General features: G+C 40.1%; 40 protein-coding genes and 2 tRNA genes (2 of these 42 cut by a window edge). 16 read left to right on the top strand and 26 right to left on the bottom strand.

The features are described from left to right. From QUD05_RS10645 to QUD05_RS10635, 3 genes are all read right to left on the bottom strand, one after another. Positions 1–586, bottom strand: the 5' portion of a protein-coding gene (locus tag QUD05_RS10645) for an acyl transferase (protein ID WP_289796007.1). It extends 23 nt beyond the left edge of the window; 586 of the gene's 609 nt are visible here — the first part of the coding sequence; its start codon is at positions 584–586; the stop codon falls past the left edge of the window. Beyond that, positions 583–1,335 (bottom strand): sterol desaturase family protein, encoded by a 753-nt coding sequence (locus QUD05_RS10640; protein WP_289796006.1) that lies wholly within the window; start codon positions 1,333–1,335, stop codon positions 583–585. The genes QUD05_RS10645 and QUD05_RS10640 overlap by 4 nt, the downstream gene beginning before the upstream one ends. Positions 1,336–1,674: 339 nt before the next feature. Beyond that, positions 1,675–2,697: an aromatic ring-hydroxylating dioxygenase subunit alpha gene (locus QUD05_RS10635; RefSeq protein WP_289796005.1), complete on the bottom strand. Its 1,023-nt coding sequence runs from the start codon at positions 2,695–2,697 to the stop codon at positions 1,675–1,677. 537 nt (positions 2,698–3,234) lie between these two features. Here QUD05_RS10635 and QUD05_RS34370 point away from each other — a divergent pair. Further along, the gene (locus QUD05_RS34370) at positions 3,235–5,208 is read left to right on the top strand and encodes a PAS domain-containing sensor histidine kinase (protein ID WP_289796004.1); all 1,974 of its coding nucleotides are present in this window, start codon (positions 3,235–3,237) and stop codon (positions 5,206–5,208) included. Between the two features lie 18 nt (positions 5,209–5,226). Beyond that, positions 5,227–6,741 (top strand): hybrid sensor histidine kinase/response regulator, encoded by a 1,515-nt coding sequence (locus QUD05_RS10625; protein ID WP_289796003.1) that lies wholly within the window; start codon positions 5,227–5,229, stop codon positions 6,739–6,741. Positions 6,742–7,591: 850 nt separating this feature from the next. On the opposite strand, the gene QUD05_RS10620 is transcribed toward QUD05_RS10625, so the two are convergent. The 5 genes from QUD05_RS10620 to QUD05_RS10600 form a co-directional block, all read right to left on the bottom strand. Next, positions 7,592–7,978, bottom strand: a complete 387-nt coding sequence (locus tag QUD05_RS10620; RefSeq protein WP_289796002.1) for a hypothetical protein — start codon at positions 7,976–7,978, stop codon at positions 7,592–7,594. A gap of 400 nt (positions 7,979–8,378) precedes the next feature. Beyond that, positions 8,379–9,605, bottom strand: coding sequence for a xanthine dehydrogenase family protein molybdopterin-binding subunit (locus tag QUD05_RS10615; protein WP_289796001.1), 1,227 nt, complete (start codon positions 9,603–9,605; stop codon positions 8,379–8,381). After that, positions 9,490–10,569, bottom strand: a complete 1,080-nt coding sequence (locus QUD05_RS10610) for a xanthine dehydrogenase family protein molybdopterin-binding subunit (protein WP_289796000.1) — start codon at positions 10,567–10,569, stop codon at positions 9,490–9,492. The genes QUD05_RS10615 and QUD05_RS10610 overlap by 116 nt, the downstream gene beginning before the upstream one ends. Further along, a complete protein-coding gene (locus tag QUD05_RS10605) occupies positions 10,566–11,543 on the bottom strand; it encodes an FAD binding domain-containing protein (RefSeq protein ID WP_289795999.1) in 978 nt (325 codons plus the stop codon). Before QUD05_RS10605 ends, QUD05_RS10610 begins: the two co-directional genes overlap by 4 nt. Further along, complete coding sequence (locus tag QUD05_RS10600) at positions 11,530–12,078, bottom strand: (2Fe-2S)-binding protein (RefSeq protein ID WP_289795998.1); 549 nt, start codon at positions 12,076–12,078, stop codon at positions 11,530–11,532. Before QUD05_RS10600 ends, QUD05_RS10605 begins: the two co-directional genes overlap by 14 nt. 470 nt (positions 12,079–12,548) lie before the next feature. Here QUD05_RS10600 and QUD05_RS10595 point away from each other — a divergent pair, with 470 nt between their 5' ends. From QUD05_RS10595 to QUD05_RS10560, 8 genes are all read left to right on the top strand, one after another. Beyond that, positions 12,549–12,776 (top strand): hypothetical protein, encoded by a 228-nt coding sequence (locus QUD05_RS10595; RefSeq protein WP_289795997.1) that lies wholly within the window; start codon positions 12,549–12,551, stop codon positions 12,774–12,776. 158 nt (positions 12,777–12,934) lie between these two features. After that, positions 12,935–13,813: a bile acid:sodium symporter family protein gene (locus QUD05_RS10590; RefSeq protein WP_289795996.1), complete on the top strand. Its 879-nt coding sequence runs from the start codon at positions 12,935–12,937 to the stop codon at positions 13,811–13,813. A 64-nt stretch (positions 13,814–13,877) separates the two neighbouring features. Continuing rightward, positions 13,878–15,698 (top strand): phospholipase D-like domain-containing protein, encoded by a 1,821-nt coding sequence (locus QUD05_RS10585; protein ID WP_289795995.1) that lies wholly within the window; start codon positions 13,878–13,880, stop codon positions 15,696–15,698. Positions 15,699–15,887: 189 nt separating this feature from the next. Continuing rightward, the gene (gshA, locus tag QUD05_RS10580) at positions 15,888–17,027 is read left to right on the top strand and encodes a glutamate--cysteine ligase (protein WP_289795994.1); all 1,140 of its coding nucleotides are present in this window, start codon (positions 15,888–15,890) and stop codon (positions 17,025–17,027) included. Positions 17,028–17,371: 344 nt separating this feature from the next. Further along, positions 17,372–17,833, top strand: a complete 462-nt coding sequence (locus QUD05_RS10575; RefSeq protein ID WP_289795993.1) for a tRNA (cytidine(34)-2'-O)-methyltransferase — start codon at positions 17,372–17,374, stop codon at positions 17,831–17,833. Positions 17,834–18,624: 791 nt separating this feature from the next. Then, positions 18,625–20,931, top strand: coding sequence for a peptidoglycan DD-metalloendopeptidase family protein (locus QUD05_RS10570; RefSeq protein ID WP_289795992.1), 2,307 nt, complete (start codon positions 18,625–18,627; stop codon positions 20,929–20,931). A 163-nt stretch (positions 20,932–21,094) separates the two neighbouring features. After that, positions 21,095–21,168 (top strand) — tRNA-Met (locus QUD05_RS10565). Positions 21,169–21,575: 407 nt separating this feature from the next. Beyond that, positions 21,576–21,648 (top strand) — tRNA-Ala (locus QUD05_RS10560). A 191-nt stretch (positions 21,649–21,839) separates the two neighbouring features. Here QUD05_RS10560 and QUD05_RS10555 read toward each other — a convergent pair. From QUD05_RS10555 to QUD05_RS10500, 12 genes are all read right to left on the bottom strand, one after another. Next, entirely contained in the window at positions 21,840–23,201 is a 1,362-nt protein-coding gene (locus QUD05_RS10555; RefSeq protein ID WP_289795991.1) for a TniQ family protein, read from the bottom strand. Between the two features lie 122 nt (positions 23,202–23,323). Beyond that, on the bottom strand, positions 23,324–24,898 hold the full coding sequence (locus tag QUD05_RS10550; protein ID WP_289795990.1) for a TniQ family protein: 1,575 nt from the start codon (positions 24,896–24,898) through the stop codon (positions 23,324–23,326). Next, on the bottom strand, positions 24,888–26,078 hold the full coding sequence (locus tag QUD05_RS10545; RefSeq protein ID WP_289795989.1) for an AAA family ATPase: 1,191 nt from the start codon (positions 26,076–26,078) through the stop codon (positions 24,888–24,890). The genes QUD05_RS10550 and QUD05_RS10545 overlap by 11 nt, the downstream gene beginning before the upstream one ends. 2 nt (positions 26,079–26,080) lie before the next feature. After that, positions 26,081–28,801, bottom strand: a complete 2,721-nt coding sequence (locus QUD05_RS10540; protein ID WP_289795988.1) for a TnsB C-terminal domain-containing protein — start codon at positions 28,799–28,801, stop codon at positions 26,081–26,083. Between the two features lie 684 nt (positions 28,802–29,485). Continuing rightward, positions 29,486–31,339 (bottom strand): GmrSD restriction endonuclease domain-containing protein, encoded by a 1,854-nt coding sequence (locus QUD05_RS10535; protein WP_289795987.1) that lies wholly within the window; start codon positions 31,337–31,339, stop codon positions 29,486–29,488. A 205-nt stretch (positions 31,340–31,544) separates the two neighbouring features. After that, positions 31,545–31,859: a hypothetical protein gene (locus tag QUD05_RS10530; RefSeq protein WP_114081968.1), complete on the bottom strand. Its 315-nt coding sequence runs from the start codon at positions 31,857–31,859 to the stop codon at positions 31,545–31,547. A 197-nt stretch (positions 31,860–32,056) separates the two neighbouring features. Then, positions 32,057–32,350, bottom strand: coding sequence for a hypothetical protein (locus QUD05_RS10525; protein ID WP_289795986.1), 294 nt, complete (start codon positions 32,348–32,350; stop codon positions 32,057–32,059). Positions 32,351–32,561: 211 nt separating this feature from the next. Beyond that, complete coding sequence (locus QUD05_RS10520) at positions 32,562–33,683, bottom strand: DNA methyltransferase (protein WP_289795985.1); 1,122 nt, start codon at positions 33,681–33,683, stop codon at positions 32,562–32,564. Next, positions 33,680–35,044, bottom strand: a complete 1,365-nt coding sequence (locus QUD05_RS10515) for a DNA double-strand break repair nuclease NurA (protein ID WP_289795984.1) — start codon at positions 35,042–35,044, stop codon at positions 33,680–33,682. The genes QUD05_RS10520 and QUD05_RS10515 overlap by 4 nt, the downstream gene beginning before the upstream one ends. Positions 35,045–35,047: 3 nt before the next feature. Beyond that, the gene (locus QUD05_RS10510; RefSeq protein WP_289795983.1) at positions 35,048–37,168 is read right to left on the bottom strand and encodes a helicase HerA domain-containing protein; all 2,121 of its coding nucleotides are present in this window, start codon (positions 37,166–37,168) and stop codon (positions 35,048–35,050) included. A 106-nt stretch (positions 37,169–37,274) separates the two neighbouring features. Further along, complete coding sequence (locus QUD05_RS10505; protein WP_289795982.1) at positions 37,275–37,661, bottom strand: type I restriction endonuclease; 387 nt, start codon at positions 37,659–37,661, stop codon at positions 37,275–37,277. A gap of 105 nt (positions 37,662–37,766) precedes the next feature. After that, positions 37,767–38,183, bottom strand: a complete 417-nt coding sequence (locus QUD05_RS10500; protein WP_289795981.1) for a hypothetical protein — start codon at positions 38,181–38,183, stop codon at positions 37,767–37,769. Positions 38,184–38,756: 573 nt separating this feature from the next. Between QUD05_RS10500 and QUD05_RS10495 the strand changes: the two genes are divergently transcribed. Next, positions 38,757–39,137, top strand: coding sequence for a hypothetical protein (locus tag QUD05_RS10495; protein ID WP_289795980.1), 381 nt, complete (start codon positions 38,757–38,759; stop codon positions 39,135–39,137). A gap of 185 nt (positions 39,138–39,322) precedes the next feature. Then, positions 39,323–41,488, top strand: a complete 2,166-nt coding sequence (gene pabB, locus QUD05_RS10490) for an aminodeoxychorismate synthase component I (RefSeq protein WP_289795979.1) — start codon at positions 39,323–39,325, stop codon at positions 41,486–41,488. Positions 41,489–41,861: 373 nt separating this feature from the next. On the opposite strand, the gene QUD05_RS10485 is transcribed toward pabB, so the two are convergent. Beyond that, positions 41,862–42,200 carry a CHAT domain-containing protein gene (locus QUD05_RS10485; protein WP_289795978.1) on the bottom strand — a complete coding sequence of 113 codons (339 nt, stop codon included), beginning with the start codon at positions 42,198–42,200 and terminating at the stop codon, positions 41,862–41,864. Positions 42,201–42,722: 522 nt separating this feature from the next. On the opposite strand from QUD05_RS10485, the gene QUD05_RS10480 reads away from it, so the two are divergent. The 4 genes from QUD05_RS10480 to QUD05_RS10465 are packed head-to-tail and all read left to right on the top strand — an operon-like array spanning position 42,723 to position 50,218. Further along, complete coding sequence (locus tag QUD05_RS10480; protein ID WP_289795977.1) at positions 42,723–44,426, top strand: hypothetical protein; 1,704 nt, start codon at positions 42,723–42,725, stop codon at positions 44,424–44,426. 18 nt (positions 44,427–44,444) lie between these two features. Continuing rightward, on the top strand, positions 44,445–45,776 hold the full coding sequence (locus QUD05_RS10475) for a hypothetical protein (RefSeq protein ID WP_289795976.1): 1,332 nt from the start codon (positions 44,445–44,447) through the stop codon (positions 45,774–45,776). Beyond that, entirely contained in the window at positions 45,769–46,131 is a 363-nt protein-coding gene (locus QUD05_RS10470; protein WP_289795975.1) for a hypothetical protein, read from the top strand. Before QUD05_RS10475 ends, QUD05_RS10470 begins: the two co-directional genes overlap by 8 nt. Positions 46,132–46,138: 7 nt before the next feature. After that, positions 46,139–50,218, top strand: a complete 4,080-nt coding sequence (locus tag QUD05_RS10465) for a DEAD/DEAH box helicase (RefSeq protein ID WP_289795974.1) — start codon at positions 46,139–46,141, stop codon at positions 50,216–50,218. A 7-nt stretch (positions 50,219–50,225) separates the two neighbouring features. Here QUD05_RS10465 and QUD05_RS10460 read toward each other — a convergent pair whose 3' ends face one another. From QUD05_RS10460 to QUD05_RS10440, 5 genes are all read right to left on the bottom strand, one after another. Beyond that, complete coding sequence (locus QUD05_RS10460; RefSeq protein WP_289795973.1) at positions 50,226–51,341, bottom strand: phosphoribosyltransferase-like protein; 1,116 nt, start codon at positions 51,339–51,341, stop codon at positions 50,226–50,228. Between the two features lie 12 nt (positions 51,342–51,353). Continuing rightward, the gene (locus QUD05_RS10455) at positions 51,354–52,622 is read right to left on the bottom strand and encodes an ATP-binding protein (RefSeq protein WP_289795972.1); all 1,269 of its coding nucleotides are present in this window, start codon (positions 52,620–52,622) and stop codon (positions 51,354–51,356) included. A 2-nt stretch (positions 52,623–52,624) separates the two neighbouring features. Continuing rightward, positions 52,625–53,455: a hypothetical protein gene (locus QUD05_RS10450; protein WP_289795971.1), complete on the bottom strand. Its 831-nt coding sequence runs from the start codon at positions 53,453–53,455 to the stop codon at positions 52,625–52,627. 154 nt (positions 53,456–53,609) lie between these two features. Next, on the bottom strand, positions 53,610–57,632 hold the full coding sequence (locus QUD05_RS10445) for a hypothetical protein (RefSeq protein ID WP_289795970.1): 4,023 nt from the start codon (positions 57,630–57,632) through the stop codon (positions 53,610–53,612). 27 nt (positions 57,633–57,659) lie between these two features. Further along, positions 57,660–57,671, bottom strand: the 3' end of a protein-coding gene (locus QUD05_RS10440; RefSeq protein WP_289795969.1) for a hypothetical protein. It continues 822 nt past the right edge of the window; the window shows 12 of its 834 coding nt (coding positions 823–834); its start codon lies beyond the right edge, outside the window; it ends in the stop codon at positions 57,660–57,662.

Genomic DNA, 57,671 nt, shown 5'->3' with positions numbered 1-57,671 from the left:
AAAGCTTGGTAGCTGCTGGTAAATAAGAACCATCAGCAACGACTACACCGGGAGCAAGATTAGATCCAGCACCGACAAAAACATTGCTGCCAATCTTGACTTTTTTGACATACAACATTAAATTTTGCTTGCGGGGTTTAATGATGTGGCAATAGATACCGACACCATGCCCGACAACGACGCGATCGCCAATTTCTAATAAACTGCGATCGGCAATCTCCAATCTTGTTGTCCAGTATACATCTCGCCCCACTTTAGCACCCCACAATCGCAACCAACAGGAAAATACCCCCGGAATCAATCGCAACACTGCTTCCAACACCGGAATTGCAATATAAATTACCTGGATTTGATGAGTACCCCACCAGGGACTATATTCTTCACCTAGTAGATAACTAATCCCCTCGCGCACAGGATAAACCCATTCATGCAAGCGGTAAACTAGCACTGGTAGCCCATAAATAGAAAGGAACACCGCCAAAATGCTGAAGATATTGGGTGAATAGGCAAGGTAAATTATTGCTGCACCAGTTAGCAATAATATAAAGGTGGGGAAAAACGAAAGAATTTTACTTATAACTGTCATGAAAATGGGAAGAAAAGTTTTTGGAACAAGTTTAATGAGATAGGAATTCCAATTATAGATGGCAATTTTTCGCTTTCATAATATGTTCCATGTAACTTATCCCAAATTTTCAGATTAGCCCCATAGTTATAATTGTGGATTTCGCGGCAATGATGCCAAGCATGATCCTGTGGTAAGATTAACCAAGTAGATAAAAGTTGATATAGCCTGGTATTTTCAGGAATGATTAAACGGCTATGTCGCCATAAATCTAAGGCAGAAGTTAGACTGACTCCAAGTAAATAACCTGTGGGATCGGCTAACAGATATACAAATAAAGTGTGTATCCATAAATATATAATTAACAAGCTTGTCCAAAGTGTGTTGCGAGAAGTTCCTAATACATCCATCTGAGTAACAGTATGATGAATTTGATGAACTTTCCACAACAATTTATTATGTAATAAACGATGATTCCAATAATATAAATAATCAACCATGACAAAACTGATAATAAAAGCCGGAACTAATGATACTTCTAAATATCCTTGTTGAGTGGGTAGTAAATATTGATAAAGCCAATAAACTAAGGTAGCTTGTAGTAAGGGAATCAAAATTCCTTGAATCGTTAGTCCTGTAGCATCTAGCAACCAATCTTCACAACTTTTAACTTTAAGTTGAGTTCGTCCAGCCTGATTACTAATAGTCCAACCAACTAATCCGATAAAAGAGCCAAAAATTAGTAGTTGTGAAAAATTTTGTATTTCCACTTATGATTACTCACACTGATATTGATTAATTCCCAATTACATCATGTCTGCTTGATTACTTATTAAACCTGAAGTACCCCACCCCGCTTGCGGGGCTACGGTGTACACACAAGTCTTCAAGAGTTGCCTCATAAGCTTTTGATCCCCCCAACCCCCCTTAAAAAGGGGGGCAAAAACCTCTCAAAGTCCTCCTTTTTAAGGAGGATTTAGGAGGATCTACAACATTTTGGTTTTTTAGAGAGATGTGTGTACACCGTAGGCTTGCGGGGAAGGGATTAAGGGGTGGGGTGTAATGACTGTGGAAATCATGACTAATTTATGCGTAGATGATATTATTTTTCAAACCCAAAATGTAACTTCTACTGATTGATTTGGCAATAAACGCGGATCTTCTCCACGAGATATCGCTGCCATAATTGACTCTACAAATATATGAATTGTGTCCGCAGGTGTATTATAAAATTGTGTCCCGTATTTAGCGATCGCTTCTCCCTGAATACCCAAAATTTCCACGTCTTGGCGGATAATGTGTTGAGCAGTCCACCGCACAAAGGGACGCGCTAATTTATTCCAAATACCATAGTTATAGGTGACATCGGTGTAAACCAGAGTTGAATTATCATTTTCTGGAATAGATTGACTGGTAATGAATAAATGGCGATTATGTGCTATTTTATACTCTACAGAGGTAATATTTGGCATATAAAAGCGATCGCTATGTTTAATCTCTGCACCCTGCAAATTCAAAAAACGGCTGTACCATCCCAAATTACTGTTTTCGTTGCGATACTCCACCAAAACTGAACCATTGCAGCGTTCAACAGTCATCTCTAACTTTTGTTGGCGGGAAGTACGGAAAACACCAGGATGAACAAAAGCCGTATGAGGTATATCAATAAAGTTCTCCGCACAATTAGTCACGTTGTTAGCAAAACGGTTAATTACCCGCACCGTCTCCCATCCGGTTTGTCCGTAGTGAGGCATAGAAAAGGGTTCAAAATCAACCTTTGGAGTATCGGCTAACCGCACATAAACATAGCCATCCTGTTCTTTGGTAGCGTAACACTTGGCTCGACGCTGTGGAGAAGGTTTGAAATCATCTCCTTCGGCTGGAACAGCAATAACGTTTCCAACGCCGTCATATACCCAACCATGATAGGGACATTGTAAAGCACCATTACAGATTTTACCTGTTGATAGACGGCTATTGCGGTGTAAACAGCGATCGCGCAAAGCTACGGGTTGTCCATCTTCACCGCGAAATATCGCGAACCATTCTCCTAAAACGGTGCGTGATAATACTTGGTTAGGTTGTAACTCTTCGCTGAGTGCGACAATGTACCAGAAATCTGCAAATTGCATGGTGGGTGGCAGAAGAGGGATATCTGACTGAAAAATATAAATAATGCGAATCTTAATAGATACAAATGTTGTACTTGATTTTTTACAAGAGTGAGAAACTTTTGTAGAGGATGCGGCAAAACTACCCCGCAAATACACGTATGCAGCTAGATTATAATTAGATTATTATATAACTGAAATATGACTGTGGTTTTTGAAGGTTTTTATATATGTAAATGGTTGATTTCAGAGGATATCCGGTAACAATAACCAAAGCGATCGCGGTACTTTAATTTTAATAAATCTTATATTATTCAGATTAAAAAACTCAGAAAAGATGACGAATACAGAATATAGAAGCTCAAGCTAATAATCGATCTAGTCTAAAATTAGTACAGTAAAACTCTGAGAAATGCCAAACCTAGTTCTCCTTTAAAATATGAGAGCCACTCTCTAGGCGTATACGCATCTATAAGAGGTCTGAGGTTAAAAACTCTTCTTTCGCACTTCAGGCTTTGGTGAAGAATTGTGCAATATGTAGGTTTGTAGGTTTTTATAATGGAATTTTTAAATAATTTTTTCTCTACTAGCCAGTTTATTCCCCACGGACATTGCTACCTCTGGAAACCAGGATTGGTGTGGTTGCATCTGATTTCAGATGTGTTAACTGGACTTGCTTATTATTCAATTCCAGTGATGCTGGTTTATTTTGTTCGTAAACGGCGAGATATGCCTTTCGGCTGGATATTCCTAATGTTTGGTACATTCATAGTTGCTTGTGGCACAACTCATTTAATGGATGTATGGACGCTTTGGTATCCTACCTATTGGCTATCAGGGTTAATCAAAGCTATCACTGCTTTTGTCTCGGTATTAACGGCTATAGAGCTTGTGTCATTAATGCCACAGGTGCTAGCTATACCAAGTCCTGCCCAACTAGAGGCTGCAAACTACCAACTAGCAAAAGAAATTGCTGAACGCATACGGACAGAGGAAGTGTTGAGGGAAAGTGAACAACGCTGGCAATTAGCTTTGCGAGGCAATAATGATGGAATTTGGGACTGGAATGTTAAAACCAATGAAGTTTTCTTCTCGGCTCGCTGGAAAGAAATGCTCGGTTATGAAAACCACGAAATTTCTAACAATTTAGATGAATGCTTGACACGAGTGCATCCGAACGATATTGAGTGGGTGAAACAAGCGGTTCAAGATCACTTTGCTCAGAAAACACCGTTTTACATTACTGAGTATCGAGTTTTATGTAAAGATGGCACCCATAAATGGATTTTAGATCGAGGGCAAGCACTGTGGGATGAAGATGGTAATGTAGTACGAATGGCAGGTTCACATACTGATATTACCGATCGCAAGCAAGCAGAGGAGAGACTAAATAGCCTACTTAACCAATTAGAAAGTATGGTTGAGGAAAGGACAGCAGAGTTAACAAGAATCAACGAATCATTACAGACAGAAATTACTGAACGCCAGCGAATAGAAGAAGCATTGCGAGAGAGCGAACAGCGATTTCGGGCTGCATTCCATCAAGCTGCTGTTGGCATTGCCCATGTCGCAATCGATGGAAGCTGGTTGTTAGTTAATCAGAAGCTTTGCGATATTCTCGGTTACACACTCAAAGAACTACAGTTGTTAACTTTCCAAGATATTACTCACCCGGACGATCTTAATACTAACCTGAAATATGTTGAGCAGATTTTAGCAGATAATATTCAAACTTACTCGATGGAAAAGCGCTATTTTCGCAAAGATAATTCCATAGTTTGGGTTAATCTCACTGTGTCTTTAATGCGTGAATCTAATGGGGAGCCAAAATATTTTATTTCTGTGGTCGAAGACATTAGCGAACGGAAAGCCGCGCAGCGCGAACGCAAGCAGTGGGAGGAGCAAATTAAAGCATCACTATTAGAGAAAGAGGTGTTATTAAAAGAAATTTATCATCGGGTCAAAAATAATTTACAGGTTATTTCCAGTCTGCTAAACTTGCAATCTGCCTATATCAAAGACAAAGACGATTTGGTAATATTTCAACAAAGCCAGCAGCGGATTGCATCAATGGCTCTCGTTCATGAAAAGTTGTATCAATCTCAAGACTTAGCAAGGATTAATTTTGGTGAATACATTCGAGATTTGGTAGCAAGTTTATTTACTGCTTATGAAGTCAATGAAGATGCGATCGCTTTGACAATAAGTACTGAAGATTGTATTTTTTTCGGTTTAGATACAGCAATTCCTTGCAGCTTAATTATCCATGAGCTTGTATCTAATTCTTTAAAATATGCATTTCCCAAAGATAGGAATGGTGCAATTAATATTGAAATAAAGAAAACAATTAATAATAATTTAATTCTGATAGTTAGTGATAACGGGATTGGCTTACCACCAAACTTTGATTTTCAAAAAAATGCATCATTAGGATGGGAGTTAGTAGATGCTTTAACCCATCAGTTAGCAGGAAACATCAATATTACAGGTTCTACTGGAGTAGAGTGTCAGGTGACATTTCCTTTACCATAAATAGACAATCAATAAAAGATGACAAACGCAAAAATTTTAGTTGTGGAAGATGAAGCTATTGTTGCTAAAGACTTACAATATCGGCTGAAGAAATTTGGTTACACAGTGCCTGCTATCGCTTCTTCAGGAGAAGAAGCAATTAATATAGCAATAGAAATATCTCCAGATTTAGTACTGATGGATATCAAGCTTAAAGGCTCAATGGACGGCATAGAAGCTGCTGAAGAAATCTATAAGCGTTTGGATATTCCAGTAATTTATTTGACTGCTTATGCAGATGATAAGACATTAGAACGAGCTAAGATAACTGAGCCATTTGGCTACCTATTAAAACCTTTTAAAGAAAAAGAGTTACAAACAAATATTGAAATAACTTTGATTAAGCATGGTTTTGAAAGGCAATTAAAAGTTAATAAAAAATGGCTGGATGCACTTTTAAAAAGTATCAGCGATGGTGTGATTGCTAGCGATTTACAAGATGTAATCACTTTTATGAATCCAGTTGCGGAAAATCTGACTGGATGGAAACAGGAAGAAGCTTATGGTAGAAATTCATCAGAAGTATTTAATATTGCTAATGGCAAAACTCATAACCCTATTGAAAGTCCGATTATAAAAGTTCTTCAAGATGGTACTATCGTTCATCTCCCCGCAGAAACAATTCTGATTAATAAAGATGGTGCAGAAATACCAATTGATGACAGCGCTGCACCGATTAAAGATGACAAAGATAATATTACAGGGGCTGTGTTAGTGTTTCGAGATATTACTGAGCGCAAAAGAGCGATTGAGGCGCATCAAAAGCAAATTGAGCAAGAACAACTTGTGGAGCAATGGGAAGAGATAAATCAACTCAAAAATGACTTTTTGAATTTAGTTTCTCATGAACTGCGATCGCCTCTGAGTAATATCAAGATGATGATTCAAATGATACAACTATCTAATAATACTGAGGAAGCTAAACGCTGTCTAAAGTTAATGGAAAGCGAGTGCGATCGCGAACTAGAATTAATTAACGATCTACTAGACTTACAACGGCTAGAAAGCTCATCCTATCCAGTTATTACACCTGATGCGTTGCTCTTACAACAGTGGTTACTTTGGGTTATCGAGCCGTTTCAAATTCGTGTTCAACAACATCAGCAAACTCTACAGCCGAATCTCCCTGCAAATCTCCCGCCGCTATTGTCAGATGGCATTAGCTTGGAACGCATTATAGTAGAATTGCTCAATAATGCCTGTAAATACACACCTGCGGGTGGTGAAATTGTCTTAAGTGTAAGTCACAATTCTTCGGAAGCACCTGCAAAAACAATTATTACTGTCAGTAATTCAGTAGAAATTGCGGTGACAGAGTTACCACGGATATTTGATAAATTTTATCGTCTCCCCAATGCAGATATCTGGAATCAAGGTGGTTCGGGTTTAGGTTTATCGATAGTCCAGAAATTAGTCGAACAATTGCAAGGAAACATTAAAGTAGAAAGTGGCAATGGATGGACTACATTCACTCTTACATTAACTGATTTATAGCATTCGATAATCCAGAAATTGCTAGGTGAGGATGGGGAGCAAAAAAATCGTGTTACCAAGTCTTTGGATACTTAGGGACTTCCAAATAAAAAAATACTCAACTATTTATTTCCTCTGGGGCGGGCATCTTGCCCGCCCAGTTAAAGAGGGCGGGCAAGATGCCATTAGTGTCAACTTAAGATTAAAACCCATTTGTCAACGATAGGTTTTGTTAGGAACGAAGTATAAAGGGGAACTTTTTCTGACTTATATACACAAGCTGGGAGTGATGCTAATAAACAAAGCATTAATAGTCCCTGAAAAAGTTCGTTTTTTGTCCCTTGAAAACCGAATTTTTAAGCCTAAATACTTATTGACATAGTAAGTTTGAGCTTAACTTGACACCAATGGCAAGATGCCCACCCCACAAGATTGAATAATTTATTTGTTGGAAGTCCCTTAGCAAATTGTTTTGGGAAACTAATAGTTTTTTAATATTAAAATTTCATAAATTTAATTATTGTTAAAGTTGGGTTTACCTGCTGTCACCTAACCTTAATTAATAGATTTTATGATGAGTAATTAACCGAACTTGATATGAGATAATTAAAGCAAATTATTAAATATCAAAAAATATCATTACCTAATTTTGCAGATTATCCAGCCATCTCCGAGAAATATTTGCGAGGAAAGTATCAAACAAGACTGTGCAGGTAAGTCGAGGGTATTGAGTTCTAGTTTAAAAAAGTAGAAATATGACGAATGGGAAATCTAGCTTATTACAAAAAGGGGAGCCAAGGCTGCCTTTGGCAGTACTGACTCCCCACTCTATAAAATTATTATCATTCTTTTACAATGAGTATTTTATTTATTAGAAAGACACCGGACTAATTTTGGAGGCAAAAATGGCTCCACTACCAATAACTACTGTATCTCCTTCCAGACGAAAACTTACTACGTCTGTTGAAGAGAGTTTACTAGATAATGTTGGTTGAAATTGGCTTCTTGAAGAACTATATAAAATATATTCTCCTTGATAATCACCGCTTTCTTGAGGTTGTAAAACTTGACGTTCCGGCTGTACAAACTGTCCAAAAGTATAAAAACTTTTTGTACTTCCTGAATCATTGTTAACTGTAAAGCCTCCAATAATTTCATAGGCTTCATCTGAGCTTAATTCAGATAAATAATTTTCCTCAAGGTCATTCAACCTAATAGAAAAAGAATTTTTTCTTATTTTAGGATTTGTTTTTAGCATGATGATTTTCCAAAAATAATTCAGCTTAATAGTTAGTGTCTTAAACTATCATCATTTTGTCAAGCATGTTAATGCTATTTAATGACTCTGAAAAGAGAATAATCAAGGCGACTAGAAGTCGCAGCTACACAGTAAAAGCCCGTTTACCCTGACTAATAAATTTTATCTGAAGAGAGTAATAAAATAGGGTCGGTAGAGTGCATGATGTGGCTTTTGAAGTAACAGGCGTGATACTTTTAATGATCTTTCATTCTGGTGAAGCTGTTACCTTGGTTAATATTGGTTAACTCTTCCAAAGTAAAAATCGACCAACTGAAGGTATTATTAATTTGTAGCAATGTGTTCAAATCGCCTCATTAATGCCATTTAGTACTAAAGCCCAAACTCCAAATATATTCACTCACAACAACTTATCTGGTGTAATTGGCAGATCGCGAATCCGCTTACCTGTGGCATGATAAACTGCATTAGATATGGCAGCGGCTACCCCAACAATCGGAAGTTCCCCCAGGCTTTTCGTTCCTAGTGCATTCACATAAGGATCGTGTTCTTCAACAAATTGCACTTCCATATTAGGGATATCTGCATGAACTGGAATCAGGTAATCGGAAAGGTTAGCACCAACTATCCTGCCCTGATTAGCATCCATTACAGTTTTCTCCATCAGCGCCATACCAATTCCCCAGGTAATCCCGCCGATAACTTGACTCCGCGCTGTCTTGAAGTTGAGAATTCGCCCAGCATCATAAACGCCTACGCAACGTCTAACTTTGATTTCTCCTAACAACTCGTCAACTGCAACTTCGATAAATACCGCACCAAATGAGTGTTTGGCATATTGTTTACTCTCCGGGTTGAGTGACGATTCCTCTGTAACTTCTAAACTTTCTAATCCATGACGGCGGAGAATATCGCTGTAGCTGTCTCGCTTTGATGGGTCTTGTTTTAAGAATACTTGCCCTGACTCAACGGCAATATCTTCTGCTTGCGAGCCATAAAGCAGAGAATTTGCATCTCCGATCGCCATTTTAATTATCTTATCCCGTGCAGCGATCGCCACTTGATGCACCGCCGGGGAAACACTCGCAACTGTCATTGAGTTCCCTGTAATGGGGGCTTTAGGAAGATTGCTATCACCTAATTCAAACTGCACTGGTAATCCCAAGACTTCAGCAGCTACCTGCGTCATCACTGTATAAGTACCAGTACCGATGTCTTGAGTACCACTTTGTACTTTTACTTCTCCAGTAGCAAAAATTTCTACCTTGACTGATGCAGTTCTAGCATTGGTGGGAAATGTCGCACTTGCCATTCCCCAACCAATCAGGAAATGACGATCTCGCATGGAACGGGGAACTTGATTGCGTTGTGCCCACCCAAAAATTTCTGCCCCTTTTTGATAACATTCTTTTAGGGATTTACTTGACCAAGGTAATCCTTTGTGCGGATCGATATCTGCATGATTTCTCAGTCTTAGTTCAATTGGATCGATATTTAAGGTGTATGCCAATTCATCCATTGCCGTTTCTAAGGCAAACATTCCCGGCGCTTCTCCTGGGCCACGCATAAAGGTTGGTGTGCCTAGCGTTGATGCGTCCCAAACGGTATTTAATTTCCAAATTGGCACAGGCGTACATCATCGTTGTTGCTGCACCCACAGGTTCGGCAAAGTCATCAAACAGGGAAGTTAAAGATGTCCCAATTTGCTCGATGACAGTTAGTTTGCCTTCCTTGGTTGCACCTAACGTTAGCTGCTGCTGAGTTTCAGAACGGTGGCCGCAAGCTGTGTACATTTGCGATCGCGTTAGCACAACTTTTACAGGGCGTTTTACTTGACGAGCTGCGATCGCTGCTAAAATCGTGTGCGATCGCAGTAGTGCTTTACAACCAAATCCGCCGCCTAAATATTTGGAGATGACGCGGACATTTTCTTCGGGAATATTCAGAATAGATGCGATTCGGTTTTGGGTTGCTGAAACGCCTTGAGTGGTTTCATACAGCGTCAAGTTATCCCCTGACCACATTGCGATCGTTGCAGAAGGCTCTAGGGGATTATGATGTTCTATTGGCGTGGTATAAACTTGCTCTACTAAGACATCTGCCTTTACTTTCCCCGATTCAACATTCCCTCTAGTGATTTTACCTGGCATCATGCCCAAAAATATCGATTCGGGTTCAAATATCTCTGCATGTGCCATTGTGACTGTCGGAATAGCTTCTTCGTAGATAATTTTTATCCTAGAGGCAGCAGTTTCGGCTTGTTCTAAAGTTTGGGCAATTACAACCCCCAGATGTTGACCATCGTAGTAGATATTATGGTCTTTTTCAGTTGACTGAGGTTGTGGAGGACCAAAGAAGGGTATTTTGATCAGAGATGGAGTTTGTTGGTAAGTAATGATATCGATTACACCAGGGGCGACTGCGGCTGCCGTTGTGTCTATTTGGATAATTTTACCGCTGGCGATCGCACTTTGAAAAATCACTCCATAAGTTAAATTCTCGATTGGCACATCGGCTGTGTAAGGCGCTTCTCCCGTTACTTTCAGCCTACCATCAACGCGATCGAGTGGTTTCCCAATAATTTTATTCATAATTTTTCTGCTACAACTGAGAGTGCGCGTACCAAAGCGCGTTTGACTAATTCAATTTTGAATTCATTGTGCGTTTGCGGTTTTGCTTCTTTGACGGCTGCTACTGCGGCGGCTGTAAAGATATCTTCGTTGATTGCTTTCCCTTTGAGAAATTCCTCTGCTTCCCTTGCACGCCAAGGTTTGGGTGCTACTCCCCCAAAAGCGATACGTGCTGATTTTATCGTGTCTTGTTCTATATCTAAAGCAACAGCTACGGAAACGAGAGCAAATTCGTAAGAAGCTCGATCTCTTACTTTTAAATAATGGGATTTATATGCAAAACCTGGAACTTCAATAGCAACAATTAATTCTCCAGGCTGTAATAGAGTTTCTTTTATTGGTGTCTCACCTGGTAAGAGATAAAAATCATGAATTGAAATTCGCTGTGATGTTTCTATTCCTTGGATGCAAATCACTGCATCTAATGCCGTCAAAGCTACAGCTAAATCGGAAGGATGAACGGCAATACAATGTTCGCTTGCTCCGAAAATAGAATGCATTCGATTGTAACCTGTAATTGCCGAACAACCTATACCGGGAGTGCGTTTATTACAAGGAAAAACCGGATCGCGAAAATAACCACAGCGGACTCGTTGCAGTAAATTACCGCCCACTGTTGCCATATTTCGCAGTTGCGGTGAAGCGCTTTGTAATAAAGCTTGGCTAATTACGGGATAACATTCCTGAATTTGGGGATGAACAGCCACATCGCTCATTCGAGAAATAGCACCAATGCGGATTCCATTCGCTTGAGATTCAATATCTGCTAAGGGCAAACTATTAATATCAATTAATATATCCGCTGTTTGGACTCCATCCTTCATTAACCCCAGTAAATCTGTGCCACCAGCAATAAATGCAGCAGTTTTATCTTGCTCAACTGTGGCGATCGCCACTTCTTCTGAGGTGACTTTAGCATAACTAAATGGCTGCATCTTCCTTTTCCTCTAGCACATCTCGAATCGCTGCAATAATATTTGGATATGCTCCACAACGGCAAAGGTTTCCACTCATCTTTTCTCGAATTTCTGCTTCAGATGTTGGCGATTCTTCTAATATCATCCCTACGGCTGAGATAATTTGACCTGATGTACAGTAGCCACATTGAAAAGCATCATGGGTAATAAAGGCTGTTTGCATAGGATGGAGTTTACCATCTTGTGCTAATCCCTCAATTGTGGTAATTTCAGCACCGATGTGCATTACAGCTAGAGTCATACAAGAGTTAATTCGCCGATTATTAACTAATACAGTACATGCACCACATTCACCGCGATCGCAAGCTTTTTTAGTGCCCATCAAACCCAGCTTTTCTCGAAGTGCATCTAGTAATGTAACACGAGGTTCTATCTTCAAGGAGTAAGATGTATTATTAACATTCAGTGATAATTCTACTTCCTCTGAACCGAATATTTTCACTTCCTGAGTAAGTGAGTCTGAAGTTCTTGAAGCTAAGGAATTTTCTTCCATGTCTCATGTAGATAATAATTACATCATTTACTATACTACCGATAAAAAGTCTGCGGTTGTTCTAGCTTGACTACCACACGGTTTTAAAGAATATTCAGTCTGAGACAATCCGAACTAACGCAACTAAATATTTAGAGCAATACGGGCAACCGTTGTTGACTATTTGGTGGTATCGTCTACAGCAAGTCTTAGCATCGAGATTGCCGTCTGACATCTAACGGGCAGACGCAAGAGCGGCAATATGAGAGCATTACTCCGAACAATTTTGAGTTGAGGGAATCGACAAGAAAGCTATCGAACCATTAAGGTGCTGATTAGAAAAAACATTTCCGCAAACCGCCCCCCTGCGTTCGCTCTAGTCTTTAGCCGGACACGATATGAGACACCATGCATTTCTGGAAAAGACATTGTGGCATGTGTAGTAAGAAAGCAAGTATCACTTGATGCTCAATTTAGCTCAAGGGGGTCTAATGATTGATCGCTTTTTGAATCTAATTTTTATCGATTCCTTCGCTGTAGTAATTAACCTGACATTTGGTACATTACTTCGCACTAAAATCTGCAATTATTCATGGGATGGAGTTGTAAATGATGAGCTTTCAACACCAGAAAGTAGCGCTAGTTATTCTAAATCTCCACCATCCTTAGAAGAGGTACAAACCACTCGTCTTCCAGGTAGCGATTCTCATTTGAATTAAATATAAGCTTGCTTAGGGGCGTACATCTGTGCGCTTCTATGAGAATCTATATTTATTTGTAGTTAATTATATTGATTTGTCACAAGCAATAACTAGAATTTTAACGGGAATACGGTAAAATCCAGAGGAACTTTTATTGTTACCAACGCGGGTTAAAGATGGAAGCAAATTTTCTGACGGCTGTTTTTCTGCCCTTGGCTCTATTTATTATCATGTTAGGTATGGGGTTAACCTTGACCCTAGAGGACTTCAAACGAGTTGTAATCTATCCTAAAGCGGTGGTGATTGGCTTGGTGGCGCAGTTGGTCGTGTTGCCGATTGTGGGCTTTGGCATTGCATCAGTGTTTCCCCTTAGCCCACCATTAGCAGTAGGCGTGATGATTTTAGCAGCGTGTCCTGGTGGTCCTACTTCTAATATGATTACGTTTTTGGCTGGGGGTGATGTCGCTCTTTCTGTGACGCTAACAGCTATTAGTAGTTTAATTACGGTTTTTACGATTCCTCTGATCATAAATTTGTCAATGCAGACATTTTTGGGGCAAGGAACAACGCTACAGTTACCTTTCTTAAGTACTGTTTTGCAGATTGCGGTGATTACACTTCTACCTGTAGCAATTGGGATGATAGCCAAGCGATATGCACCCGCACTGGCAGACAAGGCAGATAAACCTGTGAAGTGGCTGTCTTTATTTTTCCTGGCAGTGGTAATTACTGGAGTGCTGCTGCGAGAACGAAATAATTTTATTTCTTATGTAATAGATGTGGGTTGGGCAACTCTGGTTTTGAATGTGGTAACAATGGCTTTAGGTTTTGCGATCGCAACCTTAACCCGCTTAGGAGAAAAAAGCGTTACGGCAATTACCATAGAAGTAGGAATTCAAAATGGAACTCTAGCGATCGCGATCGCTTCTACACCTACGCTGCTAAATAATCCCACAATGGCGATTCCTGGGGCAATTTATAGTCTGCTAATGTTTGTGACTGGTGCTGGATTTGCTTGGTGGGCTAGTCGCAGCCAAGGCTTGTTGAAAGCATAAAGGTAGTTTACCTTATGGGTTACAAGTATTTGTACAAATTAAATTATCCAATCTTATTCTGTTGATGTTTTTCGCCTCTTCTGGTAAACCGATTGACGACAATCTCAAAAATTTTGTAACCGAAATAGAAGCGCAAAGTCCTAGTTTCTCAGTTTTAGCAGCGCGTGAATTCCGTTATAGTTTGCGTCAAACTTCGGTAGAAGTAAATATCAAGGAACCCCGCCAGTTTAATGTACTCGAAGAATTTATCATCCGCGCTGCTATTGAATTTCAACCTCCGCCAACAGAGGATGAATTAGCCTCTGTACTTGGGCTTGATTCTGTATTTATTAAAACTACTACTGCAACTCTTCGTTCATTACAAACTCTATCAGCAACATCGCCACTAACAGTTACTCCTGAAGGACGTTCATTTTATGAAAAAGGATCTGTACCACAGCCACCATATCCTATACAAATTTATGCTATTACAGACCCTTTAAGTGACAAGATAACCTTTCAATCTGAATCCTTAAATGAGACAGTCATAAATTTGCCTGATTTGGCAGACTTTATAACTATTGATAATACAATTGCCGATATTGCTTCCTTACCGCTTGAGGAAATCCAAAAAAGTATTCAAGCTTCAGGTTTAGCACTTCATGTTCCAGAAGAGGGAAAAATTGTCACTTCCTCCAAGGTACTAGCTTCGACTCAAAAAATTTGGAGAAAGATATCGCTTTTCATTATCTTTGATGCCCTTGAAGATAAATTGATTATTCAAATAAGAAATGGAAAACAAATTTTAGAATCAGCATCAAATTGGTTAGAAGTTCTCCACACTGAAGGTAAAATCTCTTTGCAAAAATTATGTAAATTGTCAAACGAAACCCTCAATTGTGAACGTGAAACTATTCTCAAGCAGAAAAATACTGAAATAGAATCTAGACTCGAAAATATTCGTGCAAAGGCGATAAAAACTACTACTAAATCTGATAAAAAATTAGTAGTATGTGAAGCCACTCAGTTACGAAATGGACAAATTAGCCAAGCTTTTTTAGAAGTGTTAAATTCGGCTAAAAGCCAAGTTATGATTTATTCTCCTTGGGTGAATCAAGCAGTTTTTAATGGAAAATTTCTTACTCTATTACAGAAATTAGCTAATCGCGGAGTATGGATTTTAATTGGACATGGAATTGCGCAGCGACAAGAAGATGAAGAGACACCAATTTCACCAGAAGTAGAAAAAAAACTTCGAGCGATAAAAACACATGATGGTTTATCATCTGTACAGGTTTTTTGGTTGGGAGATTCCCATGTCAAAGAAGTAATAGTTGATCGAGAAATCTATCTTTGCGGATCTTATAACTGGCTATCTTATCGCGGCAATTACCTACCACTAGGCGAGTCAGTTTATAAAGTGACAATTCCTCTTCAAGTCCAGGAAACTTATGAATTTATCGCTAATCGCTTCCAAAATCACGCTCAAAAATTATGGCAAAATGCTCTAGAAAACCGCGATTCTAAACTTGCAATAGAGTCTTTATGTCTATGGGGTGCGCTAGGTATGGAAGATATTGCAATCAAAGAGATACAGAAAAATAATTGGTTTGAACTTTTGCCTGTATGGTTGAATGTAGCACTACAGGGATTAAAGTCGAAAAATTTATCAGATGATTCAGCAAGTTTTAAAACTGCACTTTCGTTGCTGAGTCAAGTTTCTATTGAAGAGGCTTTTATTGAGCAATTGCAACAGGGATGGCGGAAAGTTATCGGCGCGATCGCAATTAACAATCCCGAAACTGCTTTAAACTTACTTAGTGATGAAGTATGGGCGGAGTTTATACGTCTCAAGATTGTTCAAGAGAGTGATTCACGCAATGATTTTATTTTGTACCGTACTTAACCCACAGTAGGATATTTTTCATACTCCAATAGTAATAATTTATCAAAGACAGCCCAGAAATATACCGAGCTTGCATTTCGCGGGGATTGTCAATTAAATGATTCTTAACCTTTGATTGACTTAAAGATAGATCCAGAGATTCGTCTTGTTCGATACAATTTATAGGTAGAGAGAGCCGAGGAGAACAAGGTGGTCTTATTAAAAGGCTTTGAGATTGAGATGTACACTGGCACGCCTCAAGGTGAAATCGTCGGTCTCTCCGACAAAATTGTTGCGGCTTTGGATGGATTTATGCGCGAACCAGATAGCCGCAACGTTGAGTACATAACCCAACCATCCCATAATTACGAAAATTTATTGTGTGCTTTGTTGCGTCCCCGGCGGGAGTTGCGAAACTACCTCAATCGTTTGGGCGATTACACCCTAATACCAGGGAGTACTTTATCTTTGGGTGGGGGCGATCGCTTTCTCCGTTCCGATCCAGCAAACCCCTATCATGATTACATTGAGAATACCTACGGCACGAAAGTAGTTACCGCTAGCGTACACATCAATATCGGCATCAGTGACCCAGAAGTATTAATGCGGGCGTGTCGAGTCATCCGGATGGAAGCGCCCCTATTTCTCGCCCTCAGCGCCTCATCTCCCTTCTTGGATGGCAAAGCTACTGGCTATCACTCCACCCGTTGGGGCGTCTTTCCACAAACGCCTAGCCATGTGCCCTTATTTGCCAGCCACGCCGATCATATCCAGTGGGTGGAAGATCAACTCGTTGCCGGAACCATGCAGAATGTGCGGCACTTGTGGGCATCGGTGCGACCAAATGGCGATCGCCGTCCTTATGACTTGAATCGCCTAGAACTGCGAATTTGCGATTTAGTCACAGATCCTATTGCCTTACTAGCCATTACTGCCTTATTAGAAGCGCGTTTATTGCAAATAATCGAAAATCCCAGCATCGATCCGTTAACCCAAAGTACTTTCTCTGCTGAAGAACTTGTTACTCTGACTGCTGAGAACGAAGCTGCTGCTGCTGCTGGTAGTCTTGATGCTCAGTTGAGGCATTGGCAAGATGGCAGAAGCATTGTAGCCAGAGATTGGATTGCTCAAATGTACCAAGATGTTTGGGCGATCGCCAAGCAACAAGGTTTTAGCTGTTTCCTTTCCCCTTTGCACAAAATCCTCCGCGAAGGCAATGAAGCTCAACAGTGGTTGCAATTACACGCGGTCGGTGTTGACACCCAGCGCGTCATCACTCAAGCTATTATCGCCACCCAAGAGCGCGAAATCGAACTCGAAGACAAATTATGTTTGTCTCTGCTGGGTTAACTCAAAAGGCATTGGGGATTGGGCATTGAGAAAACACTTTGTTTATCCCCTTATCCCCTCATTTCCCCACTTTCATCTTCATACAAATAGTAGATTTTATTGCAGGCACTACCAGCCCCAAAAAATACAAGTACTTACTTTCTCTACACAAAACTTAATATTTTCCGATTGTAGCCAAATATCCTCTCAGGCATTGATCTGGGATGGTTTGTATTTCGTTTAAAAAATCTAATAGATAGATGATGCTTGATTATTATTAACAAAACCTATGAATAGCCTCTATCTTTTGGTAGATTTAACATTGACCATTAATTGTTTTATACAATACTTAAATTATACGGATAATGCCTCAGGTAGTTTTAGTTAACCCGCAGATACCTCCTAATACAGGTAATATTGCCCGTACTTGTGCAGCTACGGGTACAGAGTTGCATTTAGTGGGGCCTTTGGGGTTTGAAATTAGCGATCGCTACCTCAAAAGAGCTAGCTTAGATTACTGGCCTTATGTCAAACTACACTATCACGAATCCATCGAAGCCTTTAAAACCGTACATCAGGGGCGTGGCGGCAGGTGGTTGGGTTATACGGTTGGTGGAAAGTGTAATTATGTAAGCTTTCAGTTTCAACCTGATGATTGGCTACTGTTTGGTAGTGAAACCACGGGCTTACCACCTGAAATTCTGTCAGATTGCGATGCTACCCTCTATATTCCCATGAGCCAACCGGGGGTTCGTAGCTTGAATCTGTCAGTAAGTGTGGCCATTGGCTTATTTGAAACCCGTCGTCAGTTAGGCTATTTAGAATAGTTGCTTACATTCATGATTATAAGTGTATTTACTTATAAGCTTTCCAAAAACCTATTAGACGATTTATTTGTGATTGCAAAAATTTTCTTGGTGACAGCAAGAATATGTAAAAGAATATACCGAAAATTGTTTTATTCGCAAAATGTAGTGGAAGATACTTACAAGTATAGTAAGGTTATTATAAGAAATTTGTATATGAAACTTGGGATATTGCCAAATTTGAATGATAGATTTTGATGAATTTAAAACATCCTAAACTAGGAACGAAATTGCTAAAATCCAGTCATGTCTTACATTTGAGCTATTCTGGCTCAATCAAGGACAGAAATCAGCCCAAAAGTAGCCGATAGTTAATACGGTTGTTTTTTAGGGAATAATCAACGTAAAGTCTCGTGTTGAGAAGACTGATGGGGTAGAAATATCTTGAAGATATCTACAGCAGGGGGCATAACTTTTCCAGAAGTCGCCGCAATTTAATTTTCAGCAGCGACTTGAACTTGGCAAACAAGTTTGTCTAGTTCCCGCAATTGACGCAAGACAAGGGCGGATAATGGTAAAGAGTAAAATCGTCCTAAGTGGTGTTAGGAGTGGTTCGGACAAGTAAACACAGCAAAATTTAAGTTTTGCTAACAGATGTGAACTTGTCTAAATCAGAGAAGCAGGTTAATCTTGCGTAAGCATCTCTGGTGAATGTGATCTCAATCTATGGTTTGTTGTGATCTAAATCATTTACTAGTATCCAACAGAAAAATTGAGGTCAGTTAAGCGCTAGTGATCATAGGAGGTCGTCTTTGAAACGAGCATTGAAAAAGAGAGTAAAAGCTGTGTTGAACAATACCCCCAGCAGCGATGATGCCCCGGTAGAACTGCTAAATGTGATGAATCCAAAAGTTAACAGCCGGGTGCGGACAAAAGCGGCAATGATTGGCTTGGCAATCTCTATGGGAGCAACCAGCCTTTTGGTGACTCGACAAAGCGATCAAGCCCAAGCAGCGGTGCCAGTAGGCAGCCAAAAGGCAACCTCAACTATTCCTGCTGTTCCTGACACCGAGGTGAAATTCACCTCCACAAAGCTGGAGTCCCAAGCAGTCTCAGCAGCGAGCGTGCCGGAAAATCCTGTAATCGTGGAACCAACGGCAGTCTCACAAGTACCTGGGCTTGAAGCTAAATGGCAAGTCGCGGCAAGTGGAATATCTTTGCAAGTTCCTGCATCAAACACGTTTTCTCAAACAAACGCAGGTTATAAAAATTCCACCTACCTGAAGCCCCAAGTGGCACAGGGATTGAACAATACCTTAGCCGAAACTAGTTTTCCAACAGTCAATAATCTGTCTGACTATAGTGCTGATAGTGTTGATAATACAAACGCATCACTAACTGCCCAGCCACAAACAGTGGCAACGTCAACCGCAGTCAACAGTGAAATAAATGCACAACTTAAGGCGCAACAAGAGTTCGCACTAAATCGCTTACAAGAAAAATCGAACCGTTTAAGAAAGAGTCTGGCGCAGTTGCAGTCTGGAGAGACCAAAAATTTATCACAAGCTGATATAGCATTGGCACAGCCGACAACTGTGGTTGAGAAGACTGCATTACCAGCCCAGTCAGACACTTCTAGCGATGTAAGCCAAGCGAACCTGATATCGAGGTTAAAACAGAAGGCACAGACAAGTGCATCTGTACCAGCGGCGCCAATAGTGATTGCCTCCTCGGCACATACAGCTTACGAAGTTAAGCCTGGAGATACACTAGCAGCGATCGCCAGCAGATACAACACTTCAGTATCAGAACTAGTTAAAGCAAATAACCTCAATAATCCCAATGAACTGCGAATTAGTCAAAAACTAGTTATTCCTGCTGTTCAAATTCCTGCTGTTCAAGTTGAGGCAACTGTAGCGAGTCAGTCCACTTTTGTAGAGCCTAGCAAAACTCCAAAAGTAGCTACCTCCCCTTTGAATATTGGCAGTGCTAACTCATATCTACCTAGTTCATCATCGCCAACTATTGCCGACAACAATAGCGTTGCCGTCCCTACACCGGTAACTGTACAGATTCAAGCAAATAGTGCGACCGAATTAGAAACTGCCCCCCCTACAGCTAAATCTTATGGCGTCGGTGGTGACATTCCAGTGCCACAAGCTTTTGCCGAAATGCAACAGCCTAAGACACCAGCAAATAGGGTAGCAAGGGTAAACAATAACAATAATGACCGTTTGCGGGGCTTACAAGCGGAAATTCAGAGGTTACAGCAGAAATATCGCGCTCAACAGTCTGGTAATTTAGTTGTGCCAGCAGCAGCGATCGAAGCAAATAATGCTGCTATCCTCACTCCTATTTCTACGCCCAATAATTTCAGTGTACCTAAACCTGCATCTAGACCGAATAGTGTAGCAATACCAATTCCAGTTCCGACACCGATTCGGGCTAACTATAGCGTTCAGCCAATTAAGCCCCAATTCCGTACGACTGTACGCCCTACCGAAGCAGTAAACCCAGAATTCTTGCCTAATCTAGGTTCTGCTAGCCAGTGGACTCCCTCTCGTACTCAATCTGCCACAAGAGTTACCACACCTTCTGTAAGAGTAAATGCCTCTGACTCCTTAGGAAAAATGCGAGGAACCACAGTTTCTCCACAGGTATTACCGCCTTTGGCAGCAGTGGATCAATATCTTCCCAGACCCATTGACGAACTTACACCTCCTCCATCTTCCTCAACCTTAGCTTACACTTGGCCAGCAAAGGGCACTCTTACTTCTGGCTATGGCTGGCGCTGGGGTAGAATGCACAAAGGAATTGACGTTGCTAACTCCACTGGCACGCCAGTTGTCGCTTCAGCTGAGGGGACAATACTAAAAGCTGGCTGGAACAATGGTGGCTACGGCAATCTCGTCGAAATCCGCCATCCTGATGGCAGCACTACTCGCTATGCTCATAACAGCAAAATTCTGGTGCAACCTGGTCAGGAAGTAAATCAGGGAGAAACAATTGCTTTAATGGGTAGCACTGGTCACAGTACTGGGCCACACACCCACTTTGAAATCCATCCATCAGGCAAGGGTGCTGTTAACCCAATAGCTATGTTACCGGAACGCATATAATTGGCTGTCTGTAACTAAATTATTATCTTGGTAGAAGAGGGAGCTTCCCTCCCTCTTCTACTTTCTATTGACTCACTAGGGATGGAACTTATAACAAAATTGCAAAAGGGGCTAGTCTTATGCAGTTTTGTATGCTATCATAGTTTATGATTTGGAAAGACATGGCTCAGTAGCTCAGTTGGTTAGAGCACGGGACTCATAAGCCTGGGGTCGTTGGTTCAACTCCGACCTGAGCCACTTTAAAAGTTAATCTATATAACGGTTTCAGCTTCTAGTCATCTGTAGTACTAAGGAACTGAATTGCTATATAAGGCTCTTTTTGACTATGGAATGACTATGCTTATTCAACAGCGTGATAGTCATGAAAGTTGGAATTGAAGCCTTGGAAGGTCGTTTAAGATTAAGATTTCCTAGACTTTTGTTCAATGGTAATCATAAATACTTATCTTAAAATTTAGCTGACACTGCTGAAAATACGGTGATTGTTGAAATTAAGGCACGTCAAGCTTAATTAGACATACTAGCTGGTATATAACTTAATATAGTTTTCTTGACTTAACTTGCATAAACTTGCATAATAGTTAAACTAATACAGTTGATAAAACTAATTAGTAAGCTTTTAAAGCTTATCTACTAAGGGTTATGGGGTTATAGCGCAGTTGGTAGCGCACCTCAATGGCATTGAGGGGGTCAGCGGTTCGAATCCGCTTAGCTCCATTATTAAAATCTAGCTACTCAAAACTGTTGTTGTGAGTGGAACGATAACTTTGCCGCAATGGCAAGCTTATGCTTCCAATTTAATTCGGCAAAGTTATGCTTCCAATTTTTTCGCTTCCTTTCCGACTCAGTTGAAACGGAGTAAAGGTAGAGAAAGACAATGAATTTTGCTCAAATTCTACCTCTTGATTCTAAAGGCCAAGTTCTTGCTTTATTTGATTTAGAGCAGCACGCACTTTTTTATACCGGAAGAACCCTGGTCTAGACATCAGTGCTGAAACACGAGCCTCAGTCGGATATTCATCCTGATTATGAAGCTTAACCGTAATTTGTCGTATTTCCTTGCAGCATTCCTCTATTGTTTGTAGATAGTCAGTTTTCCTATAATTAAGGTATCTGGTAGAAATAGCAGTACATAGATGTCGAAAGTGCTTGCAAATAGTCCTTCTGTCGTAATTGAGACGCCTAGCCACCTCTTCCATTGATGGTGGTGGAGACTCTTCACTCATTAGTATTTCTTTCAGGTCTTGTTCGACTCGATTAGTATCAAATACCTTACTCGTTGCTCTTGCTTTGGTTGCCACTTGAGATGGTGGTAGTCGCATGGTCTCAAGAGAACTTGCAGACTCTACTCCTTGTGTTAAAAAATCTAATACTGATATTTTCAGGCAGTAGCAAATTTGTAAAAGTGATTTGATTGAAGGTATACTCTCTCCTTTGCACCAAAGCCATAATGTATTTCTAGGAATTTGAAGCTGACGGGCAAACGCGGCTATATTACCTTTAGTGACTTGGTTTGCGTAAGCACATAGAGCTTTAGCAATGCTGTCTTTTGATAAAGGAAAATTTAAAGACGGAGTATGGGCAAGCAACTCTCCAATAGCAAATGCCATCCAAATTTCAAATTCTAGGTTAGCTTCAGATGAAACTTTGCGATCGCAGAGTTCTAGGTCTATTTGCAACCCAAGCCACTCCCCACATTTGGAGCAGTATCCTGGTCGTGACCGCCAAGCCAGGGTGTAATTTGTCTGGCAGCAATGAAAACACTTTTGGCTCAACTTTTGCTTGTGATGTGGACAGACTTTCACTACATCCAGTGACCAAAGTAAAGGTTCGTAAACTACTTGACTAGTTGTGTACCATTCCTCATAACAAGCTGGACACCAAAATCGAATAGAACGGAGTAGATTCCTAGACGTTAGTAGCTCAGACCAAGTTAGCAATGTTAAAAACTGAAGATCATTGCGTAGAGTCAAGGTTTGGATAGTTTTACCTAAGTCAGCAGCCATGACACCTGTGCCATTTAGCGCTCCCGTAAAATTCGAGATTTTATGTAAATTTGTACTTCCATAGGTCTTATTAAGAATTGGCGCGAGTTCTCTTTCCATCAAAACTCCTGGGAATAGGCAGTGAGCCTCAGCTAATCGAGCAAGGTAGCTAGTCAAACTTTCTATTAATAGTGTCCCTATGCCAACAGGTTCTATTTGGTATAGACGACTACGCGGTGGCATTAAAGGTAGCCTCAAGTCCAAAGACTCGTATATAGTTAGCAAATTTGCTCCTAAACTTCTTCATCCTGACTGCATTTAACAATCAGCCATACTGTATCTAAAAAATGTCTGGGTTTTGTAATTTTCCCGGTTTCCTTGCACTTATTGTTTTACAAACAATAACTTCATTCTTTGCAGCCGAGTTCGCGCCGCACTTCGGATACTGCTGCAACGGCCTCTTTTTGTAATATCGAGCCGGGCTTTTTTAGAAGTTCTGAAATCCTGCTAGCAGTGGGGTCTACCCCTTCCAAATGAAGCTGAAGCGCAACCTGCCGAACTTCCTGACTCAATTTTTCTACCCGTTCTGTTCGGCGTTCTTGGATATAACTAGCATATCGTGCTGAAATTGTGCTGCATAGTTCTGGGAAATCATTGGTTAGGCTATGTATAGATTTTTTACCCAAACGCCTGGCAATCTCTTGCATTGATGGTGGTGGGTACTCTTGACTTTTGAGTACTGCTTCCAATTCCCACTGCATCATTTCTAGGCGTTTAGCCATTTGATAATCAGTATGCCGTGCTACTATCTCAGGGCATAAATCTGGAGCATGATAGTACAAAACGGTAGTTCGTTTATAGCCAAGACGTTCAGCGATTTCTGTCAGAGATGGTGGAGGGTTTTCGAGGAGAGCAGCGTTTAACTCAAGCCTTACGTGTCCTGAGTTATGTAGCTGCCCGTACTGATCTCTTGTCTTTTTATTTGCTTGATTTGGATTTCCTATGATTATGCTGCAATTATCTGTATTAATAGCATCTGTAGTGAGAAAATCGAGAATTGATATTCCTAAATGAAAACAAATTTGCAAAAGTGTACCAATTGTGGGTAGGCATTTTCCAATGCACCATCTATGGGTTTGAGTCTTACCCATACCTAAATTTTGAGCAAATACATTTATATTGCCATTTGTAACTACATTGACGTAAGCAGAAAGCATTTTTGCAATTTTTTCTTTGGGCGGTACAGATAAATTTGGTGTAGCAGAAATTAAATTTCCAAGGTTCTCTGTAACCCATATCTGCCACTTCAATTCACTTTCTGTAAGTTTGATACTAGCTGTTGAATTACAATGTGGAGAAATGCCAAGCCACTCTCCACATTTTGAACAGTAACCTGGTTTTGAATGCCAAGCCAATAGTCTATTTTCTTTATGACAGTATGGGCAGTGAGTACAGAGATGCTGATAATGATATGGACACATCGTCACATCATTCAGTGACCAGAGAAGTGGCTCATAAATTATTTGTTCAGTTTCACGCCAATTTTCATAGCAGCTTGGACACCAAGCCTTTACAGAACGTAGTAGATTTTTTAAAGGAATTAGTTCCATCCAGGGGAGCATTGTCAGAAAACGCAGGTCATTATGCAGAGTTAATGATTCAAGCCCTTGAATCGCGCTTACAACCCATTTGCTCATTCCGTTCAGAGCTTTTGTCTTATTATGACCAAAGATTTGATCCAAGCCTTTTTCTTTGTTCTTAAAGATATATCCTTCCTTAAGAAATGGTGCTAGTTCGCTCAAGACTAATATACCTGTAGGGACACAATGCTCTTGGGCTAATCGAGCAATATAGCCTGTTAAGCTTTCCACATAAGGTGTTCCGACTCCAATCGGTTCCAGTGCGTATAAACGGCTGTGAGATGGAATACTTGCTTTTTCTAGATCCCAAGACTTGTAAGTAATAAGTTTGTCAACTAGCATTTGGCTTTACTCCTCCTACTGGATCTCGTTTAGGGTTACGCTTACCTACATTCTTTTTTCGCCCCGGTGATTTTGAAACTTTCTCTTGTAGATTATTTGCGTCATTGGATAAAGAATTGTTCAACTGAATAGGTAATTCTTCACTAAGTCCAAGAGCTTGATAAAGTTGTTTATGCTTTTCTGCACTTTCTGTGAGTTGTTTTTCACCCTCTTGAATTTCTTTTAACATTGTTTGAAGTTGAGCAACTGACCAAGCTCTTTGCTTCAAATGTTTTAGAGTTAATGTCTTGGCTCCCTCATCTAATGAAACTTTAAGGGCACGCGCTAGCCAGTCTTTAAGAATACCTATACAACCAAGGCTACCTGCATAGCAGTATTCCCAATTTGTCAATAAGTCTGGCTCCTCTTCTACTGGTAGATGGCGCTGAAAAGTCAGCAGAACACTCATGAAAACTTCAACATCACCGCTAATTTCAGCTTGATATCGTGGAAAATGAATGTCTACAGTGCGTCTGCTCAACTGAGCACTTAAATTGCGAAATATTAATAGTTCATATGTGCCAAATAGTACATGCTGGACTCCTGTTAAATTTGCAAGAGACTTTAAACAGTCCAGGTTGTCTTGGAGTCGACGACCGCTAGCCATTTTTTGCATATGCTGCGCCTCATCAATTAGAAAAGCTTTTGGGCGACGGTATTTTAAAGCATTCTCTAAAGCTCGGCGTAGTTCTGGTGAAGTAATTCTTGGCTCAATAGTGAGTTCCCCTTGATTATTGCGACGAACGCCCCGTGAGCCATAATGCACTTTGTAATCAATAAGTGGTTCTTCTAGTGAAATCAAAGAACGGGTGAAATAATCTTTCCAATTGAATTGGGCAGATTCTGTGCCAACAGCTTCAACACTAACTACTGGAATGTGACATCGGTCAGTTTCTAGCGTAGGTAATGCTTGCTGGATCAACATTTGCTCAACTCTTAGCCGCATTGTTGTTTTACCAATACGGCTTGGACCGTAAACAAAGATGAAAGACGCTCCCGCAGGCTCTTGTATAGTACGTACAACCATGTCAGTTGCTTCGATAAGGCGTGGGTGCGCCGCTCTGTAAGATAGAAAATACGCCAGCCTATATTCTTGCGTTTTTTCAAGAAGCGATCGCGGAAAGGAAGCTGAAATTGACATAATTAATACTCCGAATAAATTTCAAGCTTGTTCACATTGACGCTTATATTCTCCGGTGACGGAGGCTCCCAGTCTTTTGACTCTTTGGTATGACTACTTTCATTTTCTTTCGATTGAGCAAAAGGAATGTGATTGGGTGAACCACCGTCAATCACGCGAAACACGTTTTTCACTTGGGAATCACGCAAACGCTGTTCTAATAACACCTCCTCAGCTTCAACGGTTGATAAAAAACTTGCTAAGTGTCTGCCTCTTACGTTGAACTGCTTTGCATGGTTCTGATGACGTTTACGTAATTCAGCAGTAGCTATCTCAATCTCTTTTTCTGAGCGCCCCTTGAAGATTGAATATTGTTCACTAATACATTCAACCCATTGGCCCTGAACATAGGCATAAGCAATGCCTACATCAAATGGGTCATATCTGACATTGACGTATGTCTTTTGGATTTCTGGGTCACGAAAGGCGTTAGACCAATAGTGAATGTGGCGGATTTGCAAGCCTTGACTCGGATCTACTTTGGCTTTTCCTTTATCTGTAGTTGGCATTGTTAAAAGTTTAAAGCTTTCTCCATAGGAGATCATGCGATGAGAACGAATCCCGAACTGTGCCATTCCATCTGTATATGCCTCCCGTGGAGTTTGTCCTAGTGCAGGATGTTCTCTGGTGTCATATATTTCATAAGCCCATTCGCATAGATAATGGTAAAAAAGATCAAGTGTCCAAAGCGCGAGGTTTTTTGGATTAACTGATTTAGTCATCAGCCTGACTTTCTTTGTTATCTGTGTATTGCCTGCAAGGTTATAGACTAACTGTGTCATTGCAGTTCCAAACAGACGCTCCCCAACAGCATTAAACCGAGCTTTTGATGGCGAACGATACTTTAAAGTATGGTCACACAGGGCTATTAAAGTCTGATAGTAAGTGCTGTGAAACTCCCGCCCGTTGTCACTCACAATAATCTGTGGCAGGCGACTGTAACGCTGCACGCAAATCCGCAGAACCATCATGCAAGAGCGATAGGAAGGTGGATCAAACGTTATATAAACAGCAAGTATTCTTCTGGTGTATGCATCGACTAGAAAAGTTATCCAAGGTCTACCAAGTACCTTTGCTGTACGTGAACAGCGTAGTTCTATATCTACTAATGTGTGATCAATATGGCCTATCTCAAAAGGTCGATCGCCGTGTCGAGGTGTTGTTAACTCTAACTCCCAATAAAAAGCTTCCTGCGAGTAGGCAGATCGAGAACCAGAGCGCTTCACTGTTTGCTCATAACCCGAACGCTTATTAATTTCTTTGATTAACGTTTTGTAGCTAGGAATTAGATCATCTGTAACACCAGCAGCAGACAAAGCTGTTTTAAAAGCGTCATATACCGCTAACTTGCTCTTTTGTTTATGGTTTTCGTAATTTTCCTTAATAAAGTTTTGCATCTGTTGTATGATATCTTCAGGCAATTTGCGATTCTGGTTACCCTTCAGGTTGTTAAAAGACAAAAGCCCAATGTAACCGTAACCATATTTTTGCTGAGCTTGTAGATATTTAGCTTTCCAATATCGGAAGGTACGCTTAGGTATTTTATTGTCTTCTATTGGTTGTCCTCTTAGCCACGGCTCGATAATGCTGTAGCGGAGATTGGCATCTTTTAAATCCTGCTCACTTGCTTTCAGTAATATCTCCTTGATCTCATTGCTTAAACTGCATTCGACCTTATTCCTAAAATCTGTTATCTTCCCTTCCCGAACCAAATTCTCGAAAGTAGTTAATCCTAATTCAACTGCTTGACTCTCTTTTGTATGCAGTAAAATAGATGTTTCTCCCACCAAAACTATTGTCAAGATATTGCCGTCATAAATTACTGATGAGCCGGGAACAATATTAATGACTGGAGAACTGATGTCGTTGGCGGTTGTCTTAGTAAGGATTATTGACCTGTAAGCAAAAGCTGTCTGTTCATTCCGAAAAACAAAGCAGCGTTCTGGCTCAACTAAGGGAGCAGCAGTTAAATCTACATAAATCTGATTGGTGGCAATTAAAGAGTAGATGTCATCAGAAGTAGTTCCCTCAGCAAGATGAAGCAATGCAGCCAGTGTTATTCCTGGCTGCGCTGATATAACCGATAAGACAGCTAAAATAGCAGACTTTTCTACTAAAGGACACTCAGCATGATAATAGTCTTCTAAAAAGTTCAGATTACGTTGTAAAACCCAATTTATCTCTGCATCTGACCAAACGCGGAAAAAGAATCCGAATTGTCCAGCATAATGTTCTCCTGGCGGAGTGTGCCACTGATTGTCTTCACCCAATGCGTAACGATTGCGGCTTTCTTCAGCAAGTTTTTGCAGTTTATTTTCAGTTTTGCACTCTACCCATCCAACTGAATTATTTTTGAGTACAAAAAAGTCTGGTGTGTAGAAGAAGCTTAAATTTCTCCCATTATTGGCTTGATAACTAATCTTGATAGGAGGTGGTTGGTCATAGTACTCTAAAACCTCATCGTCATACTCCAATTGATAGATATAGGGAAGTTCAACTTTGTGAGACTCAAACTGTATAGTCACTCCCATCTTGTGGCTGGGGTAGCGCCCAGCAACATTCTTTTTACCTCCACCTACCAGGCGCGATGGTTGGGATGAGCGAATTTGTTCTACAACCTTTATGGCCGCCTCAGTAAGATTTTGACGGTGGCGCCAAAGTTCAAACTCTTCTTGGGTGAGCATTGTAAACCTTATTAGTTTATTGTTTGAAAATTGTGCTTTTGTCGATCAGTAAGTTTCTATAAACAAATTTACGAGGTTCTACCGTTAACGTTATGCTAGGGCATTAAAATCAAGCTTTTATAGGGAAAATAAAAGCCTCATAAGCTAATCCAAATAAAAGATAAAGTCTATTAGAATTTTGTATTCCTTGTTAGGAAAGATAAAAGGAGTGATAGATCCACTTGCTAATGCATCCAATTAGATTTAGGTTCTTACTTTAAATCAAAAGCTAAAACCTATGAGATAAATTGGACACATCTCATTGAAACCTAGACTATTTATTTTATAAATGCCCTATTTATTTATAACTAAAAACTAGCATGAAATAAAATTACAATTTACTTCTGATTTAAAAAAGGTTACATTTAAAATTACAGCAAACTACAAAACAATTTATTCTTTAAAAGATCACCTAAGAAGCTTGCAATACTTGCTCTAAAGCATAATACAAATAATAAGTTTAGTGGATATTATTTATACTGTATATATAGTTAATACTGTTTATATTATTCATAGTGTTCATATAGTTAATACTGTTTAGACAAAATACAATTAATCTGTTTTTTACCAAAACATTATTAAAATTTACAATGTTATTTAAGCCATTGAAATTAACTTAATTGGAAACTAATAAAGAGAAAAATACTATATATAGTTAGTGAAAAGAATTTTATAATTGAGTTTGTTTATACATCCGTTCTGATACTTACTCCCTAAATCTTCCAAAGATTCCCAGTATAAAGGCATACCCATTCCCTTGCCGATTAACTCTAATAACGCCTTTGTGCGTGTTTGGAAAAATCCTTCAAAGTTGTCTTGTCGTAATGTTTCTGGGTCTATGGCATGAGAGCGCAATATTTCATTTAGTCTCTGCGGTGATACACCGGATATTTCAAGTTCTTGAAGGTAAATGGAAGGTGCTTTGCTACCAATCTTTTTGTTTGTTTTGGCGCTCAAAGGGGTGCGGTTAATTAAGCAGTTATATTTTTTTGGATCGATGCCTTGCTTTCTGCACCAGGCGACGGGAAAAATATGATGTGAGTCAATCTGCTCTTCAAAATAAAGCACATCATTGATTTCTTCACCTGTAATTAAATCAATGGCTCCAGATAGTCGCAGCAGTGCTGATAAACCTTGGTAAACTGCTCCATAGCGCTTTCTTACGGTCAGCAATCGCTCTGGGGAGAAATTTGCTTCGCGAATCGTGGATGGGAGTGAACCCCCTTCTTGCAGCCACTGTGGTATTTCCACAACATCTCTTCCTGTGCGGGTTTCGTGCCAACCTGTATACATCTCGCTGAACAGCCCACACCAAAACCAACGTTCCAGCATGGAACGAGATTTAACAGAACGCGACTGTTCTCCTAAAACAGTCAAAATTGCCGCCAAGGCTACTAGTTGAATGGGATAAGCCAAATCTATTGCGTCAAAAATTTTCTGCCCATGCAGGAATCTCGCTGCTTCCTCAAATCCTGCGGTAACTTTATCAGACCAGGTTGAGTATTCTGGGATGGAAAGTTTTAAAACATCTGCACGACCGCAGGAGACACCAGGCAATTTGTCTAGATTAGCTCCTTTTTTTATTGCTTCTATTCTCCGCACGTAGCCAGCTACCAAGGTTACGGCTTGTACAAAGTCAGTGTTACGAACTAAACGTAATACTTTAAATTGCTGAAAACGAGCTTCCCGCAGTTTCCAGTCGTCTCTTAGGCTGAAGTCATTGGCGCAGTAGCTAGAACTCATCAAGTCGAAGTAGTTGAGGTCACAGCCGGAGGTGTTAGTATCTTCAAACACTTGGCAAACTGCTTCTTTGGGTAAGGAGTCCCGTAGTTGGATTACTGGTATTTGATAATGCTCAAATTTTTTGAGTACTTCTAGTTCTAAAGTATCGATGAGTTCTAGTTTTTGAGGTTCATATTGCCAATATTTGGAATATTTACTTCTCCATTCCGAAAAGAAGAAGATTTTTGATAATGGGAATAGTCCGGCTTCATACTCATTTTCTGGGGTGGAACAGTCTATAATTTCTCCACCAAATGTTCGGAGTTGTTTTGATTCCGGGAAAGCGATAATAGCACTGCGGCGGTCGATATTATCGTCAAGAGATTTGGCAATATCGAGGTAGTACCATTTTCTTATCAGCTTTTGACTTTTTTGGTCTTTAATGACAACGGGTTGCTCTGACAGCAAAACCATGAATGAAGTGGTTAAGCGTTGCTGACCGTCGAGAATTAACAGGCTGGGATTATCGTATTTTGGCTCTTTGACATTATCGATAAGGCGAGGTTTAAATTGCACTTGCAGGTTACTTTGCTGAAGCATCATCACTGCACCAATCGGGTATGCAAGTGAGATGCTGGCAAGTAGACGACGCACACGAGCATCATCCCAAACCCAATCTCGTTGAAAATCTGGCAGTTGAATACGTCCGGTTTTTATATCTTTTAAAATATCGAGTAAAGGATATTTAGTGATGTCAAATGTGCTAATAGAATGCATTTGCTGTTCTGAGGTTATTATTCTTTGCTCACTTACTGTTGCTAGCGCAGATAAATTAGATTTATTTTGTGAATTCCGAGCAATTTTAGGATGAGATAATGTCACTTATTTTCACGATAATGAATACAGATATAAGACACAATAAAGCGCCTCATACATTGTCAGCAAGAGGTTTTATCACGAGTTACTCGTAAATCACGAACAGTTAGTTAGTAAGAAAGTTGGGTGGCAAAATTATTTGTTGGCTGATAACTAGTTGTTTAAATTGATTGAGTAAATCAGCCTGTCGCAGCAGGAAAGGAATGTAATGGGGTCGTCTGTCGAAGTTAGTTCCCCAGTCTTTGATGGTGTGAGGACTTAACCCTGTGGCTTGTGCCAGAGCATTAATACAAGCTTTGCGATAACCTCTGGCTGGGTCAATATCTACCCACTTACGACAGTATTCCATTGGCTCCAAAGGCAGCTGACGGATAGCATCAATCCTCTGCTCTTCTGGATTAGGGGAAAGTCTCACAAACATCTGGGGCTGGTAATGGATGGGCAAGTACCAGATGAAGGCTTGAGTAATTTGATGTTGGCTATTGCCTACTGTTAATTTGTTGATTCAAAAGTGAAGGCAACTGCTGTTGTACTCAAGCGGCAGTCTAATACAACAGTCTACAGATTAAGAAATCTCTGCCCACAATACTAGTCTTTTAGTCGGAAATTCCGATTAAATTATTTTTGCGGATAATCGGGGGGTAAGACGATTTTTCTGATCTGGTTCAGCATATCCGCCATTCTGAGGACGTGTAGAACATGGTCAGGACGCTTTTCAAAATTAGAACCCCAGTCGTTAATTGTGCGCGGACTTAAGCCTGTGGCTTCGGCTAGAGCAGCTAGACAGGCTTTTCGATAACCCCGTTCATCGGGGGATACTTCAACCCAACGTTGGCAGTATTCTAGAGGCTCCAAAGGTAGTCTACTGAGTACGTCGATTCTATATTGAGTTGAAAGCGTATCGCTGTCCATTACCTTAGATCAGAGGTTGTAGATGATTAGTCGTGATTTACGACTATTATAATTAGAGGGATTGCATTCAAGGACAACCTTTGTATGATTGATCGTTTTGTAGAAGTGTAGCTAGTTTAAACAGTTGAAAAATATTTTCTACTTTCTTTACTTACAAGAATCTAATTTCACTTGAAGCTTCCTCTATACCAGTAAAAATTAACAAAATATCTTAATACTGCATAATAATATCAATTTCACCAGGTTTTTTTGATTTATCACCAAATAATGCTGTTTGGGTATTCTTTTTATATGGTTGAGACACTATTTCAATAGATTTTTCAGGAAATATTTTACCCAATACTTCCAATGTAGTTTGTTTGGTAAATTCTCTTGCATCAGTTCTTACATATACAGTTGCTTTATGATCCATGATTTCAGCACACTGGCTAAATACTTGTTCTAGTAGTTCACGATAGGCAGTTTTAGACTCAAATCGATTTTGCCATTTATCACTAATCCAAATAGGTGTATTTGGACCACCAAGCATCCACAAACGTAGCCATTGGTCATAGTGGTAATTGGTTAGCCTGTAATATGGAGGAGATGTAAATAAAAGATTAAAGGGTTTTTGTATACTGCAAGAAACTTTCTTTTTTAATTTATTAATTAGAGAAGTACTATCTCCCAATATAACTTTGCCATTTTTTAAGTTAGGAATTCCTTTAGCATAACGCCATTCAACACGTTTTAGTAAATACTCAACTGGGTCTAGTTCTGGAGGTGTTAGCTGTTTTGTTTTCCACCAATTTATTGAATAATCTGGACTCATAGATTTGCCTTGGCGCATCTGATTTGATAGTGATTGCTCTCTCCTTCCATGTAGATGGACTAATATTATAGACATGAGCGTTGCGTCAACTATACTACTCTTCCAACAAAGTTCATCACGAGCAGCCAATAAATAACCCAGTACATTTGGCGAATAACAAAAATGAAAAAACTCCGGCAGAGCTTCTAATCGTTGCTTTTCAATAGAACTAGCTAAACTACCAATATTTTTAATTCTTTTAATGACATTAACTTTTAATGCAGGTTTCAGTTTTACAAAACCATAAAGCCAACCAACAGGATTGATTTCAATACCAATACCTAAGCGTTCCATCGCTGCTGCTGCGTAAACACTTGATGCACGACCTGCGAATGGATCTATAATTGCATCTCCAGGCTTTGAATAGTTTTCAACAACATGAAATGCAAACTCTTTAGGAAACATAGCATAGTATGGGCCTAAACCCGACCATCTACCTATAGCTGTACTTAAGCTGAGTTTATTGGTGGCTTCATCAATCATTTTCCATTGTCCGCCATAAGTTCTTTTGCAAGTTTTTCTAAAACTTTATTGCCAAGACGGAGAGGAATAGCAGCTTCTGCATTTGCTGAAACTAAAGGAACTAGTGCATTAGGGAAACGAGAAGAAACCAACTTATCTAAAAGTCCTACCGCATCTGCAAGACGTGGATAATGAGATTGTTGAGCTTGACTTAAATCTCTATGTTGAGAAGCTAGAAAAGGTAAAGTCACTACAAGACGCGCTCCACACTTAGTTTTATAAAAAAACTTGCGTCCAAAGTAAGTGGCATCACCATAAGGTCTTGTACTATCAGAAAAAATAATATTTTGTTTGATATATGAGTCTGTTAATAATCCTACTGATTGAAGTGGGAATTTTCCAAAACCACCATTTTCTTGTCTGTCTAAATTTTCAAAGTGCTCTACAAAAGTTCCTGTTTTTTCTACTCCAAGGATAAGAATATCTTTTCCCTCTGTAAATCGCTTGGCTACAGTATTAATCCGACATAATTCTTGATATATAGCCTGACTAATCCATGCTGGTTGTCCAAACACAGCTAATTGACCATCTAAGATAATTGCTAATCTCCGTAAACTAGAAAGCCATTTTTTAGACTCTAAGGTTCTTAAAATATGTACCATCCACAATCGTTCCCAGACTTGCATTATCTCACCAAATATAGCACCATTAGTCCCTGCCGGATTCATCCTTTCATGTATACGTAAAGCATCAGTAGAATATAAAGAACGTGCTAGTTCACATGAGCAAGTATATTGACCATCCCCTCGTAAATACTCATTATTTTGTGGACAATCTTCGTAAGGGCATTTTTGAGTTTGCTCTGTTATAGGTTTATACTTTAAAAGAGCTTCATAAGTATCTAGCAAAGATTCCCCATCTTCGGACATTTTGACTGAATTTAAAACTTCAAATATTGATTTTCTCAATGAGTCTTTAGCTGATTTTTCTCCTTCACAAATCACATTACAACCTGGTAAAGCACAATCAATAGACTCTGCTTTTTCTATAGTTTTAAATTCTTTGGGATTTACGGGACGCTGTTGGTCAAGCTTTTGCATCTTGGCAACATCCAAAATTACTGAGGCTACTGTTACATAGGAAGCTTCTGCACCAGGAAAGCCATTTTTTATATCTACTTCTGCATGACTACCATCAATTGCTATCAATAATTCCGGTATCCAATCACCTGGTTGAATTTGTATTGGCTGTAGTATTTGTAAAGAGTTTGCATTATCAAATGAAGTTCTAACTTTGTAGCTACCAAGTAACTTTTGAACACGTTCACTTTCTACAAGACGGCGCAAGGGTTTATATTGTGCAAATTCTCCTTCGTATGGCACTGTCTATACCTCAAACTTTTTAATTTGTACTGGAATAACAAAAAGATTACTTAGTGTTTTAACTCGAAGAAATCCTTTGTCTTGAGCGCGACGTATTGATGACTCAAAATCTTCAAAGTCGTAGTATTTACGGAGTTCTCTAGTCTCGTCTGTATTATTGAGATGTCCAATAAACCAGTTTGCTGTATTCTTGAGAATATTCTTTTGGATACTACTAACTTCTTGAGTAGCATATACCATGCCTATGTGATATTTCGCTCCCTCTTTTGCTGTGCGTACCCAGACATCTTTCAAATCCATATCTGTACCTGCTGGCAAAAGGTTATGAGCTTCTTCCAAGTAAACAATTATTTCGGGTATATTTTTTTCTGCTTTGCGAAAGAGACTTTGGTTTTCACGAAAAATATGCCACATTAACCTATCAGCAGATGATTTATTAATATCAGGTTCGCCACTTGATTGGTCAATAATCACTAACTTTCCATCTTTCAAATTTTGATAGATTTCCACTGCATAATCAGTCGTTGTATTACTGGTGTGCTGATTGCGGACTTTGCCAATTTGTCTAGAACCGTTAGGTCGCGCAAACATTTCCAAGAGTTTTTTCAAGTCTTCATCTGCCCAAGGATCTCCAGATGCCTTGGGGCGTTCCGTAATATACCAGTTTTCAAACTCCTGATAACTACTACCCTTATCAGTCATGAAATTGTAAAGATACTCAAATGCTGTTGCCAACTCTGACCATGTAGGTTTTTCTTTCTGAAAAATTTTCGCAGCTGACTCATAATTAGCATTTAAAATGTGTCTCTCACCAGTATCACTTACTATTACTGCACTTTCTTCTAAAGCTGATATTAGTTCCTGATTAAATAACTTTTTAGTTTCTGGTTGAATATTTTTAGGCGCTTCAAAACCTGCTTTTTTGAGTAAAGCCCGGTAAACTAGTACACGACGTTTATATCTTGTCATAGCACTATGATCGTTTTCATCAGGTCGCTCAAAAACTACCTGTCGAAAATTTTGAATATATTTTGAACCATCAGCAACTAAGGTAGCATCAATAATTTCCTTTCCAATTTGAAGATTTTGTTCAACAAAAAAATTTAAAAGCATCAACTTACGTTTTGGGTCGTTAGGATGCGGCAAAATTCCATATGTTATAACGTCTTCTTCTTTGCCAAAAAGATGAGACTTCCAAACGTTCTTTATCGCTGAAGGGTTTTTCTGTTGGTTCGTATCTTGTTCATTTTCATTCGCATATTCACCATTTGGGTCAAAAACTATCTGACCTATACGAAGTGGATGTTCATTTGAAAATCTCAAATTAAAAACAGACTGAATAATAATTTTTGTAGTATTCGATTTACCAGTTCTAGTCATACCAAACAAAGCTGTTTTTTGCCCAAGTAAATCTTCTGGAAGAAGCTCAACTTCTACATCTGAAATACCCTGAAATGAACGATTAGTTGATGCGTAACGTATTTTACCTACAATAACAGATTGATTAGTTTGCTGCTTTTTGCGCTCTGGATCTCGATAATTGACTATAAGCGATAAAGCTTTGCTATTAGGTTTGTAAACTTTCAAACCTCTATTTGGATAGTAATTAGAAATGTCACTACCAAAACGTAGGGCTAAAGAATCAACTACTTCCGCCTCAGATCCTTGGTCTAAAAAGAAAGTACCAATGACTTTGCACTTAACACCAGCAAAAGACAAGAGATTATGAGTCTGTCCATCCATCATACCTGGGCTGTCCCAGTGTATATCTTCTCCACTCGCTCTCTGACCAGCTTCTACTCTAACCCGTTCAGCTTCCGGAGCATTAGGAAGTGGAGCGGCATCCATAACACGTAACAGCAGTACAGATGCGTCTTCAGTTTTGTAGTCAATAGATTCTTCAGGGCTAATACGAGTAGCAATGAGAAAGCTTAGACTAGGAATTCCCCCTACTTGCTGACGGTAGTGATCGTGTATTTGAACCAAGGCAGTTTCGTAGCTAATGGAATAAATTTCTCCAACATATTGTTTTGTTTGAATTATTTTTGTAAATATATCTTTCGCTGTTTTTTCAGCAGATTTATCTTGGTCTTTTTGAAATGCCTTTTCTAATTCTGAAGCCATGCGGTTAAAACCCCTCTCTTAATATTACAGAATTAAATGATTTACCAGGAAGTTTATAAGCTAAACATAAGCTTTTTACTTTCTTACTTTTCCTATAAAACTGTTTCTAAATTCTAAAAGGTTGATTAAAGTTCACATCTGTAACTTGTCTCTTAGCAGAATTACCTAGATCCCAAAAATAAAATTCTCGCCCATTTATCATAAATGCAAAAGAGCGAAAACTTTGATGCTTCTCTATTTCTGTTACATAATGTTCTACCTGTGCTTGAGCAATACGTGGATCGCGGCTTTGTCGTTTTGCCTCAACTACAGCTATTACTTCACCATTAGCCTGATACAACCAGTAGTCAGTGATACCGTTCCAAAGTTCTGCATCATAGCCATCCACTGGAATTTCAAACCCTACCTGGTTTGGGTTTTTCAGGTTCCATCCTGCTAGTTCTAAAGCTGGGTCTATTAATTCGGTTCTGGTGAAGGCTTCGCTTGAGGACATTAAAGTATATTTTAGAACTTTACTTATATTAGTGTTCCCAAGTGCGATCGCCAAATAGAGCAACTTAGAAAAACTGGAAGCTTTAGTTTTTCTCCTGCTGTATATTTATTCCGGCGTCTTTATTTTGATAGATTTATCTTTCAAACCTTCTTCAACCATCTTTTTGGTGTCTAATGACCAGTTTTTACCAGACTGGCCTCCCATCAGAGACCAACGAATCCAACCTACAGAGGGTTTCTCAGGATTGTACCACCCTGGATCGTCCATGTCTGGCTTGAATTTCTCAAAAAAATCCACCATTGTATTAATATCTTCAAGGGTCAGAGGTTTTTCCTGTGCGATCGCTTCAGCTAAGGTCAAATATTTACCACCGCCGAACTTTTTATGTAATGCAACTCCGCGTAATGCTGCCATACTTGCTATTGATGGCGCGATGAGTTCAAGTTCTCTGACTTCACCTTCGGCAGCTAACAGAGATAAATGGAGAATTATAAGTTGAGCTTGAAAAAGTAATGTATTCATTTTTACTTACTGCCATTTTATAAGTTAAAGGAAGCCTTAAAATTCTGACCTCTAAACTACCAAATGTTAGAAAGCATTGTCTTGTACAAACTATTTGTAGGCGATGCAAGCCTCTAGAACGAGTATGACTTGCGGCAAGCTTATGCTTCCAAATTTGGTTTCCGGCAAAGTTATGCTTCCAATGGCTAAAATATGAATGCGATCGCCTAACGAGAAAATAAGCATTACAGTTTCGCTAGCGGCAAAGTTATGGTTCCAGTAGCGGCAAAGTTATCGTTCCACTCACAGTTGTCACTTAAAAGATAAGATGGCAGCTTTTCAAGCATAAAGTGCCCGCTCTTAAAACTTGGAATCCTTATTTTTGTGTTAAAAAATTTGTAATACTAATTCTTGATGAAGCTACGCTAAATAAGGCTTCAAGGATAAAGTCGTAAGAAGTAAGAGAAGCAATCATCTCAGGTGTAATTGCTCTGAGGGCATCAGTTAACTTCTGCTGTAGCTTTGCGTGGGTTTCCCGCGGGGGAAATTGAAGGTAGGCTAAGAGCTAACACAGAGATTGAAGGATTGTATTTTTTGTGCCAACAATCTTTTCGCAATCTTACTGCGATCGCCCGAAATCATGGTTGGGAGATTGAGAAAAGCTTACCAACAAATCGCGCCAATAGCGAGATTGCAGCCGACTGTTGGCAACGGATGCAACAAGTGGAGGCTAACCTGAACCAATGGCTGCAACCATCGGGGGAACTGGGCTGGCAAAAAATTCGAGAAAGGTTAAGCAAAGAGCTAGCCAGTCAGCCTGATACCATGCGGTTAGCCATCAAAGCCAAAGAACCAATCGTGTGGAAACTACCTTGGCATACCTGGGATTTGCTATCGAGTTACCCAAATGTCGGTGTGAGCTACAGTCCGGTACGACTTTATCCATTTTTTTCGTACCGTGATCGCTATCGTTAAAACCTTTGTGGGACAGTAGCTTTACTTTTTGAAGTGAATCGCTCATCTATGATGTGTAAAAAGTATTTGCCAAAAAGCCAGGGTTTTTGCCGTATCAAGAGAACCAAGTTCTTAATTTTGGATAAAGTCGAGCTAAGATTCAAAATTTAAAATCTAGTTCTCTATATTTTACTAATAATTACCACATGAAAACACTAATTATCGACAACTATGACTCGTATACCTTTAATCTTTATCAATTAATTGCAGAAGTCAATGGAGAGTATCCCACTGTAATTTGCAACGATCAATTTGCGTGGGAAGAAGTGCAGCAGTGGGAATTTGACAACATTGTAATTTCACCAGGGCCTGGTCGTCCTGAAAATCCCAAAGATTTTGGCATTTGCTATCAAGCGATTCAAAATACCCAAGTACCTCTTCTGGGTGTTTGTCTGGGACATCAGGGGCTTGGTCATGTGTTTGGAGGAAAAGTTATTCATGCCCCAGAGGTGCGGCATGGTCGGCTTAGTCAGGTTTATCATACTGGAACTAATTTGTTTTTAGGCATCCCTTCACCTTTCTCTGTGGTGCGCTACCATTCCTTGCTAGTTGCAGATGACCTACCGGACTGTTTAGAAAAAGTGGCGTGGACAGAAGACAATCTAATCATGGGAATGCGCCATCGGTCTTTACCACTATGGGGTGTGCAGTTCCATCCAGAGTCAATCTGCACTCAGTATGGACACACCTTATTTGAGAATTTTAAAGAAATTACTCTTAAATTTGTCCAAGAGTGCGGTAAAGGTTCCACAAAGCAGTATTGGACAAGAAAGAGCCAGACTGCTCCTTTATCGGCAAGTTATTCTTGCCAAACACAGCAGCAGAAATTTGAACTTTGTACGCGCAAGCTGAATATATGTCCTGATACCGAGCAGATGTTTGTGCATTTGTTTGGTAAATCACCGAATGCTTTCTGGTTAGACAGCAGCCGTGTTGAACCCGGTCTTGCTCGCTTTTCCTTCATGGGAGATAGCAGCGGGGAAAATAGTCTGCTGATTCGTTATCAGACCCTATCCCAAGAACTCACAGTCACAAATTCTAATGCCATTATCCGTAGGATAGAGGGGATTTTTGAGTATCTCAAGCGGGAACTGGAACAACGCCGCTGTGCATCTGATGATCTACCCTTTGATTTTAACTGCGGCTTTGTGGGTTACTTTGGCTATGAATTAAAAGCAGAATGTGGTTCTGAATTAAACCACCCCTCTAGCTTACCCGATGCCATGTTTCTCTTGGCTGATCGGATGATTGCAATTGACCACGAGGAGCAAACCCTTTATTTACTGTGCTTAATTCAGCCGGGACAAAAAGCTTCAGCCGAAGCCTGGTTTGAATCAATTAGACAGGAGATTGACCACCTCCCCCCCTTGTCACCTGTGGTTCCTGAGAAGAAAGAGACACCTGTAATCTTCCGATTAAGTCGATCGCAAAGGACTTATTTTCATGACATTGAGAAATGTTTACAGGAAATTCACGAAGGAGAAACCTATCAAGTTTGTTTGACAAACCAAATTCACACAGATGCGACCCCTGAGCCACTAGCATTTTATCGTTCATTACGCCACATCAATCCTGCTCCGTACTCTGCATTTTTACGCTTTGGTGATGTGGCGATCGCCTGTTCATCCCCAGAGCGATTTCTACGCATTGATCGCCAAGGTTGGGTAGAAACAAAGCCGATCAAAGGGACTCTACCACGAGGAAAGACACCCGACGAAGATTTTATTCTGCGTGAACGATTGCAAAACAGCGAAAAAGATCGGGCTGAAAATCTGATGATTGTGGATTTGCTTCGTAATGATTTGGGACGGGTTTGTGCAGTTGGTACTGTCCATGTTCCTAAATTAATGGATGTGGAAACATATGCCACAGTGCATCAACTAGTGACGACAATTCGCGGTCAATTACGCGCCGATATGAGCGCCATAGAATGCATTTGCAATGCTTTCCCCGGTGGTTCCATGACAGGCGCTCCCAAACTGAGAACTATGGAAATTATTGACCGATTAGAGCAGTCAGCGCGGGGAGTATATTCAGGAGCGATCGGCTTTTTGGGATTGAATGGANNNGCTGATTTGAATATCGTCATTCGTAGCGCTGTACTGACGACCGAGCAAACCTCAATTGGCGTTGGCGGTGGTATTGTAGCACTGTCTGACCCCCAAATGGAATTTCAGGAAACAATGCTGAAAGCCAAAGCATTAATTCACGCCATGTTGAGGGCAACTCAAGGAGAATGTAATCCTAACCAATTTTACATCCAGGGAACAGAAGGAGAGGTTGTTGATAGCTTTAAAAAAGTGTGGAAATAGCTGCATAAATTTCGGAAATTTAATTCCAGCACCCCAATAACCAAATAATGGCAGAGTTTTGTCAACAACTAAAAAAGTTGTACAATTTACGCGGCTACAAGCACTATTATATCGTGAGCTACTGAGAAGATTTAAAAAAATAAAGTTCTACAATTTCATCATACTACCATATAAAAACAGATAAAAAAGTTGTACAATTTTGCAACCGATTTCCCTGTAAGGATTTGGGAATATTTGCTCCAAGATTTAGTAACGATGCCTACGGCTGGCTGCGCCTAAGCATTCCAAGTACAAAGCTGAATCAAAAGCTTGAGTTTCGAGGGATGCGATCGCACTTTATTTCACTTTACCTATAGCCAGTAGCATTGAGCGATCACTTAACTCTAAAATTTGTGATTGCTGTCCAATAGTAAGAATGTTGATGCTTTTCACTCTCCAACATTTCTAGTTGTGTTTGGCGCAGTACCTCACTTCGTCCCTTATTGTATAGTAATTTTTTGTAGTAGGCTATCATCAAATATTTGCTATAAATATCTGCCGCTTTGCATAAGATAATCAGCTGACTTTCAGCGTCAGCAATTACCAAAGCGCAACATAAGCCATAAATCCCTTCATCAGCCGAGATATTTCCTAAACCTGTATCACAGGTGGATAATAGCACCAGTTTTGTGCCTACCAGATTCAGAGCAGTTGTTTCTAAAGTGGTGAACATACTATAGTTCGGCACGGAAGTCTTCACTGCGCGATCAAACTAATCTTTTGAGCCTTTCCTCACACCAGCCTTAGCAAGTATTTGCCAAAAGTATTTCCAGTTACGATGTATTACGTTCAGTAGACCAAAAACTTTTGCAAGGTGATGAGAAAATGAAGTTTTCAGCCGTCTTTGTTGGGACTTTCCATCATGATCACCAGCGATCGCTCTGAAGTNNNCCCAGAACAAAACTGCTTGGAACGCATATTACAAGCTGATTTCGGCTCCATGTATTCCCAAGTGTAAATGAAGGACTGGTACGCNTTNNNGAAAACTTGTTGGTCTATGACATTTTCTTACCGTAAATAGTGAAGTTTGGTATAAAAGCGATAACCACACCTCGCCTTTTAAGTATAATAATTGTATAATTTATTGTGATAATGAAGGTATAAAAAATTGTACTGACCAAAGCATGAGTGTATCTAATATTTTGTCTATAAACGCATAAATACACACATCAAGATCAAAGTACTTAGAATTGCAATGGCAAATTACAGAGAGTGGAATCAAGCGCTTATATTTTATTTTACCACTGGCTTGCCACGGGGTAAAAGAGTTTATCTGAGTGTTGACAATGAAATTTTAGAGCAAATTGGTCAGAAATTCAACCAAAAAATTGAAGATGGCAATTGGAGTGATGACTTCCGTAGAGCCGTAAGAGAAAAAGTTGTCACACAAGGACGAGTTGATTTGGTTAAATTGCAAGGATGTAATTTAGACAGCTTACCGCAAGGAGTTGCTTTTTTAGGTGCAATGGTTCTGGCTGCCAATGAAATGGTAGATGAAGAGGAAATCTCAGAAGAGAACTATTTTAAGCGTCTAAAAGCAGTATTAGGTTTGCCAACATCAGAAAATGGTCGTCCGCCAGGTATGAAGTTTGGTAAACAAGGAGAAGAACCCTTATGGGAAGGCTGGAATCTTTGGTTGATGGTAAATGGATTCATGCCTTCAGCACATCGAGGTCGTGGAGGCCCAACCACTTATATTAATTATCCAATTTCTCAATCGTTACTTCGTCGTACAGATAAAAACCGACTTGTACAACTGTTTAATGAGAAACAATGGACAGCGCAGTGGGATGCTATGACTCTGTTTGCTGGTGTGAGACGAGAAGCGCAGCGACTCTCTACACATCTCAAACTATTGCTAACTGATAACAGGGAACGCTATGAAGCAGTAGCCGAATCTATTCATGAAGTTTACCAGCAGTGGCAAGCACAAGGACGGCCAGCAGTAGTAAAAGCAGGAGTACGTAATTGGAGTCGTAACATATTTGCTGGTTTATATCGCACAGAAGATCCGTTTTTTGGTGATGTTAATTACTATCCTTACCCAAAAAAAGTGCGGGGATGGGAGTTAAACACTATAAAAATTCAGTATGGTAAGAGAGATCAACGGTTAATAGATGAACGCCCTGGCTGGTATTTACCCTTAGAATTTCCTCTAAGTTTAAGTGAATTGGAACGCGGTGCTAAATACCCAATTATTCTGCAATCTGACCTTGATTCTCTGGTTTTACCTTCTCGTGATTTTTGGATGTTAATTCCCGATCCAGATGATACAGATACAGGAGTTTATGCAACTTGGGGTCAACCATCACTCGGCACTAAATTTATCCTGCTATGTAAAAAAGAACTACTTCCAGATATCAATCGCTTGCGAGATGAGCGGCTAATAGAGTGGAGCGGTGAACCTCAGCCTGTATTTAATAATTCAAACTGGGTAGAGCTTCACCAGTGTATGGTTATTTCCTTAGCTTGGAATGGAGTATTTATTAGCAATCAAGAACTTAAGGATGCTTTGCAGCCCAATGTTTGTTTATCTATTAGCTTTTCAGGGGGGTTACGTGTTCCGCAGCAGAGCGCATGGTTGGAGGGTCATAGTCCTCAAGTTACCATCTTTGGTTTTTATCCCACTGTGACGTTACAAATAACTCGATTATTGGATAATTTATCAATAATTGAGCGATCGCAAAGTACAAATACGCCAATTTCGGTAAATTTACCAAGTTCAGGAGACTATGTTGTCAAGGCAACTTGTGCAGGAGAATCCACAGAACGTTTGGTCAAAATCGTCGATTGGAGTTGGCTTGGTATAGAAAAACCACAACGTTATGAAATAACACCTATTAGTTCTGGGAATTATATATGTGGCAGCGTCATTCAGACTGTTTCTGCAAAAGAGTAAAAGCAAATCAGGTGCATAATGCCACAAATCCAGCGCTGGTATAAAGGTTTTTCTTATAGGGGAAATCCACAAGAACTTATTGAGCAAATTTCCAAGCAAGTTCAACGTCACAATTTGGGAAATTTCGTTCCGCTTTTACGAGTGGAAAAAGGGGTAAAATCACGCAAACCATTTTACTTTTTTCTGGCGCTTGAAAGTTTACAAAAAGGTGACATACCAACGGAAGTTCAATCAAATCTGCTTAAACTACCTTTTTTTAAATCTACTATTCCAGGTAATCCCAGCTTTAGTTATGAAGAAATAAAACCTATGGTTGGGGTCGCTCATGATGTTTATGAGTATAGTAACAACATTCCCTATCAGCCCGTACAGGAATTAACCTGCGATCATCCATTTGACTTAATAGAATCAGCATCTATCAATAATTCATTCATTGATATTGATATATCCCGTCGATCCGAGCAACTTCTTTACTGGCTATCCGCTCTTGGTAGTGGAACTTGGGAATCTTTCAAGAAAGGGTGTGAAGTCTTGCAACTTGAAGAACCTAAACGCATCTTACGCCGACTTAGGTTGCTCGGTCATGTTGAATCTTCATTAGATGGTAAACGATGGTCTGCTGCTCCTGCGACTCTTGTGAAAATTAACTCTCAGTTAAACTCACAAGAATTTATTTTATGCGGTCAGCGTTGCATCAGTTGGCTCACCCAGTTAGAAAAATATGCAGAGATAATACCCCTTTCCCAACCCACAGGAAATGCACCACCTTGTATTCGTCTGAAAGTAAACGAACGTAATATAATTACAGAGCAGTTTCCTATTATTAACACGGGTGATGTATCGAGCCGACTGGCTGACATCTTACCGGATATGAGAATTTGGCAGCAGAGTCTTAGAAGCGTACCGGGTATAGTGCCATCTCTTTACGAATGGATGCGATTTGACGGCAATGATTTTGTTGAGCGCACTTTCCAGAACGAAACTGGAATGTACCAAATGTGGAATAGAGAAGGCAGCGATTTTTCCCGTATGACCCTTTTTTATGAAGCAGAAACCGATACTTGGCTACAAGGAGATTGGTATGGGTTAAGATTTCTCGCTCTGCACTACAGCGATCGCTTGCTTATCGCCCATTACGATTCTACAACCGCACGTTTAGCAATTCCGTTTTCTCAACGATGGCCTGAATTATACGAACGTGCTTTAGTGCTAGCTTCTGGATTTGTGCCAATCTATCACAAAACCGAACAGAATCTATGGCTTATTTATGAAAATATTGCTCCAAATTTAGCAGAAAAATTGACAAAAAAACTTTATATAAACTGCGACGAGGGTTTTAGCTGTGCATGACCTACTAGGAGCTTATCAAAGGCTCGATCGCCTGTATCGACTTTACATCAAAAGTGCTTTTCCTTTGCGATCGCAAGTTTTAGGCGAAGAACGCTTTCGGGTTCTCAATCAAACCGGAGTTTTAAGTCAACCGCCCTTAATCGAAACCGTACCCATCTATCCCTCTTCCGGTCTGAATCTAGCGGCTGCAACAAAGCGGCTACCATCAGAATATAGTGGTTTGTCATCATTAGGGCAAAAGCTCTTTCCCTCCAATATCGAACTGTATCGACACCAAAGGCAAAGTCTAGATGAAGTTTTAGTCAACCGTAAAGATATTGTCGTCACCACTAAGCACAGGTTCGGGAAAAACTGAGTGTTTCTTGCTGCCACTTTTTGCCCAACTCGCACGAGAGTCGTTAACTTGGACTACTTCAGGCTCACCATCTGCTAACCGCCAGTGGTGGAATAATTCTAAAGATGATAATAACGATATCAGAGTTTCGCAGTGGGCGCACACAACTCGTCCCCACGCTTTGAGAGCGATTATTCTTTATCCTCTGAATGCTTTAGTAGAAGACCAACTGCGACGACTGCGAATAGCATTAGATGACAATGACGTTCACAGGTGGTTGGAACAACAGCGTCAAGGAAATTATATCACTTTTGGTCGCTATACTGGCTTAACTCCAGTTTCCGGCAGAGAAACAAAACAAAGCCGCGATCGCCTCCGTAAAATTTTGCAAAAGATACAGGAAGAACGTGAAGAGGTTTTGGATGCACTGAATTTAGATAAAACAACAGGTTTACTTTCCCAAAAAATTGTACCGCTCAACTTAGACAAAGAGGTTCCAGGATGGCTGTATCAAGTTCACGAAAAAAAAGCCGGAAAAAAAGCAGCAGTACCGCCTTCAATACCCTCCACCGGACAAAAAGCTGCAACAGAGCCTTCCATGCCAAGCAAATGTCCTCGGTGCGATGCTGACTACGGAAAGCGCAAGAAATTCAGAACACCTTTAAGAAGTCATCGGACAGGGTTTCAAAAAGCCTGTCAAGTCTTGGCGGGAGCTTTATTCCGAGAAATGACCGATGAAGGGATAGGAACATCTTCATCCCGAAAACTTGTGATTTTTTCTGACAGTCGCCAAGATGCGGCAAAACTGGCTGCGGGAATGGAACGAGATCATTATCGAGATATGGTACGCCTCACTATGATTCAATCGTTTCGGCAATATTGGGGTGATTTGGTTTCCTACCTGCGGATAATGTTTACCTTTAACCCTGCTAATCTTCCCCAGTTACAAACGTTAAATTCGCTTCTTTATGCTGAAGTTACAAAACCCTCCCAACCAGAAGATGCGATCGCACAGAAAAGATTTGCTGCTGCCAATGCACATCTGATGACTGAAGCACTGATGTGGTTCATGGGAGCGCCACCTAATAATCGGCAAGCTCATGCAGACTGGGTAAAGTTATTAGAAAGTTATCCAGGGCGAATTCCCTTAGCAAATTTACGCGGCACAATTCGCGATCAATTACTAGAAATAGGTATCTGTCACGGTGGCTCAGAATTCAAAGCCAAGCGATACAAAACCGCAGATAAATTCTGGGATTTTTGGTTTAATTGCTACGACTGGAGTAACGCTGTTCCCTTGCCTTTAGTCAACGCTGATGCAGAACAAGGACAGCATATTGCTCGCTTGGACGCTCTGTTGATGGCAGAGCTAATGTATGCTTTATTCCCCCATATTGCCAGGACGCTGGAAGCCTTGGGTCAAGGTTGGGTGAGTTACCAAACTGACAAAAATGCTTCACTAGCTTTAATTAATGCCACAGAAGCTGTTATCCGTCAGTTAGGCGTTAGGAGTTTATATAAATATTGCTCTTGGATTTATCAAGGCACAGAAAACCACTTTCGGCGTTACTCGCTCGATTATCTTGCAGGAATACGAAATTGGGGTGTGACTGACGTTGAAGTGCAACAGCAATTGTTACAGTCAGGGGCAGGAATTTCTTCGTCTAATGGACTGATTTTAAACCCAGATAAATTAACGCTAGTCCCTCCAGAACTGAGTCAGGGAGTCTACAGGTGTCCGCAAACCAATGCGTTTTATTTACACAATGTGGTCATAGACCCAGAATCTTTACAACCTGTTGCATCGGCACAATTGACTTCACATTTCGACTATTACACGGAATTAACAGATAGACCAGATGCCAAGCTGTTTCGCATGAATTGTGAAGAACTGACAGGACAAACCGATAAAGCGGAACGACCGAAAAGACAGCGTTGGTTTCAAGAAGTTTTCATTGCTAATGAACTTGCCAAAAAGAAGATTTACGGGGTCGATTTGTTAAGCGTGACAACCACTATGGAAGCAGGGGTTGATATCGGCGCTCTCAATGCGGTAATGATGGCAAATATGCCGCCGCGACGCTTTAATTACCAGCAGCGAGTTGGGCGGGCTGGTCGTCGCGCTAGTGGGGTTTCTCTGGCGGTGACATTTTGCCGGGGGAGAAGCCACGATGATTTTTACTACCAACGTCCTGAAAGCATGACAGGCGATCCGCCCCCGCCTCCCTATGTGGATATGAGAAGCCAAACAATCTACAAACGGGTGTTAATTAAAGAGGTATTGCGCCAAGCTTTTACCGACACACCAATTTTGAGTCAAGGCAGTCAAACTGATAATGTACATGGGGAATTTGGCACGGCTGAAGAATGGGCAACTTATGAGCCGGAAATTCGAGAGTGGCTGCAAGATGCTAGGAATGAAGAGGTTATCAATTCGATTATGGAATCTCTCAGTATTGAAACCCCTTGGGCGGGTGTGGCTGGTGAGAAATTTCAAGAGGAAATGCGAAGCTATTTGCGCGATCGCCTGATTGAGGAAATCAGAGAGATTGCTAGCAATGAATCTTACTCGCAGGATGCTTTGAGTGAACGCCTTGCCAATGCTGGTTTGCTGCCAATGTTTGGTTTCCCGACTCGTGTGCGAGTGCTTTACACGCGCTGGCCTCGCCAGTCTTTCCCCTGGCCCCCAGAAGATGGTCTTGTTGATCGTAATTTGGATATTGCTCTCAGTCAATTTGCACCGGGTTCGGAAACAGTTAAGGATAAGGCAGTTCACACGGCAGTTGGTGTGGTGGTGCTGAGGCCAGCAGGGAAGGTTGTCAGTTCAGAAAATGGTTTTTACCCGCCTTTGCCTCAAGGAAACACCAACCCCATCGGAGTGTGCGAACATTGTCAGGCGGTTGTGTCCCTGCCTGCTATGCCACAACCTGCATTAGGAAAACGGGAACCTGAAAAGCAAACCTGTCCAGTTTGTCAATACTCCGAACCCTCTCTCATACCTCTGGATGTCCGCGAACCGAAGGGCTTTTTTAGCGATCTGGAACCGCAAGATTTTGATGGACAGTTCGAGTGGCAACCGCGATCGACTCGTCCTTCTTTGAGTGTGGATGCCAGAGGAGTTGCCTCTGCCAGTGTGGACAACTGTTCGGTGGTGGCGCTAACTGACCAAATTCTCTCAGTGAATGATCATGAAGGTAAGGGAGGATTTGATTTCCAAGCCGCCAAAATTTACGGGGAATTGAAGAATGGGGCTTATGCTGTTGGCGAGGAGGGTTATGTTTCCGTCTCTGGTGCTGCTTACCGTGTGGCGTTGATCTCGCGGCGGGTAACAGATATTTTGCTGGTGAATATTGAACGGTGGCCTTCTGGGGTGTTTGCCGATCCCACGAAGGTTGAGGGGCGTGCCGGTTGGTATTCTTTTGCGTTTTGGCTGAGAATTGCGGCGGGTGCGCTGTTGGATGTGGATGCCTTGGAGTTGGAAGCGGGGTTGCGTGTTTTGCCAGATGAAGTGACGGGACAACCTATCGGTCAAGCATTTTTATGTGACAAGCTAGAAAATGGTGCAGGATATTGCCAGTTTTTTAATGATGCTGCCCAGTTGAGCAGATTGATGGCGATGGCAGAACCAATGCATCTCGATAGTATCGCCGCAAAGTGGATGTCTCCAGAGCATGAAAGCGAGTGCGATACCTCTTGCAATTTGTGCCTGCGAGATTTTTACAATTTGTCCTATCATGGTCTTTTAGACTGGCGGTTAGCGTTAGATATGGCGCGGATAGCGTCATCAAGTGCCAGTGCGATCGACCTTGAATCATCTTGGAATGGCTGTCCCAATCCTTGGAGGAATCTAATTATAGGAGCAAAAGCACCAATCCCTGCTACCTTGGCACGTCTGGGGTACACTTCACATATACAGTTTGGCAGTTTACGTGGTTACGTTCGCAGTGGGCGTTTAGCAAAGGTCTTGATTTTGCGACATCCATTGTGGACTGATGAGCATCCTGAGTGGATAGCGGCTGAGGAAATGGCAAGGCAACAATATACGGGTTATGACGTAATATCTGCCAATCCGTTTAAGGTTTTGCGTCGCCCTGCGGATTATGCGTAGTTTTTGCTTAGAAAAGCCTTAGTTGCTTATAACGGGTGGCGCTTGGCGTTTGGCTGTTTCTAAAAAGCGCTTCCCAGTTTTCCCTCTGTTTATTAAAAAAAGGTAATGTGTTGTTGGGACAATTATAGTGATGACAAGTTAAAGCACCAGAATTTCGATATCCAACAGTACTCTTTTCAGAAGCACGCAGGCAATATTTTTCTATGAAATCATCATACTCAGTTTCAGTGATTTGATTATCCGCAAGGATTCTCATAATTTCTGTACTTTTATAATGAAGCATAGCGTTATAAGCAAGTGTTTGGCTATTTTGGGGGCGTAATTCTATATCTTCAATCCGAAATGCTTCAGACTCAACTACATACATAAAAACAAATAAACTTTTCTGCCATTCTGGATATTTAGAGAGTAATTGATTAATTTTTCTAAGGGATTTACTGAGTTGCTCACCGGAAGCGTTAGTATAATCCATAAAAACAAACACTGATGTTTCATGGCTTCCTGTACCTGCTTGAAAATACTCTCTCAGAGGTCTGATTTTTTTACCATCAGGAACGCTAGTTGCAGTCAAAGCAGACCTTTCATAAATTCCCCAAAGCCTGTACTGACTTTCTGCTGCATCATAAGGTAATTCAGCATATCTAATAATTTTATTTCTCAACCATTTTTTAAACTCAGCTTCATTATCTTTTAAAGCAACTTTAGGATCATCATGACAAGCTTGCCAAAGATTATCTTTTTTTAGAAGTAAATCAAGTAAATTCTGCTGTAAACTTCGAGTAGCTGATTCAATATTTGTTATGGAAAAAAATTGTAACTTACTCAGGAGTAAATAGGCTATGTTTTGCTCTAGAATTGTTTCAAACTGATTCAGCCAATCGCGAATTTTTTTCTTGGACAAAGAACCTTCCCAGCTAGAAAACCTATCATAGCAAGCCTCAATCTCTATATCGTCAAATAACAAAGAAGTTTCTACCCTCCGTTCTTCTGGTAAAATTGAAGAAATCGGTTTTTGGTATGGTTCTACAATTTCACTTAATTTCCTTTGTAGTTGCTTGATTTCCTCAGCAATAATCTTAGGCTTAATGGATGGAGAATTACGATCCAGGTTTTCTGCTGACATAAAGCGTTTATTTTACAGTCTTTCCCGAAATTTGAAGATATCTTTATATACTAAGTTTGTAAGAGTATACATATAAGGTCTTTGACCAAAAACTTCGATATATTGCTCAAAATCTAACTTACTCCTGAGTTGTGAACTCGCTTTGTCTAATCTATACTTAGCTTGTTGTTCACTTAGTCTATAAAAATAAGAAATAGAACAAGAATCATACAGAATCAAAAGGTCTTGTATTGACTGTCTTCTTCCACCACTAAAAAATAGAAGATTTAAAAAAGCCTCTGCTTCTTCAGATAACTCATTACTAATTCGTAACTCTGAAAAATATGCCTCGGCATACACTCGATAACTATTACTGAAAATTCTTCGAGCCGTTTCAAGGCCAACTGATGTTTGGGATGGTTCCGCTTCAGCCCAAAGCAACTGACATATCGTTTCTACAAATCGGGGAACACCTCCAGAAACTACTGCAACAAAGTCAATAACTTCCTCTTCAAAAGGATAAAGCTTATTATCATTCTTCAAAGTTACAGAACTATTTTTGGTTTCTATATACTCTTTTACTTCTTGTGGATTCAAAGGCTTGAGGATTTTAAAATTAAACCGTGCTTCTTGTAGCTGGCGAGCTTCTGAAATAATTTGACTATAGTATTCTTCGGTCACACTTACACACAATGCCCAACCTGGTCTTAGTGAAAACTTCTCAGACAAACTGTGCAAGAAACTCATAAAATATGAAATTTCTATACTGAGGTTAGAAAATAGTGCCTCAACTTCATCAAAAGCAATTAGCACATAATATTTTTGAGTCCGCTTCAGGAATTCAAAAAAAATCTCAAATAAATTAATCAACTCTGTTTCTTCAAATAATACTTTATCTGATTTGCTTAAAAGACCTTCGTGAAGCAAGACATTGTACAACTTCAGTAGAATTGCTCCCAAAAGACTTTCAAAGTGCTTATCTTGCTGGCTTGATGCTGCAATCGGTGTCACGATTTCTTGAAACTTAATGGGAACGCACACCCCGCCATTATCATTAAATTCTTTAGCTATCAAATTGAGTAAAGTTGTTTTCCCATATCCATACTCTCCTACAAAAAATAACTTGATAGGTCTTCTGATTTTAATGGATTGTTTAACTTCATCCAGAAGGTTATTAATAAATTTTGTACGAACCAGTTTTGAGGTGTCGTCCTGAGAGACTACTGATGCAGCAGATCCAGAAACAACATAAGGATTTTGGGCAGGTGCTATAGATTTTGCATTAACGTCTTGATAGGGCATAGTCAAACAGCAATAGCAGGTTCTAAAATCTTAATAAATCCATACTTAACTCCTCGAATGTCAATTAAATCAATTCCCATATTACGGGCAAGTTGAGATTTAGTTGTTCTTAATTCGATACGGCGAGTTAATTGCAACTGAATCAAATGTTTTTTAAGGTCTTCTTCCGTATAATCTGATACTTGCTTCACAACTCTATCACGAATCTGAGCAACTGGAACTAAACCCAGACTTTTCTGGGCAATATCGCGGTAATTATTTAAAATGAAGTCTAAGAGGTTTAAGTAATTGTCAATTTCTATTTTGTCTCTGTAAAACAACTCCAGATAACCCACCCCTGGATTACCAACATAGCTGTAGCCACAGTGTTGTATTAATAATTTTTGAAGTAGTGCTGGTTTTGGATTTTCAGATAATTGATGTTTTTCATGAAGTTGAAACCTAGCGTTAGTGTAATCTTTAACAAGTTGCGAATACTGAGAACAAATCTGAGTTAAATTTTCATTAAATGTTTCAAGAGAGGGCGAATTTTGAGCAAGATTTTCTAAGGGATTGATAATTTGGATTGTTGACTGAACAGAAATCGATGGTCTGGTCTTTTCAGTGTTTGTTTTTGAGTAGATATGACCATCTGCTTTATATAAATCGAGAACGTAAAAACCTGCTAAATAGTTTTTTATAGTTGTAGCAGACATGGGCGTACCTGCTGGTTTTACTTTATTTACGTTGTGAGTAACTAGCTTACCTTCTAGCCAATACAAAGCAGTCTTTAAGGTCTGACCTTCATTAGCTACAAGACCCTTTACAAGTATCCTCATATCCTCTGGATACACCTTGGGTAAATGAAAAGTTGGAATTCTCTTGGACATAGTAGCTTTAAGCGTATGAGTAGAAAGTTTCTTCTATTTTATTGCTTATCAGTTAATAGGAGTGCTACGCTAGTTTGGTTGCTGTTATTCAAAAATACCCTCGCTTTCAAAGTAAAAATTAATCTCGTTGGCGGAGCGTAATCTCTAAGTAACCCTTTTTATACAAAGTCTTTAAAAGTTTCCATACATCCTGATTATCTGGTAAACTTTGACAAACCTGGCTAATTGTAAGACCAGTTTCTACTGTGCTAATGACATTTAAAAACTGTCTTTCTTCTTCTAGAACATTTTCATTTTTTGGAAGCTCAATTTTGCTCAATTCCTCACGCGAACCCAGACATTTATCAAAAATAGATTTGATTTCGTTAACCTGGGCTTCAAGGTTTTCAAAGTCTGTGAGTGCTTCTTTACACAAGTCTATTTTTGATAGTAACTGTGCTTTTAAATTGCTGACCTGATTCAAAAGAGGAGTCACATCTTGTTCGCGGTTTCGGGCAATAAAGTATAAATCTCTTTCTAGTTGCTCCCAGTCTAAAATCAAATTTTTGCACTGCTGGAGTAGTTTTTCCCAAAAAACTTGTCTTAGGGCTTCATAAGACCCTTCACGGTCTTCATCATCAAATTTGCATCTGTCTTTCAAATAACGTTCATTAGGAGCAATTAGACACAATAAATCTTCGTATTGAGTTAGTCGTTGCTCGAAACTATCTCGACGCGATCGCCTCTCACCTTTAATAATAACTTCAATTTCAGCCAAGGGTTTTTGCAGCAGATCGTATTCTCTAAAACTTTTTACCCCATGACGGCTAAAATGCTCTACCACTCGGTCAACAAACTCATCGTTATACCGCACTAGATGTTCTGAATCGTTACTCAAACTGTTTCGTAAATTCTCAGCACGTGTCAAAATAATTCGCCACTGTTCGAGACCAGCTACTAAATCAATAAGTTTTTTTTGAGTGCTTTCGTTAGTTTGCAAAAACTGCTTACAGTGATTGAGTTGATGATGTAATTTCAGAATGTCTGCTTCTTCTAAGGCAACCGAACTGGCTATATTATGGCAATCTTGATCTAGCTGTAAAAATTGTTTTTCTAAAGTCTTTCGATGGTCATTAAAACAATCTTCTAAACCACTCATAGTAAGAATTGCCTGACTAACTTTAGAAGCCTTCAATTCGAGCGTTAAATCTTCTAATTTTCGTGTCATTTCACCTAGTTCTTTTTGCAGAGTATAACGTTTATCCCGGCGAAATATTTCCAGGCGATCGCTTAGGTTTTGTATTGTTCTATAAACTCCATCAAGAACCACATCATCCTTGTGTTGCGCGAACTTCTGTGCAGTCTCTACGCCAGACGCTCGAATACTCGCTAACGCTGCGCTATCAAAGTCTTTAGATAAAGTTAGTTTCTCTTCAGTTGTCTTAAACCCCTGTGGTGAAGTTGCTACTGAAGAAAGAGTTGTTTCTGCTTCATTGAGGTCGCTAAGAACCTCGTCTAAAAGCTTCTCATCAAAAATTTCTAGTAATGAAGAAACATGAGTGCGAAGTTCATTTAACTGACCCTTCAAATCATTAAGGTCTAGTTCTGCCACAGAAGTGCGAATGATTCCCCTTGGTCGCTCCCATTCTATATAGCGACGACGTTGCAACCATTCCAGTGCTTCCTCAAACTCTTCTTGAAGATAGCCAAGTTTTTTGACCTCTTTCCATATCTGAGTTTCCTGACCCTGTACATTTTCAACTGCCTCTTTTGATTTGAGTTGGTTTTGAATCAAGGATTCCAGAGGATGAACAGTAAATTGAACTTGAGAATTTTCTGTTTTCTTACTAGCAATTTTGGATTCACTAATCAAACTGTGCTGTTTCAAAATTGCCAAAAGGCTAGGCAGACCAGAACCCGCAACTTCAAATAAATTTTCAAAATCTTCCTTTGAGGCTTGATAAAACTGACGACCCCGGCGAACAGACAACGAAATTTTCTCAAGCGCTACCTTATACTTGAGAAGTGCTGGACGCAGATTTGTGTAGAAAGATTGATAGTTCGGAAATAGAGTTTTACACTTTTGATAAAACACAGATTCTATCAGTTTTGTTTCCGTACCATTGACTGCCTCTAAACCGAGAATTTTCCAGGTTTCTGATGCAATTGATGGGAATAGCAGCCGCAGAGCTAAGGCGTGGCACTCCTGACGGTGATGTTCTAATCTATCTCTATCTGATGCGCTGACTTCAGGATGGCTTGAGAGCCAGTTTTGAATATAATTAGATAAATTAAGCAACGTACAAGCTGAACACTGTTCGGCAACCATGATTTTGCGGAGTAAGCCGAAAGCTGTCGGATATTCCCTTTCGCTTCGAGCAAGCTGAAGGTGGAAATCTACTTGACCTGTCCCCGCGATCGCAGTTAATCTTTGTGGAACATTAGCTGCATTCTGGTCATACCTCAAGTAAAATCGCCAGTCTAAGTGAGTTTCTTCCGGCGGAGTAAATCTCATCAAGTCAGAGTCTTCACCACCAACACTAATAACGACAGAACGGTTGGGAAACTCTAAATTATATCTCTCAGGAGAGCTAGTCAAAAAATTATAAAATCCAAATCTATCCTCTTGCCATTCACCTTTATAGCGCCAATTCCAATTGGCTTTCTGACCAGAGCGAGAAACTGGGAAAAGTAAGGGGAGAATTTCCTGGCAGAAAATCGTTGTTGCTATCTTTTCTTTTTGAGCATCATTCCACTCTCCAAACCAGCTACGACGAAATGACCCAAGAATTTTATCAATGACTGTAGGAGGAGTTGTTTGAAGAAGAGCAACTAAGGCAAAGCTACGTTCGGTTGGTTGTACAATGTACGAACCATAAAAATCGTCGTCTTCTGCCAGCTTTTTTAAACTCTTTAACAGTCTGAAGCTCTCAGCGATACTTGCGTTCACACCCGATGGAAAACTAGCAAGAAGCTTAATTACTTCTCGTCCTTTTGGATGTTTTTTAAAGGAAATCACTGACTCTACTTTGTTAATAGCATCACTAATTTTGTGCTGCTGCGTACCGTATAACTGCACTCGTCCCTCAAGATAATCCTCAATCAAATCCAGAGGAGTATACGGCTTCCCTTTTTCTTGAGCAAAAGTAACTATGCGTTTAAAGACTTCGATAACGGTGCGAGGGCCGTTTCCCAGGTCTTTGCGCTCGCACAACTGTCCCAAACTTTCAAGGGTTGCTAAATCTACTAACTCGTTTCCCTGAGACTTATCTTCTGGCAAAAACTTCTCACACAAAAAATCCCAAAGCTTACCCGGAAAATCAGATTTATAAGCGTCAGTTAATCGCAGCGATACTTTCTGCTCCTGCATCCGGTGGATAATATCACCAGCCTGTTCTTCAATCGCTGATTCAGTGGGCGTGGTAGGCATTCCGAGAATGAGTGCGACAGGTGTAGAACCTAAAGCCCGCATTCCTTTGACTAAATCGCTCAAAATCTGGATACGAACGCTAGATCCCTCTTCAGTCCGCAGGAATTCTTGACATTCGTCAGCAAATATTGCTAACCCCTTAAAACCTGCTTCCCGCAAAATAGAAACACTCTCCTGCCAAAAATTTAGAACACTATCAGTATTGGTGGTGTCAGTTTTTAATTCTTGAACAATTTTCAGAGCTTTGTCTTCAGAGACTCTGTACTTGCGGGCTATTTCTGCGGCTTGTTCTTGTTGAGACTTTAGACCGTACTGAGAATATAGTGCCTCAATTTTAGGAACAAGACTAGGGGAGGATTGTTCTAAACTTGCCTTAATCCAGGCATAAGTGGCAACCATTAAGTCGCCCAATTCTTTAAATTTGAACGGTGGCACAGCTACAATTGTATTCTGCCTGCACTCAGACCACAAATAAATCAGGGTTGCTGTTTTACCATAGCCATAGTCAGCACTTAGGTAGCCATTGACAGGCTTTCCCTTACCAATTTCATCAATTAAACGATCTCGAAGTGTTTTAACTTGTTCGAGTGGGTCGTAGCTGATAGCATATAATTCATAATTATGGGCTATACTTTCAAGTTCGCTTTCAATCTGAGATGGACTAACGGTATCTACAATTGCTTGAATTGATTCTAGTTGCTCTAATAATTTCTTCATAAATAGTCGTTTCATATATAGGTTTGAAGGGAATATAAATTTTTAAATTAATTG

This window comes from Nostoc sp. GT001, assembly GCF_030382115.1.
Taxonomy (GTDB): domain Bacteria; phylum Cyanobacteriota; class Cyanobacteriia; order Cyanobacteriales; family Nostocaceae; genus Nostoc.
The sequence above is the reverse complement of the archived record's forward strand: the minus strand, read 5'-3'. Positions and strand labels throughout refer to the sequence as shown.

Excerpts from the sequence above, each read along its gene's own strand:
- QUD05_RS10460 (WP_289795973.1), bottom strand. The coding sequence starts at position 51,341 with ATGTCAGCAGAAAACCTGGATCGTAATTCTCCATCCATTAAGCCTAAG.
- QUD05_RS10475 (WP_289795976.1), top strand. The coding sequence starts at position 44,445 with ATGCCACAAATCCAGCGCTGGTATAAAGGTTTTTCTTATAGGGGAAAT.
- QUD05_RS10625 (WP_289796003.1), top strand. The coding sequence starts at position 5,227 with ATGACAAACGCAAAAATTTTAGTTGTGGAAGATGAAGCTATTGTTGCT.
- QUD05_RS34370 (WP_289796004.1), top strand. The coding sequence starts at position 3,235 with ATGGAATTTTTAAATAATTTTTTCTCTACTAGCCAGTTTATTCCCCAC.
- QUD05_RS10590 (WP_289795996.1), top strand. The coding sequence starts at position 12,935 with ATGGAAGCAAATTTTCTGACGGCTGTTTTTCTGCCCTTGGCTCTATTT.
- QUD05_RS10525 (WP_289795986.1), bottom strand. The coding sequence starts at position 32,350 with ATGGACAGCGATACGCTTTCAACTCAATATAGAATCGACGTACTCAGT.
- QUD05_RS10585 (WP_289795995.1), top strand. The coding sequence starts at position 13,878 with ATGTTTTTCGCCTCTTCTGGTAAACCGATTGACGACAATCTCAAAAAT.
- QUD05_RS10595 (WP_289795997.1), top strand. The coding sequence starts at position 12,549 with ATGATTGATCGCTTTTTGAATCTAATTTTTATCGATTCCTTCGCTGTA.
- QUD05_RS10540 (WP_289795988.1), bottom strand. The coding sequence starts at position 28,801 with ATGCTCACCCAAGAAGAGTTTGAACTTTGGCGCCACCGTCAAAATCTT.
- QUD05_RS10480 (WP_289795977.1), top strand. The coding sequence starts at position 42,723 with ATGGCAAATTACAGAGAGTGGAATCAAGCGCTTATATTTTATTTTACC.
- QUD05_RS10635 (WP_289796005.1), bottom strand. The coding sequence starts at position 2,697 with ATGCAATTTGCAGATTTCTGGTACATTGTCGCACTCAGCGAAGAGTTA.
- QUD05_RS10445 (WP_289795970.1), bottom strand. The coding sequence starts at position 57,632 with ATGAAACGACTATTTATGAAGAAATTATTAGAGCAACTAGAATCAATT.
- QUD05_RS10620 (WP_289796002.1), bottom strand. The coding sequence starts at position 7,978 with ATGCTAAAAACAAATCCTAAAATAAGAAAAAATTCTTTTTCTATTAGG.
- QUD05_RS10610 (WP_289796000.1), bottom strand. The coding sequence starts at position 10,569 with ATGAATAAAATTATTGGGAAACCACTCGATCGCGTTGATGGTAGGCTG.
- QUD05_RS10530 (WP_114081968.1), bottom strand. The coding sequence starts at position 31,859 with ATGTTTGTGAGACTTTCCCCTAATCCAGAAGAGCAGAGGATTGATGCT.
- QUD05_RS10510 (WP_289795983.1), bottom strand. The coding sequence starts at position 37,168 with ATGGCTTCAGAATTAGAAAAGGCATTTCAAAAAGACCAAGATAAATCT.
- QUD05_RS10535 (WP_289795987.1), bottom strand. The coding sequence starts at position 31,339 with ATGCATTCTATTAGCACATTTGACATCACTAAATATCCTTTACTCGAT.
- QUD05_RS10550 (WP_289795990.1), bottom strand. The coding sequence starts at position 24,898 with ATGCTAGTTGACAAACTTATTACTTACAAGTCTTGGGATCTAGAAAAA.
- QUD05_RS10600 (WP_289795998.1), bottom strand. The coding sequence starts at position 12,078 with ATGGAAGAAAATTCCTTAGCTTCAAGAACTTCAGACTCACTTACTCAG.
- QUD05_RS10505 (WP_289795982.1), bottom strand. The coding sequence starts at position 37,661 with ATGTCCTCAAGCGAAGCCTTCACCAGAACCGAATTAATAGACCCAGCT.
- QUD05_RS10575 (WP_289795993.1), top strand. The coding sequence starts at position 17,372 with ATGCCTCAGGTAGTTTTAGTTAACCCGCAGATACCTCCTAATACAGGT.
- QUD05_RS10500 (WP_289795981.1), bottom strand. The coding sequence starts at position 38,183 with ATGAATACATTACTTTTTCAAGCTCAACTTATAATTCTCCATTTATCT.
- QUD05_RS10545 (WP_289795989.1), bottom strand. The coding sequence starts at position 26,078 with ATGTCAATTTCAGCTTCCTTTCCGCGATCGCTTCTTGAAAAAACGCAA.
- QUD05_RS10485 (WP_289795978.1), bottom strand. The coding sequence starts at position 42,200 with ATGTTCACCACTTTAGAAACAACTGCTCTGAATCTGGTAGGCACAAAA.
- QUD05_RS10520 (WP_289795985.1), bottom strand. The coding sequence starts at position 33,683 with ATGATTGATGAAGCCACCAATAAACTCAGCTTAAGTACAGCTATAGGT.
- QUD05_RS10605 (WP_289795999.1), bottom strand. The coding sequence starts at position 11,543 with ATGCAGCCATTTAGTTATGCTAAAGTCACCTCAGAAGAAGTGGCGATC.
- QUD05_RS10455 (WP_289795972.1), bottom strand. The coding sequence starts at position 52,622 with ATGCCCTATCAAGACGTTAATGCAAAATCTATAGCACCTGCCCAAAAT.